Genomic DNA, 54,641 nt, shown 5'->3' with positions numbered 1-54,641 from the left:
GCCCACCCCGAACACCATGCTCACCGTTGTGCCTTCCGATCGCGTTGGAGTTCCGATCCTTTCGAGCAGTATGGCCGGTGGCACCGGCAACTTCGGTCGGCGACATCTTCGCCGGCCTAGCGGGAGTACCCGAGGTCGCGATTGCGCTGTGGGCTCATGCCCGGGTCAAGGCGACCGTGGGTCGGTGTGATGGGCTGCTGTGCCTGGGGGCGCCGCCGGACCGCAGCCGACGGAGGATGTGCGCGGCCTGCCTGTACAGCGGCCCTCACCGCCCTGGCGTCTGCCTCTCGCGCCTGACTCAGGGTCCGCCGCGCGGCCGCCCATGCCTGGTTACGCAGATCCATCAGCGCAGTGACATCGACGTCGACGCGGCCCCGGTTTCGAGCTGGCGATCGATGCGCTCGAGGCGATTGATGACCTGGTTGGCCTGTTGCACGTCCGGTGCAGGTGTGCCGGACAGGGTGTCGATGACCGCGCGGTACTGCGAGGCAAGGCCGCCCGCGGAGCTCGGACCGAGGGCGCTGCGGCCCTTCGTCGCGGTGAGCAGACGGCGCACGGCCTGCTTCTCCTCGCGCTCGCACAGGTTGATGACGTAGGTGTAGAGCCGCGGCAGCGCCCACATCGGCAAGGAGTCCGGTTCGAACACTTCACCGCGCCTGCCAATGTCGTCCAAGGTGGTGGCCACCCGGGCGTAATCGGCGAGGCACCGGGCCGCGCGCACCTGATCGCAGGCCGCCAGCAACCGGCTTTCGAGGTAGGCGTGGCGCTGCATCGACCGGCGCGCCTCATCGTCGACCGCGGCCTCGCCAGCTGCCCGCAGGTAGCCGTACAGCATCAGCGCGCGAAACTCGTCGCCCTGGCCTTGATCGAGGGCTCGGGCGATCGGCTCGAGAGCCTCGAGCGCCGACCGGATCCGCTGGTACTGCTCCAGCGCGCCGGGCTCACGCACCGCGCGCATCCGGTCCCACAACCCCCGCAACTTGTACTCGAATGCGCTCATCCCCAGCCCCTTTCGGCTCACGCCGATGCTATCGGGACACCGGCCGCCCTCGTGGAAAGAGCGGCAGAGCAGTCACGTAATCTCGCGGTCCGGCTGGTCCCCTCCTCCGTGGCTTCTGGAGGTTCGGCATTCTGAGCCAGTCGCGGGCGCAGGATTGCCGATGCCGGTCGCCACAGGATCATCAGCACGCGCTCTGCGGCTGTTCGCCGCTCGGGAACTGTCGAGAACACTGCGGTCAGGGACAGGATGCACAGCAGCGAGATCGCCGCCAGCGCAGTGATTCCGCCGTAAGTAGGAATTGCCTCGAACAATGATCCACCTCGGATCCGGGTCCGGATGGCGAGGAGTCGTCAGGAGTTCCGAAGGCGCGACACAACCCCATCCAGACGTCTTTCAACGTCGGGCGAGACGTTCGACGAACGTCTCGGATGGAGATGTGTCCTATAGACAACCTTCCCGTCGACCGAGGAGCTGACCGAATCCTACCGATCGGATCCGACATCGTTGTCCTGCAAAGACTTCGTGTCGCACATGACCGAGGAGAAATTTCCCAGCGATCGACCACGGCCCCGCCGCGCAGATCTCGCCGAGCGGCCATCACTTTCCGGTGCCACTACCTCGCGTGTACGCGTGGGCCGCCGTCAGCAACAGCCCTTTGAGATGGTCGAGGGGGTATCGATCAGCGCGGGTCATGAACGGCACGGGCGGGCTGGGCGGGCTCAACGTCAGGACCGGACGGTACTCGAAGTCCGTCCCGTCGACCGTCTTCACCTTGTGGTGAGGAAACGGCGGATAGTTCGGTTCGTCCTCGATCCACTTGGCGTGCTGGCGAATTCCGGTGTCGAACAGCGCCTGGTCGAGATCATGCACGAGCACCCGCGCGTAGCGCCCGTCGGTGAGCAGCATTTCCCCGTTTCCTCTGGTGGCCCACTCGTTTCCGGGCGGGCGAAGCCACCAGCCATGCGCCACGATCTCGACAGCGTGAAGACACCATTGCCGCGAGGTGAGGAATCCGGTCTTCTCCTTCACCGCTTTCGCGCCGATCACCCGGCAGACCGGCTCCGGGGTGCAGCTTTGCCGCTTGAGCAGCGCCAGGAACTCCGCGACCAGCCGCACGCGCTGCTGATGCTCGTCGGCCTTGGCCGCCGCCGCATCGCGCTCGGCGGCATGAAGCTTTTCGAGGTTGTCTTCCAAGTCGCCCATCGCCTGATTTTCCCACCGACCTCCGACATTTTCCGTCGGATCGGTTGGACCGCAACGGTATTCGCGCACCGGGGAGGCGCGTCGGCACCGGCAGCGCTGCATTGTTGCGGCTATCGGTCACCATCAGCACCGAACCGGACCCAGTGATGAGGGCAATACGCCCGGCGATCGAGGGCGCGAGCGTCCACACCCACCCCGCGCCCTGCCTCGCAGTCGCGGCGTTCAGCTGCGCGTAGGTCTTCTCACAAGCAACGGTGCAGGTGCTCCGGCAACTCCAGCATCGGGAAGTGGTCCACCCATCGCTTCCACGTCGCCAGATCCAGCAGCTCCCGGGCGACGCCGTACTGGACCGACGTGTCCTCCAGTTCTGCGGTAACGACCACCCGCGACTGCGCCTGCTCACACGAAAAGACGTGCTCCACCTCCGAGACCGTCAACGCCAGGGCACGGCCTTTGGGGCCGTCGAATTCGATCCGCTCACCCGCTCGAGGTACGACCGGTCCATGCACGACGACCTGCAACGCCAAATCGTCACAATCGTCCTCGGGCAGCGAGGGCACCGGAATAAAGAGCAGGTACCGCATCACTGCCGGTGCGGTACTGGCGGATTCAGCAGCAGAGTCCAGCATCGGTGTGCTCCTCGGAGTCGATGACGATGTATCCGAACACAGGGGACCTGTGGCTCTCAGTCGACCATGCGCATCAGGTCGCCGGTGGCGCGGTGCAACGGAATGTCGGTGGCCGCTTGTTCGAGGGCGTCCATCGCCCGCGTGAGCAGGTGCCCGGATTCGGCACTGGCGCCGTCTTCCCGGTCGACGTTCACCGCGGTCGCGGCGGCGTGCAGCATCGCCTGCAACGCCGCGGCCACGAGCCGGACCGTGCGCATGAGGCTGTCCCCGGATCCGATGTCCCCGGCACGAGGAATCGGACCGGGGAAGTCCAGGGTTTGCAGAGCACCGGCCAACCGCAGGGCCTGCCAATGCAGGTAGGCAAGCTCGTCGACCTGGCTGCGGCAGTCGAGGCCGACGAAGGCCATCAGCGCCGCCTCGTTCATCTCGCGCGGGGCGGCCCCGGACTCGCGGTAGGCGGTTTCGGCGGTGATGAGCCGGGCTTGCACCTTCCCCATCAGCGCCGCCCACATCTGCACCGTCTGCATCTCTCGATCGGCGGCCTTGTCGAGCTGGACGATCATGCCGAACTTGCCCAGCAGGTCGACGATCTCCTCGAGGGCATCTCACCGGCATAGGGATGCTTGCCCTGGTCGATCATGCTGTGTACCACCGCATTCCGTCCGCTCACTCACCAAGTCACGCCGAAGCGTAGTGCCGAATACGAGCACGGGCAGCCGATGCCCCGAAGTCTGTTCGGTCGTGGCCTAATCACGTCCGAGAAGCGGCGCGGACCTTTCCGCACCGGCTGAGCCGATGCGGAAAGGTCCGCGCTGGGGTCGAGGTCCTCGGGCCACTCACCCCACACACCGGTACGCAGGCGGCGAGTGTGGCCCTCCCCGACAGCCCGCAGAGCGGCCGTCCACACCGCCGGTTCGACCCCGTCGGCAAACCTCAGCCCCGGAAGCACGGCAAGCGCGGTACGCAGGCTCGGATGCAGCGACTGGTGCATCACGGTCCCATCGACGGCGGTCACTGTCAGGACACCGACCGGTGCCGCCGACCGTGCCAGCCGCGCCAAGACCTCCAGCTCTCCCCGGCCGCAGCACCGAAATGGTCGACGACCTCGCCGCAATGCTCGGCCAGCCGCAACCGGATACACCGACGAGCGATATCGCGTTCATCGGCGCCCAACAGCTCGGTCAGCTCGGCCATGGCCGGCGGCCGCGCCGCCGACCACCCTGCGATCAGGACCTCATCGGCGGCCCCGTCCCACAGCGGCAGCCCATGCCGATGATGCGCCTCCCGGACGAATGCCTCCCACTCGAAATCCGGCGCGGTCGCCATCTTGCGCAACGCCCGCAGCGCCGACTTGTCCGCATACGCCTCATCCAGCAGCCACCGCGCCCGCGCCCGGACACCGGTAGGTGTGCGATCACAGAAATCGGCGACATCATCATCGTCGAGACCACGCGCGAGCGCATCGAACAGCAACGCGTAGTCCTCGGCGGTCCACGGTTGGCCTTGCCGGGCCGGGCGGTCGGTGGCGGTCATTAGAACCCCCTCACATCGATCGTGGCATCAGGCCAGGCCCTGCCGGTGAACAGCACCCTGTATCCCTATGGCGGCCAAAGGAATACGAATGCGATGCCGCCGCCACCATCATCAGCCAGCACACCGACAAAGGGTGTGACGCAATACAGACCGTGGGGCAGCGGGGTGTCAATTGGGACCAACTACCAGCGGGTTAAGGCTCGCGATCTTGCCGTCGCTCCGCCCGGACGCCGTAACGGGGGACGCGCATGGATTCCCCGAAGTAGCGTACGAGCATGGCTCTGATATTCGCCGTGGTGTCCCTGTTCGTCGGTGTTTTCGTTCTCTCCCTTGCCGTCTGTCGGCTCCCGGTGGTCGCGCGACGTATCGCCCGCGCCGAAGAGCGTGACCGGGCCCAATTGCAGGAGTGGGAGCACCGGATGGGGCGCCGTAAGACCGCCGCGGACGAATGGCGTGACATCCTCGGATACTGACCATCCATGCCCCCGTCGCCAGTGCCTGACGACGAAGACGGGAAAAATCGTCGTGGGGTCGGCCACAATGCGGGGATGTCGAGACTGTGGCTGGAAACCATGGGCGGCCGGTTCGTGCGTGCCGGCCTCATCGCCGAACTGGCGACAACGAAACTGCCCAAGAGCGATCCGCGGTCGCCGGACCGGTTCACCGTGACCGCCTACATGACCTACCCATCCGGCAGCGACGGCCGAGTCAGTCCAGACCGCAACCACTTCGGAGAATTCGACACCCAAGACCTCGCGAAGCAGAAGCTGGGGCAGCTGCTGCGCCTGTTGGTCACTCACGCTGACGCGAGGGCCGTGATCGCACTGCGCGGCACCGAGATCACCGTCGAGCCCATCGAACCTGACGGACCGACCAGCTGATTCCGCCATGCCTCGCTTGTGCGCGGGCGCTCATGCCTGCGGTCGTGGCAGGGACGGCCGCGGCGCGTCGCTATCGAGGTAACGGGCCACCTTGGTCACATACTCTGCCGCCTCGCTACATGATTCGCTGACGGTCGGGCGCATCTTCGTGTTCCCGATCAGATTGGCCAGCACGTAACTGATGTGGCCGAGAGCGCGCCCGATCTCCACCGCGTGCGCCGGCATCGGAATATCGGGCTCCCCGTCGTCGAATCGAGTTCGATCACGACGCCACACCACCTTGACCGGCGAACCGGGCCCGGCATCCTCGGCCGCGGCTACGCCGTGGTTCTCGACGAATTGCCTGACCGCGTGAATGACCGCCGTGTTCAAGCTGATGTGATCGCGTTCGGCTACTGCGCTCAGTTCCGCGTGGAGTTCCCCTGGTAACCGCAGGGTGAAAGTTTTGTCAGCCATGGTTGCACGATAACACCAATTTGGTGTCATACTGCTGATGTGCTGCACAACCGCAAGCGACGACCCGGCACTGGGCACCACCGCATCCGGCCGCACGCGGCGGACCTGCGAACCATGCGGCACGTCACGGTAGGTTTGTCAGCGAAACATCCAGCGGCACTACTTGTTTGGGTCGCACCATCAGCAGAAGGAGGCATCACCGATGCTCGAAGAGCAGAATCGGTCCGTACTCGATCAGATGCGCGGATTCTCGTGGTCCAGCGAGGAATCGGTGGCCTACGAGGCGGCCATCGAAGCCGTGAACAAGGCCGTGGGCGCCTACTCCGCACTACTCGCCGCGCTCGAAACCGCGGAATCCCCCGACCCCGCGGCCATCGCCGACGCGCTCAGCGCCCAGCAGCGCCTGGCGCGCGTGCGTGAACAACTCGACCCCACCGACCACGACCAGATCGCCGCCACCCGCGGCAGATGACCGATCTGGTGCAGCAGGTGCGCGCGGGAATCACCCAGTGACCAGTCCCGACGAGGCCGAACGGTATCGGCTGTCCGACGCCGAGAACGAGCGCATTTTCCGGCAACGGATCGTGCCGCAGCTGCTCGCCGGCCGCACCTCCCACCAGCGCCCGACCGTGGTGTTCCTGACCGGACAGCCCGGCGCGGGCAAAAGCCGCGTCGGCGCGATGCTGGCCGAGATACTCAACACCCGCGGCGGATTCGTCGACATCGACAGCGATCTCTACAAGCCCTACCACCCCCAATACGACGAGCTGCTCGCCCGCGACGACACCCTCATGGCCGCCTACACCCGCGCCGACGGGCGCGCATGGATGGCCAAAGCCCACCAGTACGCCCGAGACAACAAGATCAACGCCATCATTCAGGAGACCTCGCAGAACGCCGACGCGGTCGCGCACACGATGGGTGAATACCGCGCCGCCGGATTCCGGGTGGAAGCCATGGTGCTCGGCGTCTCACAGGCCCTGAGCAACCAAGGCATCCTCAACCGCTACTACGAGCAGGTCGCAGACGGCGGCCGCGGCCGCCTCACGGTGCAAGCCAACGCCGACGAGTCCTACCGCGGCATCCTCGCCCTCGCCGACCGCATCGATGCCGACGCGCTCACCGATCAGGTCGCGGTGTTCCGGCGCGGCGAAGACGTACCCCGCTACCGCAATACCCTCGATAACCGGGGACGATGGGAATCGCCTCCCGCGACCCGCACGGCGATCGAGACCGAACGCCAGCGCCCCTGGACGAGTACGGAGATCACCGACTTCCTCACCGTCCAGAACAAGCTGCGCACCGCCGTCGACAGCGGCAACGACAGTGTGCTGCGCGCCGACGTGCGCCCAGAATTCTCCGCACGGCTCACCATGGTCGACAGCCAAGCCATTGCACTGCTGGCAGCATCCGCCGCCGCCACCCCGCACGAGGCGAACGCGCCCAGCTCAGGCCCCGGCAAGTCAGACCCGGTCGTGGAGGGCATTCCCGGCGATCTGGAACGAGACTCGCACAGCCAGCCCGAGGGCGTCACGGCCGAAACCGCTGCTGAACGCGCAGCCCGGATCGCAGGCTATGCCTTCGGCGGATCGGCGCAATCATCGAACTACCTTTCGCAGACCCTCGACCCTTCACAACCGGCACCCGATACCCCCGGGCCAGGGCACTCGCCGACCCGAGATCGCTGAGGAAAAGATCTGGAATGCCCGCGCACGGGTCGTAGTAGCGATGCGGAACAATCCCGGGGGGGGTGGCAGACGATTCCGGGTTCGGTGATATCCCGCTCGCCGATACGGTATTGGCCGGGCAAAACCTCGATCTGTTGACCGACGCCGAGAAAGGCACCATTCAGGCGTACGCGAACAACGGGTTCGAGCTGATCAACAAGGCGATGCGCGGCCACACCCCGATGACGCCCGCCGTGGCGGCGCGGATCGCGCTCATCCGATCCGGGCTGGCCAAGTATCCGATCCCTACAGCTGTGCGCGTCAGCCGGGAAGTGGACGCCGCGCTCTACGGCATCACCGACGAGGCATCGGCATACGCGTTGCTCGACGAGGAATTCATCGAGCCCGCCTTCTGGTCCACCAGCGGATTGCTGGATCCACCCCGCGACCTGCGCCACATCGACCCGATCGTCCTCGAACTGATATTGCCCGCCGGAACCCCCGCGCTGCGGCTCGGAGAGCTCGCGGAAGTCCCCGCCGAACGTGAGGTGCTGCTCATTGACAGCCGCCACTACCTGATCGTCAACATCGCCAAGAACCCCGCGGGGAGTAGGATATGGCGCATTCAGGCACTAGTGATGGAGGGCGACTCGTGAGCGCATTGACGCAAGACACGCTGAGCCCCGTGCGGGTGAAACGGACCCCCGAACAGGCAGCCGAGCGCCGCCGCCAAGCCGAGGAACTTCTGGGCCGCAAGCTCCCCCGCGCCCCACCCCGGCGGCTGCCGGCCCCGCGACAAATAGCCCACCGGCCGCGCAGATTGGCACGCAGCGTCATAGACAAACGTCCACTGCGAGGAATCAACCGATCCTGTTCCTCCGCATCCGGCGGATATCGGCACGCCCGTCGGACGTGATGCCCACCCGCGCGCAGCGACTTCGGCACCGCGACCGGTCAGCGGGGCAACTCGGTGAGGAAATCCGAGATCGCCGTCCACGCCAGCGTGTGCGTGCGCTCGAGATTGAGAGCGTGGCCGCTGCCGGGCACCAACACCGCCCGCACACTCGCCCGCGGGCCGAACAATCCGCGTTCGGCCTCGGCGACCCCATCCGCTGAACGGCATTCGATCTCGCCCGGACCGCAGGTGAGCAGGTCCGCGGAGCCGAGCACGATCAGGACCGGGACATTGACCCCCGCCGACTGCGTGGCCAGCGCATCGCGCGCAGTCGGGGCCTCGAGCACCGAACCGACATCGCGGAGCTCCGCGGCCGCGGAGATCACCCCGGATCGGTGTTGGCCTCATTGAAACCCGAATCGGCGCGGCCAGGCCGCGTCGTGACATAGCCGGGATCGAGCCCCATGTCAGCGAATCGCGGGTCCTGCGCAGCCGGTGCCGTCGTGACCGGTGACGCCGTGAGCGTCACATACGAGATCCAGTTCTGGCGCAAACTGGTCGCCACCACCGCATCCACACCCTCGGAGACCGAGGCGACACCGTAGGCCACGCGCGACCCGTAGCTGTGCCCCACCAGCACGACCGAGCGCGCCCCGGCATCAGCGTGCCCTCGCGCAGCGCGTCGACGACCTGCCCGATAGCGCGCACATGCGCGGCATAGGTCACCATCGAGCTGGGCGGATGCCATGAGCTGCCGGTGCCGAGCCGATCGACGGCCAACGTCGCCTCGCCCCGCCGGTTCATCTCTCGAACGTAGGAGTACTCGCCGCTACCGTAGGCCAGGTTCCAATATCCGCGATTGTTGAGCCAGCCCGGAATCAGCACCTGGACCCGGGTAGCGCTGGGCGGCACGCAGAGCGTGCCGGCGATATCGCCTGTGGCACCGTCGATTTCCACCGGAATCCTCACCTCCCGGCACCCGGAGGCTTCCGCCTGCGCCACCGGCACGGCCACGATCCCCGCGGCCGCCCCGACGGCCAGCACCGCGAGCAGCCCCGTCCGGGCACCCCACCTCAATTCGAATCTCCTCCCGGCACACCATCTTCGGCGGCCTCGAGTCTAGGACAGCGCCGCTAAGGCCACCGGTTCGCGCCGATCATCGTCCGCGCCAGCGACAACGGCGTTCACGCCGGCGCGGCCGCGGTCGTGAGCCCGGCCACCAGCGCCAACAGTCCAGCGACCTGCAACAACAAAGACAGATGCCAACTCCGGTGCGCCCCTAGATGTTCGGCCGCCCGGCCCAAACCGACACTGGCAGTCATCGCGCCGGCGGCCCCGGCCAGCACGAACAACATCACCGTCGCCCAGGCGCGCACCGCGCCGGATCCGCCGCTGCGGCGGCGATCCGGCCGAGCTGACCGTGCAGGCCCACCCCCGCCCCGAACTGCGCGACCGCCAGGACCACTTTCATCGCGGACACGCGCAGGTAGTCACCGCGCGAACTCTCCTCCACCGGTTCGGTCACCGCGCGGGCGTGGTGGCATCCCCACGCGCCGGATCCGGTGAAGCGGGCCACCGTTGCAGCGCTGCCCGGAACCGCTCCAGCAGCTCACGCGGCAGCGGTTCCGCCTGCCGGGCATGGTGTCCCAGGTGTGGAATACGTTGCGGTAGTGAATCATTCACGATGGACCCCTCCCCACGGCGGGTGCCCGACGGCACCCGCCGCATCCGTGCCGATGGCGTTCATGCTGCCGTCCACGCGTGCACCAGTTGCTCCGGTACCGGTGCGCAGAACAGCTTCTCCGCGTCCTCGCCGTCGTAGTGCTTGCCGTTTTTCCCGCGGTGCAGCGGATGAACGGGCCGTTCTTGGCCATCAGCTTGCCCATCATGCGATCGGCGATGTCCCACCACGCCAACATGCCCTCCGGCGTGACCGACAGCTCCAGCCACCGCCGATACAGCGGTTCGAGACGCTCGAGCGCCTCGGCATGCTTCGCCCACTCCGCGCACCAGCGCAGATCAGCGTTGATGCCCTCCACATCGCGCCAATACACATACGCCAGATAGTTTTCGACCCAGTCGCCGACATGATCGAACGCAGGTGGCGCCGGAGGCTGCGCCGCGTCAGCGGCCAACCGCGCAAGTTGAGCTTGCGCGGTCTGCTCGGCCCGGTCCTCGATCGCCTGCTTGAGTTCCGGATCCGCGTCGAGGGCCGCCGCGAGCTTCTCGGCCGCGGTCTTGGCCAGCAATGCCTTGAGCTGACGGGCAACCTCCGCGTCGATCTGCTGCTCATCCATCAGAATCGGCCCTTCCTGCTGTCACCGGCCCCGGTCGTGTGAACGGTTCGGCGCACCCATCGGCGGCACCGCCGAACCCGGCGTCGTGCCCGCCGACGGCTGCACCGGCGAGGTCGGATCGCTGCCGAACGCGCGATTAGCGACCTTCCACGCCCGCGTGGCAGCCGAATCCACCCCGGTCGACGGACCACGCTGGCCGCCACGGTCGGACACGATGTCATCCACCGTGTCGTCGCCGAGTTGCGCGTCGAAGTCGGCAGGGTCGACACCATGCCCGCCGGCCGCACGCTTGAGTGCCCATATCGTCAACGCGACCGGATCATGTGCCCTCTCGTAACGCAGACCCGCGACCGTGTCGGCGAGGACCCCCGGATCGACACCGCGCACCAGAAGCCGGCGAAACGCGATCTCCGCGCCTCCCCACGCGGGCTTACCGAACAGCCAATCGGGGACACGGTCACGCACGAGGCTTTCCAGCGTCGGAGGACCCGCCGGAGCGGCCGAACGATCCCCGCGCGCTGCCCTGCTCTGTCCCGACCGGCCTCGCGACGCCGCCCCGGCCGGCGTACCGCGATCCGCGCCGGGGGACGCCGATTGCTGCGGACCCTGGTCTTCGTCACGGGCCGCGGTGTAGGCCCGCCACATTCCGATCAGGTCATCGGGATCCCGCGTCGCGGTCCCCTCGGGCACCAGGCCCAACACCTCCGAGGCTTCGGCCCACCGGCGCGCCTCGTGGGTTTCGTAATCGCGCACCAATTCCGCGCGGGCACTGGCGCGATCGGCCTCGGGCACCGCATCCAAATGCGCTTGATAGGCCATGAACGCCATCGGATCGCGGGTCTGTAGCCACACCTGCGCACGATCGAGAACCGCCCGCTCGGCATCGGATTCGGCACCGAGGCCCGGCTGACCGGCGGTGTGCGAACGCCACGCGGCCAGCAGCCGATCCGGGGTATCGGTATGCACCGACTCGGGCAATGTGCCCGCCTCGCGCGCCTGCTCTGCCCACGTCTCGGCCATCATCTCGTGGTAATCGGCGACCATGTCCGCATCGCGGGCGGCCGTCTCCCCGGCGGACGGTTCGGGTCGGCATGCCACGCCTGCCAATCCCGCCACAGATCCGGATCCTGTTGCAGCACACGGGTAGCGGCTTGAGTCTGCGCGGCCCACCGCTCATCCAGCGACGGCGCAGCCGAGTCGGGATCCCACGCCGGCGCGGGCTTGCCCGCCGCCGTCCACACCCGCCGCGCGATCTCTTCGAGGCTCTCCTCCGGATACCGCGCCGAGGTGCGCGCGAACCCGTGCTTCCACAAATCATCGCCGACCTCGGCGGCCCACTGCGTCGCCTGCTCGAGTTCGTAGCGGCGCACCAGCGCCACATCCGCACGGCGCGGGTCGATCGAACGCATCCGCTGCCATTCCGCGTACCCATCCGGATCGAAATCTTTCAGGAACTCATGCGCACGATCGAGTTGCGCGGCGAACGCCAGCCCGGACAGCTGCGCGAAATCCGGATGCGTCACCCTCGCTCTCCCGCGCCCGCCACGCCAGCCACAACTCGGTCATCTGCGACGACGGGGAATCGGCGGCACCCTCGCCGCCGTCGTCATTGCTGGTACCGCTGTCGAGCACCAGCGCGGCGAACAACGCCAGATCCCCGGCCTGCGCGTTCGCCGCCCACCGCGTCGCCTCCGCCGCACGCCAATCGGCCAGCATCGCCGCGCTCAGCTGCTCCGACCCGGTCAACCCCTGCGTACGCTCATACACCGCCCGCGCGGCGATCTCATCGACCCGGTCGAGCTCGGCGACCACTTCGGCCCGCCGTCCCGGCCCCACCACCGCCTCGAACCCCTCGAGCGTGGCAGGCAACAGCCGTGCCTGTTCGGCGGCCACGTGCGCGGCCACCTCCGGCGCGCTGGCGACCGCGCGCGCACGATCGGTATCGGTCACCCGCAGATCCAGGCCCGGGCGCATCGTCGGCTCCACGCGGCGCGCGAATTCGCGTCCCGCCGCCCGCAATTGGGCCGGATCCAGCCCGAAGGCACGCATATGGGCTTCGATGGCTTCGGCGACTTCCTTGGCCTCGGGCAGCTGATCACGCCAGGCCACCGCATCCTGATAGACCGCGGCGATGGTGTCGGGGGTGATCGACCCCAGCGCCCGCATCGTCGGGCGCGCCGACCGCAACCGATCACCAGCAAGCTTGCGTTCGGCATTGACACGTCGTTCGATATCGCGCGCCGAGGAACGGGCACCGGTCAAATCGCGCCGCAACATCAGCTCGCGACGCCGGTATATCAGCTCACCGACCTTGGCCGCGGCCAGCACCGCCGTGCGCAGCGCGGCCGCCAGTTCCTTGCCCGGATCTTCCAACGCAGGCGTAGTCATCGCACATCTCCCTGTCTGGAGTAGCTGGCCGAACTAGTTCTCATCAGTGCCGCCGCCACCCACCGGTGCCGGTTGCGGAGCGGTTTTGCGCGCATACGGCGAACCCGGCGGCAACGGCGTATGCGGCAGATCCTCGGTTTCGTCGCCGTTGTAGAAATGGCCCTTGACCGCATCGCAGAAGACGAACGGGCCGTCGGGGGCCATCAGCTTGGCCATGATCGGATCGGCGGTGCCGGTCAGCCACTTGGCGATTCCGGGCTGGCCCTCGAGGCGGTGGTATTCGAACGACCGCCACATCGCCTCGAGACGCACCGTCGCCGCCGGATGCTCCGCCCAGCTCGGGCACCACTTGACCGTCGTCGAATGCAGATCGCACCCATACACCGGCGCCACCAGGTCGACGAAGAACGCCTCGAGCGAGTCGAAGGCCAGCTTCTCCGCCGGGCCCGCCTTGCCCTCCCGCAGTGCCTTGAACTTGGCGGCGGCGATGCGCCCGGCCTCCTTGTCGAGCGCCCGCGCGAGGTTCCCGCCGTCGGCGGTGCTGATCAACTCCGTGAACTTGCGGTCGGCGATCGTGTTGACCACATCGCGCAAGCTCGGGGAGAACCGCCGCGCCATCAGTTCGGCGATCTGCTTGCGCACCCGCTCCACGTCGTTATCGAATCCATTAACTCCATTGACGCTCATGGCAATACGTCCTTGCGCTTGACGGAACCGGACACAGACACCGGTGCGGGCGCGGGCAGCGCCGCGCGGGAGCGGTGCGGCAGCATGCGCGCCCACCACCGCCGCGCCGGTGCTTCCAGGGCCGGCGCGGCGGGCTTGTCGAACGGACTCTTGGGCGCATACACCGCCAACGACCGCTCAATGTCGGTGGCGTAGGGGCGATCCCAGTACGGGACCGGGCGCACCAGCGCGGGTTTGCCGTCCCACAACATCACCACCCGCCCACGCGGCAACTGCGACAGATGCGCGAGCGGGAAAATGTCGTGCTCGCGGGAATCGCGGCTCACCGAGGTCTGCCCGCCCGCCACGGACATGAAGTCCGACGGCCGTTGCTGGTTCGTCGAGGTCGCGATCTCCCAGCGCGGGCCGATCAGCTTGCTGAGCTTGCCCAAGAACACGTCGTCGCGGACACCGCCCCCGTAGTACTGGACACTCGCCGCCGACCACAGCTGTTCCATTCCTTCGGCCCCGAACACCCGGACCCCTTGCGACCAGTTCTGCAAGATCGCCAGCATGAGGATGCCGCGACTGCCGTAATGGCTGTACTTGTCCGGCAACTCCGGCCACCTGATCACATTGGCCAGCTCATCGAGCGGCACGACCATCGGCACCGGCATCCGGCCACCGCACGCCTCGCCGTACCGCTCGGCGACATCACAGACCGCCCACACCAGCGCCGTCGCCAACGCACCGGCGCTGTCCACACCCTCCATCGACAGCACATACAGCGTCGACGGCGTCTCGACGAAAGCCCGCGGATCGAACTCCGGACGCTGGGTCGTCGCGCTCACCCACCTGGACACACTCGGGCGCGAGAGGATATTGGTCATCTTCTTCGCCGTCCCGAACAAACCATCCTTCTGCCGCGGCGAATAGCCGATGAACTTCGACAAAGCCGTTGCCGCCGTGCCGAATTCACTGGCTTGCAGAGCCTTGAGCGGCTGTGGGGTCGGTTCGGTGATCCAGTCATAGACGCGCGTGATCGGCTGCTCGGACACCGCGGCCGCCAGGAACAACCGTGCCAAAGGTCGCGGCCTTCCGGGTCGAAGAACGCATCCGGCCGTGACCCCGGCGGCATCGTGGCGGCCAGGAAGATATCCGCCAACTTCTCCGACCGATCCGGCCATCTCTCGCGATCACCGAGGGTGATCGCCGATATCGGATCCCACCAGAACTGTGGCTCTTCGCCGGTGATGCGCTGCGGATCGAACACGAAAACCTTTCCTCCGGCCCGCTGCTCCCGCACCCCGCGCGTGGCATCGACGACATCGCGTTTGTTCGAGGTCACCATGACCGGCCCCGGCGCTTCCACGATCGCCGGAATCACCCGGCTGGTCGTCTTCCCGCGCCGCGGACCCCAGATGTCGACGGTCAACGCCTCGCACCCGCTGTAGAGCATGTTCGCCGGCGCCAGCTCGGTCTTGACCTGCTCATAGCCCGGCGTACCGCGCGGAGTCACCAACACCCCCAACGGATTACCGGGCCACGCCACCCTGCTCAGCTCCGCCGACTGCGCCAAACCCGCCTCCCGCGACAACGGGGCCACATCAGCGGAATCGGCCAGCCACTGCGCGACGAAGTCGAACCGCGCCGAACTGTCGCCACGCGCACGAATCCGCCGCCACCAGCGCCGCACCACCCACACCAGCAACGCCATCTGCGCGGCGACGAACACCAGCGCCCACACCGTCGCTGCCGTCGTCCACGACACCCGCCCGACCGCCCACCGCAGCAGCACGCTGAGCGGGTTGCCCGCCTGCGCGCCGCCGAGCCACAACGACACCCACACCGTCGCGGTCGCATCGACCCACGCTGCCAGCAACCCGGCCATCGCGTAGAACCCGACATTCGATTCGCCCGGATAGATCGGGCGTTCGGTGCTCGCCGGAACCTTCTGATACCTCATGCCGCCCGCACCCCGAAAAACGTGTATCTGTGTCATGCCAGCCCCGTTCCCGCTCGATCGGCGTGAACTCCGTGCGAAAGGGCACCCCTGGTGCGCGCTGAGTACCGATGCGCAGCAAGAACTTTCCGCGCCCAGGCGAGGCAGCCTGTCTGCCGGTGGCCGGGTCGTACATGCCCGGCGTCGACCAGGACGACACCATGTCCCGGTCGTTGGCCGTGAACGGAATGATCGCGTCCAGCGCCGCCATCTCATCGCGCGGCAGCGCGCCCACGATCACCGCCCCTGCGCGTTCGATGAACCCTTTCGCCTTCTTGATATCGCTTTCCAGCTCCAGCGATTCCAGGTCCTTGACCGTGTGCGTGATCATCATCAGCGCCGTACCCAGACCGCGGGTCAATCGAGTGGTCGCGTTGATCCGCTCCACCATGCCCGGCCCCGCGTTGAGCACCCGCCACAACTCGTCGATGACCGTGAGGAACGTTCGTTGTGGCGCGAGGCCGGCGTCAGCGAGCATGTGGGCGGCCTCCACCGCCCCGAAGCCGTCCTCCCAGCAGGCGAACATCACTGCTGCTAGGAGCTTTTCGTCACTGGCCGACAGGGTCGAGATGTCCACGCACACCGCGACCGGCGCATCGGTGGCCAGGTCGACGGGATTGCTGGTGTGTCCGGCGAACACACTGCCCAGGTCGCCGTCCAGCAGCGCATCCAGGGTCGCCAACAGCCCGCGCACGGTATCGGCGTAGTCGTTCTTGTCGCGGGCCCGGGCGCGGCGCACCAACTGCTCATGTCCGGACTCGATCAACCGTGACAAGTCCTCGATCAATGGCGGATTGTCCGGCCCGTAGGCGCGATCCTCATCGAGCATCCGCAGCGCTTGGCCCAGAATGTTGCGTTCCAGCTGCGCCAACGCCTCGCCGCGTTCGATCTCGCACAGGCCCTGCACCAGTCGGCGCCGCCGCGCCAGCACTTCGGTGCGGACCTGTGCGGCCAGGTCCGGTCGCCCAGCAGCCAGCAGGCGCGGCATGATCGACCCGAGCGCGCCCACGGCGAGAGGATTCAAATGGCCGTGGCCGTGGCCCAGCCGAATCACCACGCCGCCCAGATCCTCTACCAGCTTGGTGTATTCGCCTTTGGTGTCGGCGAAGATGTAGGGGATGCGCCCGGCCGTGATGTCGCCCAGTACGATCTTGCGTGCCAGCGACGACTTGCCGAACGACGGCAGCCCGAGCACGAACAGGCTCGGGGTGACCTGCAATCGGCTGGTGTAGGTCGCCGACGTCGGGTCGTAGCACATCGTGCCGCCGGTAATCATGTTGTCGCCCAAGGGCGTACCGATCAGCGGATGGGTATCGCCGACCAGGAACGGGAACATCCCGCACGCCTGCACGGTGGTCGCCCGGAACCGCGGAGGCGGGTCGATGACGCCCATCGCGCCGCCGCCCACTCCCTCCAGGCCGCGATGGGACAGCTTGTATGCCTTACGCCACTTGGGATCTCGCCGCGAGGGATCGCGCTCAGCCAACTCGGCCTTGTACTGAGCGCGTTTGGCCTGCTCACGCTCGCGCGCCTCAGCGCGGCGGCGGCGACGGCCGACCGCCAGCGCATCCGGCGACGCGGGACGTGCTTTTGGCGTGGACGCCTGCCACGAGCGGCGCACACGGTCTTCGAAGTAGCGGCGCGGCCGATAACTCAATCCCATGACCTCACTCGCCCTTCAACGTCGCACCGACGGTCGCGTGATCGGGCAACAGCACTCCGACCCCCAGAGCGGCCAAGAACGCCGCTGCCTGCTGATTCCAAGTAGGCCGTACCTTCAACTGCGCTGCGGTGCTCATCTCCTTGGCGATATCGCCGATCTCCTCGAGTTCGCTCAGTGAACCGGCGGTCACCGTGATCAACATCCCGTAATCGGTCACCCCGGAACCCATCGCCTGCTCACCGCGGGCCTGGTTGGTCGCGGCCACTTTCAGCTCCGCGCCCGCGCTGGCCAGCGCCCGCGTGGTGGTCACCTCCGCCCGCGCCGACAGCAGATCAGCGTGCACACTTTCGGCTGCCTCCGCTGGGGGCAGCGGCCGGTGAATCACCGCGATGCGCTTGCGCGGCACATCACTTCGCCCCACCAGCAGCGGTTCCAACACCCGCTCGCTGAAGAACCCCTCCGGCGGTTTGCCCATCACCCATGTTCGGGAGAACGCGCCTTCGTGCACGTAGGTCTGCCGGTCGAGCAGCTCATCGGCATCCAGCGGCCCGGCGTCGACCCAGTCGACGACCTCGCCGTCCGGCGGTGCGCCACGGTGGCGTATCAACTCCTCCACGGCGGTCTCCACCGGGATGCGCGGGTCGTAGCAGCGGCGCACCGTCGCGGCGATCTCGTGATCGGACATCGGTTCAGCGATCACTCCGGAACCGGACAACAGCGTGCACAGCTCCGGCAGCCGGTTCGCCAGATCGGCCACCATCACCATCGGATCCTTGCGCTTGGCCTCGGTACGCGCGTTCCAGGTGATCGCCATCCGCACGTGCACCTGATATCCGGTCCGGTCGGCCGCCCGCCCCGCCCCCGCCTGGGCCAACCACTCCCGTGCCGCCGCCGGAGCGTCCGGGTGCTCGATGCGCGCCATCTCCACCCGCAGCCGTGCCCCGGTCTCGGGGACGGTTTCCACGACCGTCACCACACCGGCCACATCCCCGGGCTCGCCGACCCGCTTGAGGAAGTTGCCCCACTGGGCAACCATCATGTTCACCGCGTCCTGCTCCATACCCGCGACCCCGCGCGGTGAGCAGCGCAGCACAGCGGTGTATTGCCTGGTCTGGTGCATACGGATCATCCCGAAGCGGCGACCGTATTTGTCTGTGCCCCACCACATTTCGGTACCGGCCCCGACGCCCGGCAGGCGTGTCCGCCCACCCGGCGCGTGCGAGAGCGGGCCTGCGCGCAAGATATTGCGGCCCGACTTCTTCTGGCGTCGCCATGCCCATTCCAGCAACGCCAGCTCGTAGCCGGTCTTACCGACGATGCGCACGCTCATCGGCACACCCGCCAGCACCGACACCGTCGCCCATACCAGGCCGAGCACCTTGAACCCGAGCATGGTCATCACCAGTCCAGTGATCACCGAAATCGCCAGGGCGATGAAGACTTTGCGCGGCAGGCCGAAGGCATACACCCTCCGCACCTCATGACCGGCGCCATAGGTGCGCTGCGCATCCGGGCGCGTCTGCTGTTCGACCATCAGCTACTCCTCTCCCGAGCCCTGGTTGCCGCCGCACGCGGTGTCACGGTGCGCGTCCGCCACCTCGCGATCGGTCAACGGCGCAGCCGAGACCAGGTGAGTGCCCAACAGCCCCCGCAGCTCGAGCGTCCGGCTCGCCACCTCCGCCACCATCGCCGCGGCATCACCGCGCTCACCCTCGCGGTACGGGTTCCAGGTGATCTCCAGCCGCACCCCCAACGCCGAATCGGCGACCGCCTGTATCGAGGCCACGTCCTCCCGACTGGACAACGCAGTGAGAGCCTGCACCCACCCGGTCGCCCCACCGCGGGGATAACACCGCAGCATCGTGCGGCACTGCCCGGTAGAAGGCCATCGCAGAACCCCGATCTGGACTCCGTATTCGTCTGCACCCCAACAGATTTCAGGACCCTGCTTGACTGCTGGCAGTTGCACGCGCCGGTGCGGATCCGGCCGCAGCGGTGCGAAGCGGTACCGATGGCGGCCGACACGGTAACGGTGCCTCGCCCGGGTCAGCATGCTCATCTGCTGCTCAACCATCAGATACTCCCTCTAGTTCTAGTTGCCATCGGACCGGCCACCCGACGGCGGAACCCCACCGGTCGGCCCTGCGGGCGGAGGAGGCTCCGGCGACCCGACGCTGTTACGCGCACCATCGGCGACCTTCTTCACGCCTTCAACAGCCGCCATCGCCGCCATACCTGCCGGGCCGCCGGCTGCCGCCGCACCACTTGCACCGGCTGCCGCACCACCGCCGGACGCAGCGGCGCCGGACGCACCCGCCGAAGACGGCGCACCCCCAGCAGCACCGCCGCCACCGCCGCCACTCGTCGACGACTGCGAGCCCGAAGGCGTAGACACCGCGCCCGTGGGCCGGTCCCCGTCCGAGCGCCCGCCGGACGACGCCGGACGCTCCCCGCCGCCACCAGAGCCGCTGATAGCCGACTGCGCCAACGGCACCGCGCCGGTAGCCAACACCGCGCCGCCGAGCGCGGCCGCGCCGCTGGCGCCAGCCATCTGCCCGGCCATCGGCACCAGAAGTCGCACCAGCGACGGCAATGTCAGCGCGGACAAGGTCAGCAGGATCATCCCGGCGAGGGTTCCTTGCGCGTCGTCCGAGGCGAATGCCAACGCGAAAGCGGTCCCATACACGATCGCCGTGGCCGGCGGGAACAGCACGAACACCGTCACCCAGGCGATCAGCTTGCGATATGCCTGCCGCCCGGCCTCAGTTCCCGAGGCCGCGGCCGCCAACGGCAGCACACCCAGCACGAGGTTGGAGACCGCGATCTGCACCAGGATGAACATCATCTGCGCAATCACGCCGACCAGCCCGAGAAGTGCGAGCACGAACAGCAAGCCCGCACCCAGGTATCCGCCGAGCGTGGAAATCTTCATGATCCGATCCAGCGCGGTATTAGGATCCACTTCCCCGGCAAGTCCTGCGAGTATCCAGGTCGCCGTGCTGCGCATCGCTCCGTCGCCGAGCACCGCCAACCCGGCCACTGTGCTCGACACCAGCACCGACCGTTTGGCCAGCGTCACCGCTTCCATGACATGTTGACCCCGCTGCCCGGCCTGCGCCCACGCGATCCGAACCAGCGCCAATCCCACGCTCACAACGAAGACCCCGATTTGGAAGTACCGCAGATACGAATGCACTGTGTCCACGAGGTTGGACGCGCCCGAGGTTGGACAGCTGATCTGGCCGTCTGTACCGGTCGTGCACGTTCCCGAGCTGTCGGCACTGATCGCGCCCGTGATCGGTGTGCGGTACCACCACGAAAACATCAGAGCGATACCGTTTTTCCAGCCCTGCGCCAATTCGTCGGCGGCCTTGCCGACTGCGCCGCTGAGCGCCTCGCCCGCTGCCTCGCCGGGATTCAGGATCGCGGTCTTGATGTCGCAATCCCACTCTATGAGCTTGCCGAAGATCGGAATGTCCGTGCCGGCCTGGTTGCGGCATTGCGCGTACAGATCATTGGCCTCGGTGCTCTTGGTGACCGGCGCGCCTGCCGTCGTGGTTGCCGTAGGCGGCGCCGTCGTGGCCGGAGCCGATGTCGCGGTTATGGGCGTGGTGGTCGTTGGAGCCGCGGGGGCCGTGGTGGTCGGCTGCGCCAACGCAGACACCGGTGCGGCAACGAAAAGCGTTGCCGCCACAGCGAACACGACCAACAGCCGTCTCACCACGGCGTCCATCCCACCAAGGAGGGCACCGTCTTCTTGATCGTGTTGGCCGCCGCGTCCGGAGCCCGCAGCTTCCAATCTCCGTCGGTCCACACCACATCGAACTGCGCCAGATACCAGCTGTTCGGGGCCTTGTCGGGCAAGGCGTACTGCACGACGGCATGCGTGCCGTCCCAGCTGGTGATCCGGAACGCCGAAGGCCGCAACGAGCGTGCCGGTTGCGTAGACCAGTCCCAATTGTCTTCCGTCCGCATCGCCGCGAAGTCCTGTGCGGAACCGACCGTCTGCGCGGACATCACGGTGTCGTAGTTGCTGCGGGAAATGCCTGCGCGCCAAGGGATCTGCCATGCGGCCAAGGCCGCCCCCTGCGGGGTGCGGGTATAGCCGCGGGCCAGGACTCCGTCCACGCTCGCCGGGCCGTCGCTGGTGGAGAACGGCAACACGAACGGGCCGATTGCCTGCCACATCACCCCGGCCGGGACGTCGACGACCGGGCAGTTCGGCGCAGCCGTGCAGCTGTACTCGCCGTGCGGAACCGGGTTCTGCGGAAGAGGTTGGCCCGCAGGGTTGTTCGGGTGCGCCACCGCCCGGCCCAGCGCATCCGACGACGGCGGACCGAATCCGCTCGGAACCGTGGCCGAACCGGTGGAAGTCGCCGCCGCGCTGCTGCTCGGCTGAGCACCAGGTGGCGGCGAGTCCTCACCCCCAACAGCCGCGAACCCGCCACCCCCACCGCAGCAACGAGTACAAGAGCGAGAAACCCGGCCGCCAGAATCAGCGTCGTGCGGTTGTGCATCCATCCGGCAGAGGTGCCTTCGGATTGCGAATCCTCTTTGGTGGTGGTGTCTTTCACGGCCGCGCCCCTCTCATAATCAGCGGTGGAATTCTGTGTAGCCGTCGAGACCCGACAGCGCGACTGGATCCGTGGGAACCCGGCCCTGCTCGTCCGCCTTCTGCTCAGAGGGCAGCTCGAGCTTCCAGTCCCCGCGCTGCCACAACATCCGCGACGGCTGCGCCGAGAGCTCCCCGGTCGGCATCCGCGTAGCCAGCCACACCGTCACCGCCTCCGAGCTCCATCCCTCGATCCGGAACCCCTGGAACTGTGCGGTCGACCCCGGATCTGCTTCGGTGGTGATCGAGGCGAACACCCGCGCGGTCGCGAACGCGTCCCGTCCGGGCCCGGCCACAACCAAGGTGTTGGCGACATGGCTCCACGCATCATCGGGAGCCAGCGACAGCCGCGCCTGCGCCTGCATCGCCGCTGCTACCGCACCCTGCGGAGTCTGCGCGTATTTCACCGGCACCGGGCCGCCAGTATCGGCCGGACCGGCTTGAGTGAACGGCACATACACACCCCGGTACGACTGCCACTTTGCCGCGGCGGGCGCTGCGCTGGTGTCGATCTGCGCCGTGGCAGTGTCCCCACCGCGGTCCTCGTCGCTGCCGCACCCGGATGCCGCTGCGGTGAGCAGGAATCCGGCCAGCAGTGCGCCGGTCAATCGTCTGCGAATGGTCATCGGTCCTCCGGAAATCACAGGAGCAAGAACCCGGCCCAAGCCGAGGCGCTCGAGGCGAGCAGGCTGCATACGCAGGCCACCAGGAATTGCGTGCTGGCGCGGTCCAGGCCACCGCCGGAGTTGTAGACGCGCGCGAACATCACGCCCGACCAGATCGCGGACGCGATCAGAGCGGCGAACACCAGCCACATGAACATGCCGAGCAGCGTCGTGACAGGGCCGGTCACCTCCGCCGGGGGCATCTGGATGTTCTGGGCGAGCATCGGCACGCCTCCTACTTGAAGAAGGTGATGTAGGTGGCGGCCGTGCCGACGATGATCGCGCCGGCACCGCAGGCCAGTGGCGCCATCTTCTGCCCGGGTGAGGCCGTGCCGTCGGTGAAGGCCTGCGCGAACTTGACCCCCGACATCATGGTCATGGCGATCAGGGCCGCGAAGGCGATCCACGACACCACGCCCAGCAGCTTCTGAATCTTGTCCGAGCCCGGCGGGGTTGTCGTCGTGACCTGGATGACGTCACCGTTCTGATCCTGCGCCAGCAGATCGAGAGCCAATTGTGTGAGCATTGCCATGTACCTCCGTGAGAGTTGTTGAATGTGTTCTGTGCCAAGGGGATTGGTTCACCCGGCGGCCGCGTCATGTGCGGTGCCAAGTCTTTTCTTGCTCAGCGTCTTCGCTGCCGTGCGTGCGGTGGCGAACATCTGCTCGGCCAGGCCCTGCACCGGCGGCGGAGGGACGCGGGTGGCGTCGCGCTCGCCGAGGCGGACCTGAGCATGCTCGGGATTCCAGGCCGGGAGCTCATGCCGTTCGAGGTTGCGCCACGGCTCGACCCAACCCAGCCGCCACGGCACCGCCCCCAAGTCCCGGGCCAGAGATTCGACTGTCTCGCGGCGCGTGGACACCGTCTTCGACAACGGCCGGTCGATATCGGCCACCGTCACGCACCCCAGCAGATGCACACCCGCCGGCGTCGCGCCCGCCAGGTGCGCCAGCAGTGTGCGATGCAGCGCTGCCAGCCCGTGCATGTGGCTACGCGCGGCCAGCACCACCAGCGGCGAATCCAAACCGCGACCGAGGCCGATCATGGTAGGCCAGCGTTGCCCGGCGTCTCCGGCGTAGGAGATCGAGGCGGCCAGATAGCTCACCCCGCGCCGCCGTGCGCGCCGACCAGCCACACCAGCGGCGGGCGGCCGGTCTGCCCGGGGACGGGTTGGCTCCACATCGGCACCGGCTCCCGGGCCGTCGAATCGGTCAGCTTCGCCATCTGTCTCACCAGCTCCGGTAGTCATCCACCCGCCACCCGGCGGGAGTGTCGATCAGATCCACCACGACCGTGAACGGTGCCCGTGACTCGCTGTGCCCGTCCGGCCAGCTCACGGTCTGGCTCACCCCGACCTTGCGCGAGGCAAGCCCCGGTTCTTCGCTCGGCGGCCGTTCCGCGCTGACGAAGGCCTTCGCATCCACTTGCGCCCCGCTACCGGCCCAGCCAGCCCACTCCAACGACGCCGCAGGCGCGGTCAGCGAGCCGATTCGCGCGAGCATGGCCAGACTCAGCCAGCCCCGGATCCGGGTGAGCGAATCGCCGGGCGATTCGGTCGCCGGACGCAGCGTGTACAGCTCTTTCATCGCCGCGGCCGCCACCGCCTCCGCGCTGTCGCCCGCCTTCGGGCCCGGCGCGGTGATCGGTGTCGGCGCGGTCGACGGGTGGGGCGTCGTCGAGGACGGCGGGCTGTCGGTGCTGCGGTCGTTCGCGCAGCCCACCGCCAGCAATCCGGCTGCCACGATCACGGTTGCCGAGTGTAAAACCCTTGTCGCAGTGGTCATCTCACATCACCCTCCGGGCCTTGGCGTCTGCTGGGACGTCGGCCTCGGTCACGCTCTCCCCGCTCTGGGGCGCATGGATCATGCGTCCGCCACCGATCGCGATACCGACATGCCCCGGCTGCCCGTCGGCGCTCCAGTTGCTGAACACCAGATCACCTGCCTGCACCTGGTCCATCGGAATCTCCACACCGGTGGCCCACTGCTGTTCGGAGGTGCGCGGCAAGGTCACCGTGCCGCCGGATGCCGCGAATACCGCCGCCGAAGTCAAACCGCTGCAATCGAATCCGCCATTGGTGGGTCCGGAGGTGTTGCCTCCGCCCCACACATACGGCGTCCCGAGCCACTGCCGGGCCGCCGCCACCGTCTGCGACCCCAGCTCGCCATTCGGCGACGGGATGAATCGACCGGTCGAGCCCGCGGACCGGAATCCCGGCTCCGCCTCGGTGATGATGCGGACGTAGTTCGTGGTTTCCTCGTACGGCGGCACACCGCCGTACTCCAATACCCTGCCCTCACCAGCGTTGTAGGCCGCGAGGATGAGCGAGGTGGTGTCGCCCGATACCTTGCCTTCGGATTTCCACTGCTCGATCTGCGACGCGATGGCGCACATGTACCGGCCCTGAGCCATGATGGCGTCGCCGTCGTCCCAGATGCTCGCCGCGCCGTTACCGTCCGCGTCGATCAGATACGGCTGCCCGTCGGGCGCGAGGGACGCCGCCGTACCAGGCAAGAATTGGGTCAAGCCCTGCGCGCCCGCCGGGGAAGTCAGCCCGCGCTGGAATCCCGATTCCTGCTGCGCTTGCGCTGCCAGCAGCGAGGCCGAGACCTGCGTACACAGCGAACCGGCTTTCTGGAACCACGGTGCGAGTTCCTCGGGCACTTTGCTGGTGTCCAGGCTGCCGCCTGGTGTGCCGAACCCCGGGGGCAGGACGGCGTTGTCCCGCCACCTCCGGAGCCCGGTCCCGTGCCGCTGCCGTCCGTGGTCGCAGCTCCGGCCAGCCAGGGCATCGGGTCTGTTGGCTCCCGCCGGTCAACCGGCCGCCGGGAACCACTTCGAAATGCAGGTGCGCGCCGGTCGATTGGCCGTCGTTGCCGACATCGGCGATGTGCTGTCCGGCCGAAACTGTTTGCCCCACCTGCACTTTGACGCCGGAGGCATACATGTGGCCGTATACCGTCGACAGTGCCTTTCCGCTCTCGTCGGTGGTGTCGATGACGATCCAATGCCCGAATCCCGACGCGGCACCGGCAGCGACCACGACACCGTCGGTGGCGGCGAAGATCGGGGTGCCTTCGGGTGCGGCCAGGTCGACGCCCATGTGATCACCGCCCTCCCGTGGCCCGAAGCCGCTGGACACGGTGTAGGTACCTTCGGCCAGCGGCATCACTCGCTGCCCGCTGGCACCCGTCGCGGCCGCCGGGGCGGCCGATGTCGTGGACGGCGCGACCGCGCCGACCAGCACTGTGTCCGTCCCGTCGACCGTGCACGTGGTCGTTGATTCCTCCTCCGACCAGACCGCGATGAACGCCGTCATGGCCAGCATCAGCACCACGCCACCGGCCGCCACCGGTGCCGCAGCGCCCGAGCTCATCGCGTCCCGTCCTCACCGTCGCCCACCTCCCCGTTCATTGCCCGGACACAACCGAGGGCGCTGGCAGCGACGGCCGCACGGTCGTCGTGGCCGGAGCACTTGTCACGGCAGGAGCGCTTGTCGTGGTTGCGGCCGGTGCGGGCACCTGCGGGACAGCCGTCGTCGTTTTGGGCACCGTCGAGGTGGTAGTCGGCTTGGTTGTCGACGCTTTGGCCTTAGCGTCCAATGCCTTGGCCAGCGCGCCGAACCAGCTCACGGTGAAACCCGCCGGAGTCTGGCCGTCCACGCCGACCTGCCACGAGTCGTAGGAAGTGTGCTGCGCACCGGACTGCCAGTAGCGCAAGTCCAGGGCCATCTGGACCAAGCCGACATTGTCCGACAGCAGCGAGATGACCTGATTGAAGATGTACTGAATTCCGGAAAGCACCGTGGTAGGCGGCACCACCTGCAAAGCTGCCTTGCCCAGCTGCACGCCCAGATCCACCAGCACGGCCGCGGGATTGGTCAGACCGGTGCTGATCAGGCTGGTGATAGTGCTGGAACTGAGAACCTTCTGACCGAAGGTGACCGCCGCGTTGAAGCCCATCACGCCCACTTTGATGATGGAGCGGATGATGTCGGCCGTCGTGGACGCGGTGGTGTTCACCGGGCTGGTATTGACCGCGAGACGGCCGAGGATGCTGGTGTTGTCGGTGTCGATGTTGAGCTTGCCGCCGCTGAAACTGATGTCATTGTTGATCGTTTCCAGCCCGGTCTTGACGATTGAGCTACCGAGCGCGGTCGCGATATCAGCCACCGTGCGCAGCGGATCCTGACCCGAAAAGTGAGTCTGCCCAGCGATATTGGCGATGATCTTCGCCAGCTGCGAATCGGCCGGCGTCGAGCAGCCGATATCACCGGTCGCACACCACGACGCCACCCGCCCGGTCAACGCCCCGTAGCCGGTCGCCTTACTCACCGCCGCCGTGGAGATGCCCTGTCCGGCGGTCGCGTTCGTCGACGCGACCAGCAGCTCGGCCAGCACCGTTTGCGACACCCCCGGCGCGGTGGCCGGAGACATCCGCGTACCGGCACCCGGAAACGTCGTCGCCTCGTTCGTACGGATCGGCGAAGAGAACAGGCTCACCCCCGCTACCCGCGTCGCCGGGATCGGCGCATTGGCCTCCCCTGCGCCGATGATGCGCGCGATCTCGTCGGCGATCTGCGCACCCTGCGAATATCCGATGATCGCGATCAGCGATTTCGGGCACCGATTGGCGTAGGAGGAGATCGCCTTGATTCCGGTCGCGATGCCGCTGGTCACGCTCTCGGCGTAGGTTTTGGTTTGACCGAAGTCGGCGGCGTAGGCCACCAACTGCCGCGACACCGCCGTGGTGCCCTCGCTGTTGACCTGCCGCAGCAGGGGCCCGGTGACCGACCCGCCCAGGAAACCGGAATCTGCTGTCGGATTGGCGTTGTCGCCGGAGTCGCCGGTGCCCTGGAATCCGACCACATGCACAGGCGTGCAGGGGATTTCGCCCGCCGCGTCGGCCGCCGCCGGGGTGGTGGTTTCGGTCTGCGCGGCCGCCGGTGAGGCGCCGCTTACCACCACGACCACCGCCACCGCGGCCGTGGCCAGCGCCCGCGTCCCGCGCGGCCGATCGTCGTTTTCCTCATCGCAGCTCTCCCAACAGATCCAGGTATGCCTTGCGGGTCCCGCCGGTGAGCCGATGCCACGACACCGGCCCGCCTTCGGCGAGATGCAGATCGAACGGAATCTCGGTCACCGCGCGCACCCACTTGCCCAGGTGCGCGCGGACATGCTCGGTAGCCGCGGCCACCGGCGTCGAATGCTGTTGGGTCACAACCAACACCGCATCCGACAGATGGAAATGCCCGTAGTTGTCATCGAGCCACTTCAGAGCGGCCCGCAACCGGTTCACCGCATCCGCGCGCGCGGCGACCGTGATCACCAGGGCCACTGTCGGATCCGCCAGCAGCGGCGCCAAAGCCCGATTGCTCACCGGTGCGCCGCCGTCGTAGAACGGCAGCCAGCCCGCCCCGACCAGATCACGATGCACGGACACGAATGAATGCCGATTGGGCAGCGGGTCGCCGGTGCGCGGCAGTACCGCCGCCCCCGACGAGGCGCGGCCCGCGCATCCGGCGGCCGCCGTGCCCCGCTCCCGGTACGCGGGCGGGAATTCCAGCCAGGCTTGCAGCGAGCTCGCCGCCGCGGCCGCGTCCGCGCCGCGCACCGCGAGGTCTCCCCGCAGGCGGTCGCGTCCACCGCGATCGGCCATACCTTTTCTCGTGGTCGCCGCCGCGCACCGCTGAGGCCAGTCCCAGCGCAGTCGTCGAGGCTCCCGATCCACCGGCCGAGCCCAGCACCAGCACCGGCGGCAATGCCACCCGCAGCAGCCGACCCTTCCCCCATGCAAGGGCGGGGCCTCTGTCGGTGAGCCTGGCGAGGCCGGTTCGTTCAACGCCGAGAAATCCGGATCGGCATCGCTGCCGCTCGACAGCGCTTCGACGTCGATGCGCAGGTCCATGAATCAGCCCCCGCCCTGATGGAGGTGATCAGTACCCGCCCGTCCCGCACGGCCGTGGTCACGACCTGATCCCACGGCACTTCGGTGCCGTCGGGATGACGCTCGACCACGGTCACCGTGAACCGGTCCGGACCCAGTGCCGTCACCGTCACACAGTGCGCGGTCCCCGCGGGCGTGGAGGCGATGGCGGCCGCCGTCGCATCCGCCGACGCCACCTCCGCATCCGGAGCCAGATGCGCGCGGACCGCGTTCGCGTCCCGCATCACATACCAGGCGTATTGCTGGGCCACGATCACCCCGATAGCCGTCGACTCGTCACCCGGGCCCGAGGACACCACGCGTGTCGGCGTGTCGATTTCCTTGCACCACACCGGCTTTGCCGTCGTGGTCGCCGCGGTCTGAGTCGCTGGAATCAGCGACGTCGTCGTGGCCGACGCCGCCGCATCGCTGTCGGAACCGCCCAGCGCGATCACCGCACCGATAACCACCGCCGAGACCGCAACCAGCGCTCCCGCCCCGATACCCGCGCGAACCAGTGCCGCCCGGCGGCGCGCTTGTGCTTGCGCGCGCTCGCGCATCGTGGCCACCACCGGGGCCATCGGGTCCTCGGGCAGCTCGCCCGTATCCAGCCCCGACCCACCGGCGGGCGGGGCGTCATCGTTGTCCGCAGCGGGGGTGTCCTCGGCAGCATCGATCCAACCCAGCCATTCGGCATCGTCGTCGGCTGTCGTCGCCGCACCGGCCGTCACCGGCGACAGCGTCGGCCACTTCCACAGCTCGCTGTCATCGTCGGGCGGGACCTGCCCGTGCTGATCGCTCACCGAGAACACCCCTTTTCCTGCGAACTACTGCCCCGGAGCCACAACCGCCTGAATTGCTCCGATCACGTCGTTGATCGGAGCCGCGGCCGCGCCGAAGGTCGCCGGATCCACCATCGGCATCTCTTCGATTGCCGTGGTCAGCGAGGTCACTGCCTGCGCGGCCACCGGATGCACCGCCGAAACCTGTTCGGCCACAACGTCGAATTGCTGCCCTGCGGCCACGACATCGACCACCGGAGCCGGGGCCGGTGCCGCGACAGCGGGAGCGGCAGGGCCGCGACCTCCACCAGCGGCTCCACCGTGGGAGCTTGCGCCAGTTCGGTTCCTCCGCCGAGCGCATTACCGGCCGCGCCGCCGAGCACGCCCGCGCCCGCGCCGCCGACCACCGTCGCCGGCACACCGAGCACGGCGGCGCCGATCGCGGCACCGGCCAGTGCGCCGATAGCGGTCCCGGCCACCCCGGTCGTGACGAAGAAGACCTGACCGGCCACCGGCACCGGCAACAGGGCCGCTCCCATCGCCGCGCCCGCAATGCCGCCGATCGTCCCCCTATCAGCGCACCGCCCACACCGCCCACGACGGCCGCCGGAATCCCCGCACCGGCCGCGCCTGCCACCGTGCCGGTCACCGCTCCGGCGACCGTCGACGCCGCGCGCCGATCGGACTCCGCCGCAGAGAAACCCTGCGAGTCGTAGAACGCCGCGATCTGCCATTCGGCCATGTCGAGATAGCCTTGGGCCTTTCTCAGCGCCACCGGATCCGCGCCCGTCAGATCGATCACGCCGTCGCCGACCCGCAACTTGCCCTGCTCCCAGGTCTGCAACACCGCCGGTTCGACCGCGGGCGCTTCCTCACCGCCCATCACCGTGTCGGTCTCGGTGTCGGCCTGCGGTGCCGACGGCTGCACCCAGGTCTGCTGCTGCGGTTTCGCGCGATTGGGGGCCGGAATGATCGTCTCCGCGTCCGGCACCCACTGCGCCGGACTCGCCGGTGCGGCCGGTGCGGGGTTGGGGGCGGTCAATCCGGGGTTCGAGCCGTTGGGAGCGGCCAGACCCGGCTGTCCCGGGGCCGCGTTCGCCGCTCCGGCACCGACAGCCAGCACTGTCGGCAAGGCCGCCAGCACGGTCAATGTTCGTTTCGTGCTCATCTCACTTCCCTTCTTCGAAAAGGGCCGAGGCCCACGGTATCAAAAGTAACCTACAAATCTAACCAAACAAGATCGCTGTTACACAGCCCTCCGATCCCCATCGCCTACGCTGAGCCGAGCCATGAACACCCGAGACCAACCGTGACCCGCCGCAAACTCCGCGGATTCACCCCCGCGCGCTTGGCCGCCGCCATCGAGACCTCCGGCATGCGGCGCGACGAGATCGCCCGCCTCGCCGACGTCACCACCCAGACCCTCACCAACTGGCTGACCGGCACCAGCACCCCGGCCGTCGACAAACTCGCCGCCGTCGTCGGGGTGCTCGGACTGAGCATGCGCGACGTACTCGACATCGACCCCACCCGCGCGAGCCTCGCCGACCTGCGCGTACTCGCCGGGCTCACCCAAGGCCAACTCGCCACCGCCACCGGCTTGGGCGAGGAAACCGTCGGCCAGCTCGAACGCGGCAACGCCCGACTGCTCGACCGCCACGCCGGCCCGCTCGCCACCGCACTCGCCGTCTCGGTCCTGCGAGTGCGCGCCGCCCACGACATCGCCCGCAACCGGCCCCCGGCACCGCGCCCTGACAAATCCGGCGCGCACGCGGCAAGACCACGACCGGCGACAGCCGATACGCGCTCGATGTGCAAGAACCTCATGGGTACCTCCGCGGGATGCGCACGTGCGGAAAGCACGTGAAAGAAAGCTCATTCGCGAAATGCGAATGAACCGCATCCGGCGGCCGTCAAAGACAGGTACCGGGAAGTGGCGCCAGCATAGCAGTTAGCTATGCAATAACGGGAGGGGTTTTGCGACCTGCGTCACTTCACCGGATGGCGAGGATATGCCGGATCGTCCAGCCCCGGATGGCCGAGGTCGGAAGCCGCCACCGGATCCGGCTCGTCGGAATACCCGAGAACGTGAATCTGCGCGATCAGCAACAGCGGGCCGTCGGTACCGGTGCGCATGAGCGCGCCCGAACAATTGGTCACCACCCAGCCGCCACCCCGGCGGCGCAAACGCACCCTCCACCGAGCCGGACTCGATCTCGCCCTTGAACATCGGCTCGACCGCTTCGAAGATCCGTTTCACGTCCTCGGGATGCGGAGTGTCGCGCTGATCGACCATGCCTTTCCACTGCACATCGGGCATCGGATCGGTCACCCACCGCAACAGCCGCATCTTGGCGACATCGAGAATGGCCATGTGCATCGAGGTCATCCGCGGAATCGCCGCCAGCGCAGCCGCTTCCAGACTCGCGGTCCGCACACCGTCCGGCGGAGCCGTTTCGAACAGCAGCCCACGCCACAGATGCGACTCGGCTTCCGCGGCACCCGCCGTCATCACCATCTGCGCCGGCACCCGCGCCCTGCTCACGTTCATCGTGACCGCGCCCTCCACCGCGTGCCCGGCTCACCGGACAGCAGAGCGCGGAACAGCGACAGCACGTCATCGGGTTCGATGAACCGCAGGATCTCCGGCGCGGTCAGCGTCGTGCGCGGTGTCCCGGCCGCCAGCGCCGGAGGAATGACCGCGCGTCGGAGCTGATTGTCCCAGCTGAAGCCGAACGCCGACAGCGGCGCGGCGTCCGGCGGCGTATCGGTGGGACTGAGCCACAGGTGCACCCCGTACAGCTCGGAGTCCGGCCCGATCACCGGTATCAACCGCGCCGTCAGCGTCTGCCGGTTCCGCAGAGTGCGTGACGCGGTCACCGGCGTCGGCTGCGCCCGCATACCCTCGATCAGGTTGCGTAGCCAGTTCGCGGCCTCGGCTCCCGGGGCCTTGCCCCCTCCACCTGATCGGCCACCAGCCGCTCGAACGACGTCCGCGGCCGCGGCTCTCGTTCGCGCGCAACGACACTGAGCCCTGTCGGCTCCAGCGTCTCCACAAGTGCCCATCCCACTCGTGCCATGTCCGAACCCCCGATCGGTGCACCTCATCACGTATTAGGTCCGTGATCTTAGGTGTGCCCCACGACAATTCGCGAATCCGATCCCCAATCGGTCGTTAGCTCTTAATTCGCAGCTCAGCCAGGGCGTAGGTCAGCCACGACGGCCGCACACGATAGTCCTCACGCGCTGTGATCGGTGCCAGACGCCGATACTTGCGCAGCACCGCCGACGCGGCGTGCACAGCCTGCATTTCCGCCAGCGCCGCACCCAGGCAGTAGTGACGCCCATACCCGAACACCAGATGATGCGCGTCGGCCGCCGGATCCAGATTCGCCGACCGCAACGACAGAAACACGGTGTGCCCGGCCGGAATCCGCACCCCGTTGACCTCGATATCGGTCACCGGGAACCGGCGCAGCGCCCAATTCACCGGCGCCACCGCGCGCACCAGGCCACCGATGAACGCCGCGAACTCAGCCGGACGCCCGAGCAGCGCACGGGCCTGCTCCTGGTGCTCGCGCACCAGCTCATCGAGCACCAACGCCGTCAGCGAGGTGACATTCTCGAACCCCGCCACGATCACGATGAACGCCAGCGACATCAACTCGTCCTCGCTGAGCCGGTCGGCACCGTCGCGCGCCGCGATCCACGCCGACAGCAGATCCTCACCGGGCTCGCGGCGCTTATCGGCGATCACCCCCGCCACCAACCCCAGCATCGACGCCATCGACGCTTGAATCGCCGCGCCCTGATGCGAGGTGTCGACCTTCAGAATCGGCGCGGCCGCCTCCCGGAACGCCCCCACCTGCTGCGGCGGCAGCCCCAGCAGGGTGGCGATGACCCGCGGCGGCAACGGCTCGCACAACCCGCCCATGAAGTCGATCTCCCCCGCCGCGGGCAGCGCGTCGACCAGCTCGGCCACCGCCTCGGCCACCACCCGCTCCTGCGCGCGGTGATGGCGCGGCATGAACGCCTCCGCGGCCAGCCGGCGCACCCGCCTATGCTGCTCGCCATCGATGTTCAACAGGTTCGCATCCAGCGCAGGCGGCAGATTCTGTCCACGAAAACCTGTGCTGCTCACCGCTTTCGACGCCGACATTCCCGGATCGGCCAGCAACCGAGTCACCGCCTCATAGCCGGTCACCACCCACACCGGCGACCCGTCGGGCAGCTCGGCCTGATGTACACCCGCGCCCCGGGTCCTGAGATCCTCATGCAGCGCGTCGACGTCATGAATGCCGGCCGTGAACGGACAACTCCCCAATGTCATACCGCCAGTGTGCCAACCGTCCAGGAGGATTTACGACCGTGCACACCACCCGCCTCGCCACACCCGCCGACCTCACCGACTGCGCCACCGTCCTCGCCGAAGCCTTCGCCGACGACCCCCTCATGAGCGCGATATGGCCAGATCAGACCCGCCGTCACCGCGCGCTGCCCGGCTACTTCAAGGCCTCGCTGCGCCACTTCCACCTCCCCGCCGGAGGCGTCCAACTGGCCACCGACCGCGACGGCCACATCGGCGCCGTCGCAGTCTGGGATCCGCCCGGCCACTGGGACCAGCCCTTCACCCACACCCTGCGCGCCCTGCCCGACCTGCTCCCGGCCCTGCGCACCCGCGCCCTGGCCGCCATCTCGGTACGCAGTGAACTCGACACCCACCACCCCCACCAACCTCAGCATTGGTATCTGGCCAATCTCGGCACCACACAACGCCATCGCGGCCAGGGCTACGCGGCCGCCCTGCTGGCAGACCGCGCCACCACCGCTCCTGACCTCGGTCAATACCTCGTGTGCACGCGCGCCGAAAACGTCTCGTACTACGAACGATTCGGATTCAGCATTACCGGCACATTTCAGCTGCCTGCCGGAGCCCGACCCGAAATGTGGGCCATGTGGCGCGAACCCGCCACGAAAGCCCCTAGCGGCCGCGCGAGAACAACGGTGCGCACAGTACTCGCCGCTGAACAGCGAAAACAGGTCCAAATGAGCGCAACCGGATGCCGCCATATACGCACCAGGGCAATCGCAGCACCGAAACTTCTCCCGATGACACGGTGTGTCGAGTGGGCAAATCGAGTCCGCTCGAGATATTGATATGCACATGGCGAAGATCGGTAGACCGGTAACACAGCCCGAGAGCAAGTTCACGGGCGTGAATCTCTCGGTAGAGATGATCGAGGCCATCGAGCAAGCCAAGAAGCAGCACGGTCTGACCAAGCGCGAACTGTTCGAGCGGGCCTTGCGCCCGGAACTGGTGAAGCTCGGAGTCCTCGAGTCTCAGCCGGACACTGCGAATCAGGCTGGGCAACTTGCCTTGTCGGAGCACGCCGCCTAAGTCCCGGATGGGCAGGCGCGCAAACAACGGCAAGCAACGTGAGCTCGAACCGCACGAACCAGGAGGTTTCGCGAAAGCGAAAGTCGGTCGCCTAGACGGAGACTGACACGACAGACCAGATCGGCCGCTCGAAATGCGGCCCCAGACAACTCAATACGACCCGGGCCTTACCCAAGTAGGGCGAAAGCTCCCGAGCCTGCCAAGCATCGGGAGCCTTCGCGGAAGCCTACGGGAGAGCTGCGACACATCTCCCATTGGTGTTACAGGCCCCCACAGCAACCACTACTGACTTGGACGGTCAATTGCTGAAGGAACCTGGGTCCGAGGATACCGCACGCCTAAATTCCGGCGCTACTGGATCGGCGTGTGTCGCCTCTTCAAGGACCCGTACGACGTACACGCGCGACGTGCCAGCACTGGCACCGCGCATCGAGAACACCGTTCTCGATGATCCGGCCGGCGAACGCGACGCCCGCGCTCTCTGGGCCGCCCTCATTCTCCACGTCGTAAGCCGCCACTGGATGCGGCTCTATGTCCCATCATCCGTGCCTGGAAAACGGGGTAAATACCCTGACGAACAGCGGTTGACGTGGCGCAATCTGCCCAATCGCCCCGCCGCGGTGATGATTTACAACGGCAACGGTCGCACCCGCACGCTCGTCTTCGATTTCGACCCCAAACCGGTCGACGCCTCCCCGAAGCCGCCGCACACGCCCGAGCCGCGGTGAAACGCGATGCCGCACTGTTGATCAGCTGGGTTCGCCAACTCGGCGGTGTCGCCGTCGCCGACACATCCAGCCGCGGCGGCATTCACGTCTACGTACCCCTCGCCGACAACGAATCGTTGCGCTGCGAGTCGCTCAAACCGCTCTACGCGCAGCTGACGAAGCTGCTGCCCACCCTGGACAAAGGGCCGATGGACCACCCGGTCCAGGGATGCATCACCCGCCCGGCGGCCGCTGCCCCGAAGGAGGGTTCCGGACGCTGGTCGACATGACCATCGACGACGCCATAGCCGCGTTCACGACCCGGTCAGCGCCCGGCCTCGCCGCGAAGCTCCGCGGCCTCGCCAACGCCCAACTCGACCTCGAACTCGACAACCCCGCCCACATCGGCCCCCGCGCATCGACCGAGGACCCGGACTCGGCTCGGCCCACCGACTACGTGCCCGGCCCCGGTCCTGACGACCGGTTGCCCAAGGACCAGACGAGCACTCGCGCCGTGCGACCGTGGGTACCGGAGTTCCTCAGCAACGGGACCGTCCCCCGCTGCGTGATCGCCTCGGCAAGCTCTGGACGCCGAGCCATGCCCGACTGTCGGTACTGACCCAGTACGCCACACGCGGCGCCTCGCTCAACGACATCCGTACCACCGAAGGCGATCCGGATTGGGCCGGATTCTGGGTAGGCTACATCGACCGCAAGGACCGCGCCCACCGCTTGCAGAAGGACTGGACACGTGCCTACGCCCAGGCCGAAAAGCGCCTCGCCGCTATCGCGGAAAAATCGTCTCATCCCGACCATAGAACCGAGCAAGTGCACACGGGGGCATAGCCAAATCCGGGATATTCGCTGGAAACTGGCAGCGGCACGAAAATGGATTCTACTGTGCGGACACTTCCACGGACGCCAACAATGGACCGCACTCGTCGTCGTCACCGCACTGGCCACCGCCATCGCCATGGAAGGCGCGACATCGGCAGCAGTAGGGATCCGATTCCTATCGATAGCGTCCGGCCTGTGCGGGCAAGAAGCGGTGCAATCGGTGCTGGAGAAACTGCGCTCGATCGACGGCTCACCGGTGAAGTGGTTGGCCCGCTGGGACGTCCGTGACCACTCCGGAGACCGCTATACCCTGGTCCAACCCCACTTGGACGGCGAAATCGTGCGAGCGGCCGAATGGGAGGCCTTCGCGGCCCGCACCGAAGAAATCGATCCGGTGTGGGCGGAACTGGGGTACTCCGCTTGGTGGGTCTACACCATCTTGACCGCCATCGAACCCAGCCAAGGGGAAACCGTCGCCCCCGAGGAGTTGGCGGCCGCCGCCCGGGTCAGCCTCAGCACCGTTCACCGCGCGACGAAGCGACTGCAAGACGCCGGACTGGTCGATTTCGGGCACGGCTGGCTCGCCCGCACCGGCCGCTCCCCCGCCAGCTCCCCGAACTCACCGAACGCGCCGACGAACGCCGGGCCGAACGAATCGCCCGCGTACAGGCCGAACGCGCTGACTTCTGGGGATTCTGGGACATCGTCGCCGAGAACTGGAGCGCCCGCGAGATCACCGGATACACCAGCGCCGCCGACGTCGAACGCGACACACCCGCCTACCTCGCCGCGGCCATCCCCGATGCCCAACCACCCGATACCCCCGACGAACCCCAAGGACCCGACGACGAAGACGAAGCCGCCTTGGCGCTGCTACAACTCGAACTCGGCGCGACCATCCTCGAGGAAGCGCTGTGCCCCTGACCGGCGGCCGCGCACCGGACCGCTCAGCCGACCACCGGCCGAAGCCGCACGAACGGAATCGGAGAGCGGCCCGGGCCGGCGTCGCGCTGATCGACCTCGAATTCGCCGCAGCCCAGCACGAACTTGCCCAGGGAGGGATAACCCTGCGCGGAAACGTCCACGCGCGGATACCGTTTGGCGATCCAGTTGCACACGTTCGACAGATTCGACCAGCCATCGGCATCGCTCACCGCCGCGGTCGCCGCCCGCAACTGATCGACCAATCCGCCCGCCACGGTCAGCGCCCTCGTTTGGGTTTGGGCAGTGGCGCCGGGGGCGGAGATTCCAGCTCGTGCCGCAACTCACCGAGCCGCAGTTCGAGTAGGTCATCGAACGTGAACGCCGCAATCCCGGCACCGCGCAGGAACTTCACCACGTGCGCCTGGTCGTCGACGATCGCCCGCAACCCATTCCGGCCGGATTCGCGCCGAACAGCCTGGCAATGCTGCTTTTTCACCAACACCGCAGGCGAGCGATCACCCACCTCACGGCATAGCAGCTGCCCGGGCGGAAAGGCGTGCGCGGCAAGCCAATCACCGGTATCGGCGCTGGTGGTGGTCGGAAACATCGTCGAATACACGATGCGGTAACCCAGCTCACTCAGGGTGCAGACCAAATCGCGCTGATCCTCGCGAACCTTCGCATCGGGCATGCGGTCGAAGAACTGCGCCCACGCCTGCTGCGTGTGCCCATCGGCGAATACGTCATCGAACGCAGACATGTCGGCGACGCCGCCGACGACGTTGACGACGATCGTTCCATCGCGTCTGGCCTCCATCACACGCCTCCTGTCCAACCGCTGCCCGTTCCGTGGCCAGCGACCGGCCTCTCACTTAACTACACGGGGGTGCGGTCGCTGTTCTCGTCTTCCTCACTACAGCAGCAGTCCTACTGATTGCGGGCATCTTTCAGTGTCACCGCTCCAACTCAGGGCCGACGGCAGCGGCGCGCGAAAACCGGGATGACGTTTTCCACACGATTTCTGCGCCGTCCTCCGGCTCGGTCGGCGGGGGCCGCGGTCGACGGCGTGCCCACGAAGGGGCCGCGACGCTCCCGCTCCCGGCCCGTTGATGCGTCGTCGTCTGTCGTCCCACCACCGGGGCGGCGGGTCGCCGCGCGCCCTGCGAGAGACTTTCTTATCCTATCCGATAGGATAAGAAAAAAGATATAAAAATAAGATATGAAATGCTAGAATCGAGTATGGCCAGTGAAGCGACCCCGACCGTATCCACCACCACCGCAGAAGAGCTCTGCGAATTCCCCGGCGGATGCGGGCGACACAAAGCCCCTGGTGAGGCGGGCTTACCAAACAAGTACTGCCACCAGGCGGACCCAGACGGCCCGATTCACAACGGGCAGAACGCCTGGAAAGCCCGCCAAGCCGCCAAGAGCGGCGCCGGACGCGGTGGCTCGGTGGCTACCGCCGACGTGAGCAATACGCCGGTGACGATGGCGCGCGCCACCCTCGAGGTTCAGCTCGAGCAAGTGCGAACCCAGATGGGCACCATGGCCGACCTCATGACCCGACTGGCCGACACGCTGCGTGTGTCACGTGACGATGAGGCCGTAACAGCCGAGATCGAACACACCCGTGTCCAGGCACAAGCCGCTGTCGCGGCCGCCGAACTGCGCGCCGACGAAGCCGAGGCCGCCGCCCGCGACGCCCGCCGCGATCGGGACGACGCCGACGCCGCCGCCCACGAAGCGATCGAGAAGAAAGAGCACGTCGTAGCCCTCGCGCAATGGCTCATCGCCGAGGCTGTCTGGCGCACCCAGCAGGCCCAGGCCGACGCGGAGGCGGCCCGCCACGAAGCCGCGGCCGCGAAGACCGCCGCCGACACCGCGATCTCCGAGGCCCAGACTGACGCCGCCAGGAAGATCGAGCAGGCCAAAACCGAAGCGGCACAACAAATCGAGGACGTCCAGCGCGATGCCGCCGACCGGATCCGCACTGCGGAGGCCCAGCGCGACGAGGATATCCGTGCGGCCGAAGCGCAACGCATCACCGCCGAAAAGGGTCGCGCGAGCGCCGAACTCGCCGCCGAACGCAGCGACCAAGCCCGCCGCGACGCCATCGATACCGCCACGGAACTGAAAACCACCGTGGAACAGCTGCGCAATCAAATCGAGCAGGAACGTGCCGAGGCCGCCACACAGGCCCAGACGCTGCGCGCCGAGTACGACGCCCTGCATCGCACCCACCGCACCGAAATCGCCCAGCTCACCACCCAGGCCCGCGCCGAGCGCAGCCAGCTCGAAAACCACTACACCAGCGAAATCGCCCAGATACGAACCGAAGCCGCCGACACCATCTCGACCCTGCGGGAAGCACTCGACCGGCAGCGACGCACACCAGCAGCTCTCCCCCGACCCCGAAGCAGCGGGCGCCGACGACCGCACGCGTGAGCCCGTGCTACCCGCGGCGCGAAAGCCACCTCGAAAAGCACCGCGTATCAACGTAGTTCGAAGGAGCGACATCGTGCCGCAGCTTCCCATACAAGCAGTGCGGGCATCACGATGAGATGTGATGCCCGCACTACGGATTGCGAAACGCGCCGACTTGGCTAACTATGGCTAGTCGGTCGAATCCCCCTGCGCTGTCCCGCTTTCAGCCGGCTCTGCCGCTGCCTTGTCCGCGGCCGCTGTCGTCTTCCCCGCCGCCGCCGATGCACGGCGGGCTCGGGGCTGGGGTGGCAACTCGGGAAGGAACAGATCCAATATCGCGTCCAGGAAGTCACTCCGACTCGGGAAGCCGTAGCCCTGCCAGAACGCGTCATAGGTGGCCAGCTCCTGCCGAGACGGCCGGAACGACTGCTGCACCGAGTTCTTCATTCGGCCGCGCGCACTACGCCGCCCTTCGACCGGCCCCAACAGGCCGTCAGGATCGTCGTCCTCATCCTCCACCAGACGCGACCGATTGCGGACCGCGATGAGCAGCTCCGCGAACGCATCAGCCTTACGCGCATGCACGAACGCACGTCGCACGACGACCGCGTTGTTCGGCTCCTGGCCAGTCGATTGCTTCGCCACAGTCTGGTAGTGGCCGAACCGATCGCGAACCCCGGACTCGATATTCACCAGGCACTGCGTCAGCTTCGCGCCGTCGGCCCCGAGGTTGGGAACCTCCACCCGAACCTCACCGTCGGCATCCAGATCCACCGCGGTCACCGTCTGAGCGCGCGCCGGTGCGACCGGTGCACGGCGAACCACGGTCTCCCCGCCGGCGGGACCGCATGCAGGCCACGTTCGGCCGTGGCGCCAGACTGCGCAGTCTGCGCCGGTGCGGCCGCCGAATCCTCCGGCGGGCGAGGTGCCGACCGAGTCGAAGTGCCGAACGCGCTCGAGGCCGCCGCGCCGAACGCACTGAGCCCAGGATCCGCAGGCAGACCGCCAACCTTCTGATCTGAACCCTGACCCTCATCCTTCTTGCTCATGCTGCGTCACTCTCTTTCTTGCTCGCCGCTACCGCCTGTAGGAACTCCATGCCAAGAGCCCTGTAATCACCCGCCAGAGCCTTGACGGACTTCAACGTGGACGCATCCAGGCCCGTCGACTCGTCAGCCTCCTGCGGCACGATCCCCGGGTACGGCACGCAACCGCGGCCGCCTCCACATGCCGAATGGACTGCTTGAACACCGGTGCCGCGCCATTGAGGTCCGATTCCAGGTTCGCCTTGATGTTCTTGAGGACCTTCGTCGCCGACGTGTTGGTAGCGAACAGCACCACTCCCAGCAGCCTGAGACCGGGATTCAAGGCCAGTGCCTTCGCGAATCGACGAGCCACAACCCGGAGCCCCTTCCGAGACGAAGGATCGGACTTCGACGGAATGACAACCATGTCCCCCGCTACCAGCGCCTGCAACTGCAAGACGTCCGAACCAGGCGCAACATCGAGAATGATCACGTCATAGTCATCACGCACTGCGTCGATGGCCGCCGCGTACATACCCATCCAAGCAGTCTGAGCAGACTCGTCCTCCTGGTACGAAGCGTAACGCTTCTGCACATACAGCTCTTCGACTACCGCTTCGAGTTCAGTGCCACCCGGAACGACGAACAAGTTGGGACGCGCCTCGCCAGTGGGAACCAGAGGTGTCCCATCGAGCACAGCGGACGCCTGAGACTTACCGTTGTCGTCCAGCGGGCCACCGGTCAAACCGAGATCCTCGCAGTTGTTTCCCTGCTCATCTATCTCGATGAGCAGGACGCGATGCCCCGACTGAGAAAGATCGTAAGCAAGGGCGACAGCGGTGGACGACTTCCCACACCACCCTTACCGTTGATGATCACAACCACCTTGCGGGGCAACGCACTGTCGAGAATGAGTTGCAACCTACGGCGGAGTGCAGCCTCTACGGAGATCAGGTCAACGAGCCCTAACTTGGCAGCGATGACAGGCATAGACCGGCCTCTCTAGCTATGAACGTGCTTGGCATTGCGCGCGATCTTACGCGAAGCCACGTCCAATCACCCAGCGCGACACGCGAACTGAATCGACACTATGCGTTAGCGCTCGAACGAACAGCGAATATATACCGTGGTATATCGAACTACCTAGAGCGGAACCTATAGCACAGGCTATAGCGGACGGGATAGCTAGAGACCTAGCGGAGCGTATAGCGATGCGTATAGCACTGCATAGAGGGAAGCTGCGAGCGGAACATGTCGCGGAGCATCGCTCAGAGTGGAGAGTGCAAGGTAGATAGGTCATTATCGCCCGAACTCGCACGAAAGTGAGAGCGTAATACTGTCGTCGACATACTGAACGGAGAAGCAGTCGGAGGAGCCGTAAGCGACGTGACCGGCGTAGTCCGAGTTGCCTTGATATAGCCTGAATTCGCCGTCACAGTGACGTAATTGCCGCAGCTACCAGGCTGTTTCGGGCACGATGAGCGCAGAGCGCGGCGTCCAGAAGGAAACCAGTAGCCGCAGCGTTGAATGTCGCCGCGACCGTGCACCATCGCGGCCGCACGTGCCCCATTCACCGAATCAAACGCATCGCTACGTCGTGCGAGGGCCAGCGCCAGATCCACATATCCGGTCCACCTGGGATCCTGCCGGAGGACTGACGAGCCACCCGCACGGCGCAGCCGGACTGGACAGCGCCCCCGCTCGGAGCCAGCCAGGGGCCTGCCGGAGCGTATCCGGAACCGCTTATACCTGACGCAGCGGCGCGCATGAGAGCCCGCGTACTCACGGGCTGTCAAGCTCGCCGCGCACGCCGACCAACCGTCCCATGTCGAACACCAGGACCCCGCGCCTCGGCAGCCGTGAGAGGAACAACTCTGCCGCCCCACCGGCCGCCGGATCCGCGCGCGTCGACGCTCGCCGTGACCGCATATCCTGCGGGCCCGCCTGGGCATCCCGGCGAACCTCCGAAGCGGCTCCGACTCAGGACCAGCATTCGTACCGATCGCGGCACACGCCAGGCCGCCGCTACCCACGCCGCGGCGCGCCGCCGACCCGCGCGGTGCGGCCACCATCAGCACGAACACGAACCGGACATCTGCGCTCGGGGAAGTGCACGCAACCCGAGGCGGTCCGCGGCCCGCGACGCCCGACGTTCGTGGCACCGCAACCATTCACGGCTGGTTACAGCTGCCACCCCACACGCAAGGAAGTGTGTGCGGGCTGCACGGGCTCCCAGCACGAACGGACACCGAACCATCAGCATCTGATCCAGATCCCCCGCATACCCGGACGGCCCAGGGTCCGCCCACTGCGTCACGATGCCCGAAACGTCCCACAGCATCCGGCGCTGATCGGCGGCAGAGTTCTCCGCAATCGCGCCGAACAACGGACATCCATCGCGCCGGTATTACTGCCCATCACGTTGCCGCGCGCACCACTTGGGCGGACTCGCACCACGAGTCCGGCAACTCATTCCATCCCAGTACAACTGGCGCGCAAGCGCGCCAGTTCGTCACGAGATGCCCGCAACCAGAAGCAAAGTCGCCCGCGGTCGATGGCTGTCGCAGCGAGAAGCCAGTGCATCTCACCGGCGCACTCGAACGCACAACGGTGCCGGCGAAACATCCACCGCGGCGGAGGAATCCGCGCGGCGGCCCGCCACAGGAATGCGCAGGTTCTCCCCGATGCGACCAATCTCGACCACCTCAAGCCCGCAGAACAGGCATCCACAGCGCACCGAGTCCCTGCATTATTCGGCGCCGAAACGCACGATTCGACACGGCTTTTCGCGGACGCGTGCACACCGTCACCCACGCAGGAATCGCGCCCGATCGGTGCAAAACCGCCGTTTTTGACGTCACAGTGACGAAATGAACTGATGACACAGTCATTCGAACGGATAATGCGGCACCATAGCGCCAACTAGCCGTGTTAGCGCCCCTTCCAGCGTGGCCCGGAGAACCCCGAGAGCTACCGCGACACCAAGCCCTCCCGCCGCCGCGTAGCTCCCGCAGGCTCACCACCCAGCCCAGTCGCGACAAAGAGGGGGACGGCGCCGGAGATCACTTCAGATTTCGCCTTGTACGGTGCGGAGTCAGTCAGCCGTTCTCAACCGCAGATACTGGCCGCTCACTTCAAGCGGCCATCGGCGGTAGAACCCGGCGACCGCGTCATCGGCGACAAGCCCGAGATGCGGAATCGACCGGTCGGAAGCCCACCTCAGGAGATTGTCGACCACCGCCGAGCCGAGCCCGCACCTCCGATATCCCAGTGCGACCACCACATCGACGATCACCCCGTAGAGGCCGTCTCCGACAATGCGGCCCATACAGACGGCCTGTCCGCCCACGTCTCGGCCGCTCACGCCGAACATGCTCGACGACAGCGCTGCCGCACAGACAGAGTCGGGCGGACATACCCACCCGGCCAATCGCCGCAGGTGTCGATACTCATCCACCGTGACCATCACATCAGTGATGAGCACATCCGCAAGCGCGCCTCCATCATCGAAGCCCTCCAGGTCTATTGCCTCCACTTCAATGGGGAGGTAGTCAGGGCCGCGTCGGCGATGCGTATCGCGCTGGTGGTTTTCAACCTGCTGTAGGAGTCGTCGATCCATTCCTGCATCAGGGTGTTGCTTGCCGCACGGTACTCGAGTGCCTGGAACAAGCACTCCAACCGGTCCGCGTCGCGCGCGGAAACCGCTTCGACGGTGGCTTGAGCTTCGAACTCGGAAACCGTCTCACGCAACAGATTCCGCAGCAGCTCCGGCATTCCGGCGACTTGGGCGACTGTGACCGCGACATGGTCCACAGACGGCAGGAACGGCTTGGCGGTCTTGTTCAGATCGCGGGTGCGCGTCTCTTGAGAGTCGTGCCAGACGGCCATATGCGCGGCCTTGGCCGGATCGCCACCTTCGAGAGCCGCGATCAGCGCCGCGAGCTGGGCAGCCCGGCAGGTATGGTCGGCAACCGATTCAGGGTTGGGGACGTGCGCGTCAATCCAGCCCTTGCGCGATTCGCGTTTGAGGGTGCCCAGTTCGAATGCGAAGGCGGCGATTTCGGCTGCGGCGTCAGGGCCCAGCTGGTGTGCGTCCATTATTTGTCCTCCGCGTCATGGGCGTGCAAGGCGTACTGCGTAGGCCACGTTAGCCAGATCTCGACGGGCCTGCGGCATCAAATCAGGGTCGCCGCTCATCTGCTCCACCACCATGGCCAGCTGATCGAGCACTGCGGGATCGGAGGTGAGCAGATGAGGATGGCTGGCGATCAGCCCGGCGAGGGTGTGGGCGTAGAGATCGGCCTGTTCGGTGCCGGGCCGGAGCCGGGCGAGCAGATGCCGCAACAGCTGCTCCCCGGCCAGTGCCGCGGGTGAGCACGGACCATGGCACTGTCGTCGGTGACCACGGCGGTACCGAGCTCACCGACCCAGTAGGCGTAATAGGTGAGGTTGGTCAGCTCCTGTGCGTGATCGTCGTGGACGCGAACCAGATAGGCGCGCAATGGTTCTCGGTCACCGATGGCGGTCAGGGCAATGGCAGAGGAACGAACCCGTAGCCAGCCGGGTGGGTTGGCGTCGCGTGCGGATCGCAGCGCGCGGGCATGTTCGGCGGACAGCCATTCGGCCGAGTGCGCACGGTCATCGAACCCGAGAAGGTAGATCGCTTGGCGACGCAGCAACGCGTCCTCGGGCCAGCGGCAGCGGTCCGCGACGCGCAACAGGTTGTCGAAGAACTGGCTCCGATCGGCGGCGGAGATGACCGGCCGATCGGCACGAGGGCCGCGGCCGCGCTGCCTGCCGAACTCGGTGAGCTGCGTCGGCGGACGTCCGCTCATCGGCCAGGTCACCAGATTCGCGAGCGTCCGTTGATGGACGCTGACCGCGAGGGTGCGCGTCGGTGCTGACCGTGTCGGGGTCGGTGGCGAGGGTGTCACCGATGATGAGGTCGGCCTCGAGTGCGTCGGTGAGCAGCGCGAGAGCCGGCGGAGGCGCGCCGTGGCGGGTCAGCAGCATCCGCACGCGGGTTAGCTCCCCGGCCCGCAGACTGGCCAGGGGCCGCCGTCCGCTTTCCCAGCCGTAGACGGTGCTGGGATCCACACCCAGAAGTTCGGCGAGGTCGGTTTGGGTGAGGTGCGCAGATTCGCGGAGCAGCTTGAGCAGGAATCCGGAGATGGCACCGAAGCGTGAGCCCTGACTGGGGGCGGAGTTCCGCGGGGCGTGCCCATGGGCTGTCCTCTGGGTGTGCGCACTGGCGCTGTCGCTACTCGTACTCCAGGTCAGTTCAGCATCCAGCCTGGTCAGCATACCTTTGAGGCAGCGCCCGAATGTCGAATCGGCCGAATCGTCTCCCAGTGAGCACCGTGGCGGATTCCGGTGCCGCGGACGAAGTTCCACTCGCGTCGCCCAGCAGAGGAGTGTGCCCTGATGACCGTCGACCCACCCGCAACGCGATGCCCACAGCGGTATCCGTTCGGACAGGACCACACCCTGGATCTGGAGCCGGACTACCGCGACTGCGCGCCGGTCACACAGGTGGAGCTACCCAGCGGAGCGCGGGCGTGGCTGGTGACCACACACGCCCTGGTCCGGCGGGTACTGGCCGACCCACTGTTCTCCCGTGAGCACGCCAACCGCCCGGAGGTGGCGCGGCTGTCGACCGAAGTGCTTCCAGCGGAAGCGATTCTGGCGACCGATCCGCCCAGCCACACACGGTTGCGGACGCTCATCGCGGGCATGTTCGCCCCGCGCCAGGTCGCCGCCATGGCCCCAGCGATCACCACTTTGGCCGACGGCCTGGTCGACGAGCTGCACACCGCAGGAGAACCGGCCGACATCGTGGCCGGTTTCACCGAGCCGTTCGCGGCGGCAGTGGTCTGCGAGATGTTCGGTGTGCCAGCGCATTACCGCGCTCAGGTGTTCGCACTCGGTGACGCCCTCACCGCCCGCGACGCGACCACCGCGACCCTGGCCGCCGCGCGCGGCGAATGCGAGGAACTGGCCCGCGCGATGGCGGCGGAGAATCCCAGCGGCCTGTTCGCGATGCTCGGGGACTCCGCGACCACCGACGCGCAGGTGCTGAACCTGATCATTGCCTGCCTGATCGGCGGCCGCGGGTCGCCGACGGTCTTCCTGTCCAGCGCCGTATTCGCGCTGCTGCGCCAGCGCCGCCACTACCGGCTGCTTGTCGAGCAGCCGGAGCGGATTCCGGCCGCGGTGGAGGAACTGCTGCGATTCGTGCCGGTCGGCGTCGGCGGCGGATTCACCCGCGTTGCGACCGCGGACGTGCAACTCGGATCGGTGCTGGTGCGGGCCGGGGAAGCGGTGATCCCGGCAATGCACGCCGCCGGCCGGGATCCCAGCGTGTTCGACCAGCCCCAAGAACTGCGGCTCGATCGTGGCGAGAAGCTGCCGCACCTGGCCTTCGGCCACGGCACCCACTACTGCGTCGGTGCGGGCTTGGCCCGGCTGGAAGCTCGCATCGCGCTGGAAACCCTCACGTCCCGGCTGCCGGAATTGCGCCTGGCTGACCCTTCCAGCGCAGGGGACTGGCGGCGGGGCCGAGTTGTCCGCTCCCTTGAACGATTGGACGTCACATGGACGCGAGACTGATCATCGACGCGACCCGCTGTGCGGGCACCGGCGTGTGCCTGCCGATCGCCGCCCACCATCTGAGCCTGCTCGACGGCCGCGCCGCAGTGCTCGACGGTACGACGCTGGCGCTTGCGCAAGCCCGGGCCGCGGCCGCGTGCTGCCCCAACGAGGCCATCACGGTATGCGAGCAGGCGGCCGCAGAGTTCTGGGTGGATGCGCCGATCGTGACGTTGGGCCCAGTCGGAACCGACGCACAAGCCGAAGCGGCCCGCCACACCCGACACGTGCGGTTGGTGGACTCGTTCGCCGCGGCGATGCGCGGCGCCGCCGCCGATACGAGGGTGCGGGCGTTGGTCGCGGCCGGATACCTCGCGCTCGACGAACACGACCGCGCCACCGACTCCTGGGTCGATCAGCACTTCACCCACACCGGCGTGCTCCGGATCGAACGCTGCTGGGAAACCCCGACCAAACCCATGTGCTTCGCCACGCGCCGCGCACTCGGTGACGGCACGGTCACCACCGTGGCCACACACCCGGCCACCCGGGTATTCGCAGCCCGCCACGCCCCGAGCGCGCGCCTGATCACAGTGAACGCCAAACCACTGGCCGCCGCGGCCGCCGCCCGCGGTGAGGCCGATGCCTGTATCGCCTCGATCGACGTCGTCACCACTCACCCGCAGTTGCAGATCATCGCCGAATTCGCGCCGACGATGGTGTGGCTGCTGTACACGAGAGCCGACCGCGATGAGTGAGCCGACCACCGTGGCGGTACTCGGCGCCGGGATCATGGCCAACACCGTCGCCGACGCGCTGCACACCCGCGGATTCCGGCTGCGCCGCTACAACCGCACCACCGCAGCGATCGACGGCCCGGCCACCGTCTGCGCGTCGCCGGCGCAAGCAGCCGAGGGCGCGGCCGCAATATGGAGTTTCATCCACGACGATGCCGCCAGCCGCGCGGTGTGGTGCGGGCCCGGCGGCGCGCTCGAAGCCGTCGACGCCACACTAGTGATCGAAAGCTCTACGCTCTCACCGGAATACGCCGAACAATGGATGAGCAAGGCCACCCGATCCGGAGCCCGGCCGGTGCTGGCACCGGTAACCGGCAGCCGCCCCGGCGCAGCGAACGGCACGCTGGTCGCGTTCGCAGCAGGTACCGCCGCCAACCTCGCCGCCGCTGACCCGCTCCTGCGGGTGGTCGCCGGCGAGGTGCACCGATTCGACCGGACGGCCGACGCGGCGGCGGCCAAATTGCTCAACAACGCTCTGGCTGCGGTCATCCTCGTCGGTCTGGCGGAAACCCTCACCGCCGCAAGCACACTCGGACTCGACCAGAAGCAGCTGATCAACATCTGGTCGCGCCACGGATGGGCGGCCGCGGCCACCAGCGCCTACGGAGAGGCCATGCGCACCGGCCGACACCCGCTCACCGACTGCTCGGTGAACGTTCTCGCCAAAGACCTGCGCTACACGCGGACCGCCCTCGGTCCGGCGGTCCCGCCGCTCATCGACGCGGCCGCCGACCGATTCCGGCACACGGCCGCCGCAGGTCTGGGCGGACAGGAAATGTCGGCGATCATCGAATCCGATCGGAGCACACCATGACCGGGCCCGTCCGTGACTGGTTCACCCACACCGCCACGCTCCCGGCCACCGCGTGTACGCAGGTCAACCAGCAGCTCGCCACCTACATCGACACTGTCCGCGACTGCGCGCACACCCACCTGCCCGCACAGACCACCGTGTGCGTGTCCGGATCCCTCGCACGCGGCGAGCCCGCGGCATGCCGCCGCGACGGCACCTACCGTCTCGGCTCGGACGTGGACCTGGTCGCCGTCGTCGACCACATCGACGACAACGCCCAGGGCTGCGTCGCGAAATTCACCGCCAGCCTGCGCGAACGCCACCCGAGCATCGACACCACCGCGTTCATCGTCCACCGCAACGACCTACCGCGAGTGGCGGGCCGCTTCGGCGCCGACCTGCACCACGGCGCCGATCACCAGCTGTTCGGGCCACCCTGGACAGTATCGCCGCCCCGCGGATCGGGAAACGGGAAGGGCTGGAAGGGATTACCCACCAGCTGGCGACGATCTATTGCCCCGACAGCCCCCGGCCGCCACCCCGTGGCGGATCAAAACCGTGCTCGAAGTGCTGCGCGCCGTCGCAGTCCGCAACGAGCCAGGCCCGCAACGCTATGCCGACCTCGCCGCCGCCGACACCGTCCGCGCCCTCACCGAACCGGTCGTCGTCACCAGGCTCGTGCGGGCCCGCGAGCACACCACCGCGCTGCCGCTCACCGCCGGACACGCCTACGATCTGCTCATCGCGGCCATCTGCCAGCTCTTCGGTGTCGCACCCGGACCACAGGAGCTCATCGCGACCCTGCACACCTTCCCGGTAAGCGCGCACCTGCTCGACGGATTCCAGCACGCGGTGATTGCCGCGACGATCATCCTCTACGGACCACCGGGGCTGCGTTGCGCGGCGGCCGCCGCGCTGCACGTCATCCTCACCGCGATCGACCCCGCCACCCTCACCAGCGCCCGCCCCGCACTCGACGCCCTGGCCGCCATCTCACCGGTCGAGTTCCGGCGCGGCATCGACCATCCCAACCACGTACTGCGCCAACACCTTCAAGCCCTGCGGCGCGACTACTACGGCTGGCTCGGCCCGCACAACTTCGGCCGATGCCCGGTCACGAACTATCGCGGCCCCGCCCCGACGACCCCACCGAACGTCAGGAGATCGGCACATGGATGACTGGCCCGACTGGATACAGCAGCTGCCCATGATCGCCACCGGCTACCCCGGCGGCCGCGGCTACCTGATCGCCAGCGAGCACGGGCAAGTCGTGCTCTGGTCCTTTCCGGCCGGGGCGTCGGTGCCGCGCCATCAACACGGCCCGCAACTGGGAATCGTCCTCACCGGCCAGGTCGAGCTGACCATGCACGACACCACCATGCTCGTCCGTGCCGGGGACAGCTTCAGCCTCGCCGATCAGGCCCCGCACGCGGCGACCGTCGCCCCAGGAACCCTGGTGATCGAGATCTTCGCCGACCCAGATCGCCACTCACCCGCAGTCCAGGCGTCGTGAGCGTGCGCATTCTCCACGCGGCCCGCGTGCTCACCCCCGACGCCGCGCCGCTGGCGCCCGGCACGGTGGTGATCGACGGCAGCCGCATCGGCTGGGTCGGCCCGCCCGACCAGATATCCCCGCGCTGGGCCGCCGCAGGGGCTACCCGGATCCAGCTGCCGGAGGCCACGCTCATGCCGGGCCTGATCGACGCCCACGTCCATCTGGCCTTCGCCGACGAGATCACCCCGGCCGCCGCCCTCGAGGCCGCCGACCGGCGCGAGGTCACCGCCACGATCTGCACCGCGCTCCGGCACGCCCTCCGTGCGGGCATCACCACCGTCCGCGACCTCGGCGCACCCCACTACGCCGACCGTGATGCCTTGGCCCAACCCGGTGCCCGGCCTCGCGTGCTGACCGCCACCATCCCGCTCACCGTCGCGGGCGGACACTGCGACGGGCTTGGCGGAACCGTCACCGAGCCCGGCGATATCGACCGCATCGTGGCCACCAACGCCGCCCACGGGGCGGACTGGATCAAAGTCATGGTCACCGGCGGATTCACCACCGGCGGCCGAAGCTCCCCTACGAGCCGCAGTTCAGCGACGCCCAACTCCACAGGATCGTCGCCGCCGCCCGCGACCACGGACTCCCCGTCGCCGCGCACGCGCACGGCACCGCCGGGATCCGGCAAGCCGTCACCGCCGGCGTGGACTCCCTCGAACACTGCACCTGGATGACCTCGGACGGATTTGATCTCGATACCGGCCTGGTCCGCGAGATCGCTGATCGCCGGATCCTGGTGTGCCCCACCATCAATCACACCGCCCGCCAGGCCACCGGGCGGCTGCCATGGCCGGTGCGCTGCGAACACCTCCACCTCATGCGCGCCGCCGGCGTGCGACTGATTCCCGGCAGCGACGCCGGAATCCCACATACACCCCACGACAGCTACCCCGCTCCCTGGCGGTATGGACGGACCTGGACCTCACACCCGTCGAGATCCTCGACCTCGCCACCCGCCAGGCCGCCGAAGCGCTCCGCCTCGGCGAGGTCACCGGTACGCTCACCGCCGGGCACGCCGCCGACCTGATCGCCGTACCCGGCGACCCGACCACCGACCTCGATGCGCTGACCACGCCTATCCTGGTCGCAACCGCTGGACACCTGCACCCCGACGCCGACACAGCCGAGGAGAACACCTAACCCATGAGCGCCAGCGGACCCACCCTCACCTCCGAATACGCATCCGCCACCCCGCTACAGGTTCGCATCGACACCCACGCCCGCCACAGCGAACACCCCGACGACCCCACCACCGCAGTCCTGGACCTGCTCGACCTCACCGGCACCGAGGCCCTCGCCGACATCGGCTGCGGCGACGCCCGTTTCTTCGCCCAGCTCGCCGCCCGCGGGCACCGCGGCCGCCTGGTCGGTGTCGACACCTCCACCGCCATGGTCGACGCCGCACGCAGCGTTCCCGGCGTCGAAGCGGTCCTCGCGGATGCCACCCAGTTGCCATTCACCGACAGCGAATTCGACCGCACCACCGCCCGGCACATGCTCTATCACGTCCCAGCACCCCACGAAGCCCTCCACGAATTGCGGCGCATCACCCGTCCCGGCGGGCAGGTCGTGGTGACGGTCAACCACCCCGGAACCTGCGCCCGCACACGCGAACTGATCGCCCACCATGCCCGCCATTTCGGGCTCGAACCAGCCGAAGAGCTGACCAACAGCGTCACCTCGGCCACCCTGCCGGACATGATGACCACCGTATTCGGTGACGTCCGCATCCACCGCTTCGACAACGCCTTGATATTCGATTCCGCCGCGCCGCTGATCCGCTTCGCCCAGGCGCTGTTCTCCTTCTGCGGGATCGACACCGCCAACCCGCACCGCGACGCCATCCTCAACGCCATCACCGCAGACATCCAGGCATGGTTCACCACCCACCCCGGCGAAGCGTGGCGCGACCCCAAGGGCTACATCGCCGCCATCGCCACCGTCGAATAACCCCGCCCCTTCAGGAGGATCGGAGACCCGTGAAGCTGCTCGTCACCGGCGGTGCCGGATACATCGGCTCCGTCGTCGCCCACCAGCTCGTCGCCGCCGGCCACGACGTCGAGATCATCGACAACCTCTCTACCGGCTTCGCCACCAACCTGCCCACCGCGGCCCGATTCCATCAAATGTCGATCCACCAGGCCGGCGATATCCTCACCCCCACAGCCGGATTCGACGGCGTACTCCACTTCGCCGCGTCCATCGAAGTCGCCGAATCCGTGGCCAACCCCGAAAAATACTGGGCCAACAACATCGACGGCTCCCTGGCGCTGCTGCGCGCCATCCGCGCCGCCAATATCCCCCGCCTGATCTTCTCCTCCACCGGATCCATGTACACCGGCGACGGCAAAACCGCCTTCGACGAGAACGCCGAAGTCCGGCCCAAAAACCCCTACGCCGCAACAAAAGCCACCGTCGATGCCCTCATCGCCGGAGAATGCGGAGCCTCCACCGTGCTCGGCGCAGCCTCGCTGCGCTACTTCAACGCCTCCGGAGCCGTCCTCACTGCCGACGGCACCCACCTCGGAGAACGCCACGACCCCGAATCACACCTGATCCCCATCCTGCTGCAAGCCGCCGGCGGACAACGCCCCGAATTCACCCTCTACGGCACCGACTACGAAACCCGCGACGGCACCTGCATCCGCGACTACATCCACGTTGCCGACCTCGCCGCCGCCCACCTGCTCGCCCTCAACGCCATCGCGCCCGGCCGCCACGAGATCTACAACCTCGGCAACGGCGCCGGATACACCAACCGCGAAGTACTCGACACCGTCCGCGACGTCACCGGCACCGACTTCCCCGTCCATATCGCCGAACGCCGACCCGGCGACCCCGCAATCTGCATCGCCTCCAGCGACAAAGCACACCGCGACCTGGGATGGAAACCCGAACACGCGGACCTGGCCACCATCATCAGCGACGCCTGGCGATTCCACCAGACGCTCTACCAGCTCGCCTGAAGAACACGGCACCCCATGAGCCGCGTCGGCCTAGATCCGTCCGACAACCGCGTAACAGCACACTGCGTCCGGAGTCGGCGCCCCACCGACCTCGATCGGAACCAGCTCCGGACGCCACAGATGCACCGGCACCACACCGGGCTCCACAACCTCCCAGTCGCCTAGTACAGCCGCGATCTCGTCGCGGCCGCGAGGACGAACGCAATCCCGCAGGCCCCCAACACATCCCGCAGCCGCTCGACCGCCGGTGCCCAATCCGCTGTGATATGGCTGATCACCACATACGAGCCCGGCGCGAGCGTTTTCGACAGCTCACCCAGCACGCGGCCAGGATCGGGAAGGTATTCCAGCACCGACCCCAGCACCGCCGCGACCGGCCGACCCAGATCCAGCAGCATCCCGAGATGACCAGCCAAAGCGGCAGTTTCGGTGATATCGGCGTCGATGAACAACGACGTCGGCGACTGCAACAACGCATTTCCGTGCGCGGCAACGACCGGGTCGCAATCGATGTGCACGGCATGAGCCCGCTGCACCCGTGCATACGGGGACGGCGTGCGCGGATACCCACAGCCCAGATCGGCGAACTGCCGCACCCCGAGCGCCGCGACATACTCGACCGCGCGCCCCACGAACGCATCCATCCAGCGCAGATTGAGCCCCAATGCCGGGCACACGGCCAACAACTCGTCTCCGATGGCACGGTCGACTTCGTAGTTGTCCTTACCGCCGAACAGATAGTCATAGATGCGCGCACTCGACGGCACGGACAGCCCGCACTCCCGGCCGCTCATCGGCCGACCTCGCGGTGCCGCCTCGGATCCTCGCTCACCGGGAACACCGGCGGGCCATCGGAGGATTCGGGCACACGACGTTGCCCGTAAACCACCTCGTAGACCAGGTCCGTCCACTCGACAGCGTGCAGGCCCAACGCATGCCAGGCCGCATGCACCACCTCTTCATCACGCTCGCTCCGCAGCACAGCGGCCGCTTCGAGGTGAGCACGCGCCATCCGATCCACCACCGTGCCAAGCGATTCCGAACACCGGGCGACGAACGGGGCATTCCGCAAAACCCACAGATCAATGGACCCGATCAGAGCCAGCCGCGTACCCGCGAGGCCCGGCATGCCGGGCTCCATCGCTTTCGCAGCCTGCAACTCCGCCAGCGCCCGGGCACACCGCGTCACCGGATGCGCATCCGGAGAATCGCCGATATGCCCGCAGACCGCGGCGAACAGCTCATGCCAGTCCGGCAGAACCGGCCACAAGACCGATCCCTCAGCCGACCCGACCATGTGCAAGTCATTGAGCGAGGCCACCAGATTCGCGGTGGGATCCCCGAGCGCCATGACGACCAC

Annotated in this window: 69 protein-coding genes and 6 pseudogenes (1 of these 75 running past the window's edge); 25 read left to right on the top strand and 50 right to left on the bottom strand. The window is 67.4% G+C overall.

Translation table 11 applies throughout. The features are described 5' to 3' along the window. From ACYQ5L_RS40265 to ACYQ5L_RS40240, 6 genes are all read right to left on the bottom strand, one after another. Positions 1-24, bottom strand: partial view of a hypothetical protein gene (locus ACYQ5L_RS40265; RefSeq protein WP_459963981.1) — the beginning only. The gene continues 252 nt to the left of window position 1, outside the view; the window shows 24 of its 276 coding nt (coding positions 1-24); the start codon lies at positions 22-24; its stop codon lies beyond the left edge, outside the window. Between the two features lie 319 nt (positions 25-343). Further along, positions 344-1,000, bottom strand: coding sequence for a hypothetical protein (locus tag ACYQ5L_RS40260; protein WP_459963980.1), 657 nt, complete (start codon positions 998-1,000; stop codon positions 344-346). Between the two features lie 597 nt (positions 1,001-1,597). Next, positions 1,598-2,203: a hypothetical protein gene (locus ACYQ5L_RS40255; RefSeq protein ID WP_459963979.1), complete on the bottom strand. Its 606-nt coding sequence runs from the start codon at positions 2,201-2,203 to the stop codon at positions 1,598-1,600. A 242-nt stretch (positions 2,204-2,445) separates the two neighbouring features. After that, positions 2,446-2,832: a hypothetical protein gene (locus ACYQ5L_RS40250; protein ID WP_459963978.1), complete on the bottom strand. Its 387-nt coding sequence runs from the start codon at positions 2,830-2,832 to the stop codon at positions 2,446-2,448. Between the two features lie 56 nt (positions 2,833-2,888). Next, on the bottom strand, positions 2,889-3,395 hold the full coding sequence (locus ACYQ5L_RS40245; protein ID WP_459963977.1) for a hypothetical protein: 507 nt from the start codon (positions 3,393-3,395) through the stop codon (positions 2,889-2,891). A 454-nt stretch (positions 3,396-3,849) separates the two neighbouring features. After that, positions 3,850-4,365 carry a hypothetical protein gene (locus ACYQ5L_RS40240; RefSeq protein ID WP_459963976.1) on the bottom strand — a complete coding sequence of 172 codons (516 nt, stop codon included), beginning with the start codon at positions 4,363-4,365 and terminating at the stop codon, positions 3,850-3,852. Positions 4,366-4,640: 275 nt separating this feature from the next. On the opposite strand from ACYQ5L_RS40240, the gene ACYQ5L_RS40235 reads away from it, so the two are divergent. After that, positions 4,641-4,838: a hypothetical protein gene (locus ACYQ5L_RS40235; protein ID WP_459963975.1), complete on the top strand. Its 198-nt coding sequence runs from the start codon at positions 4,641-4,643 to the stop codon at positions 4,836-4,838. A 75-nt stretch (positions 4,839-4,913) separates the two neighbouring features. Then, positions 4,914-5,246, top strand: coding sequence for a hypothetical protein (locus tag ACYQ5L_RS40230; protein WP_459963974.1), 333 nt, complete (start codon positions 4,914-4,916; stop codon positions 5,244-5,246). Positions 5,247-5,276: 30 nt separating this feature from the next. Here the strand turns inward: ACYQ5L_RS40230 and ACYQ5L_RS40225 are convergent, their stop codons facing one another. Then, on the bottom strand, positions 5,277-5,702 hold the full coding sequence (locus tag ACYQ5L_RS40225; protein ID WP_459963973.1) for a toxin-antitoxin system HicB family antitoxin: 426 nt from the start codon (positions 5,700-5,702) through the stop codon (positions 5,277-5,279). Positions 5,703-5,904: 202 nt separating this feature from the next. Here ACYQ5L_RS40225 and ACYQ5L_RS40220 point away from each other — a divergent pair, with 202 nt between their 5' ends. From ACYQ5L_RS40220 to ACYQ5L_RS40210, 3 genes are all read left to right on the top strand, one after another. Beyond that, a complete protein-coding gene (locus ACYQ5L_RS40220; RefSeq protein ID WP_459963971.1) occupies positions 5,905-6,174 on the top strand; it encodes a hypothetical protein in 270 nt (89 codons plus the stop codon). Between the two features lie 37 nt (positions 6,175-6,211). Further along, positions 6,212-7,390, top strand: a complete 1,179-nt coding sequence (locus ACYQ5L_RS40215) for a zeta toxin family protein (RefSeq protein ID WP_459963970.1) — start codon at positions 6,212-6,214, stop codon at positions 7,388-7,390. A 62-nt stretch (positions 7,391-7,452) separates the two neighbouring features. Then, positions 7,453-8,025: an ADP-ribosyltransferase gene (locus ACYQ5L_RS40210; RefSeq protein ID WP_459963969.1), complete on the top strand. Its 573-nt coding sequence runs from the start codon at positions 7,453-7,455 to the stop codon at positions 8,023-8,025. A 298-nt stretch (positions 8,026-8,323) separates the two neighbouring features. Here the strand turns inward: ACYQ5L_RS40210 and ACYQ5L_RS40205 are convergent, their stop codons facing one another. The 11 genes and pseudogenes from ACYQ5L_RS40205 to ACYQ5L_RS40155 all read right to left on the bottom strand — a co-directional run. Then, positions 8,324-8,650, bottom strand: coding sequence for an alpha/beta fold hydrolase (locus tag ACYQ5L_RS40205; RefSeq protein WP_459963968.1), 327 nt, complete (start codon positions 8,648-8,650; stop codon positions 8,324-8,326). Further along, complete coding sequence (locus ACYQ5L_RS40200) at positions 8,647-8,904, bottom strand: hypothetical protein (protein ID WP_459963967.1); 258 nt, start codon at positions 8,902-8,904, stop codon at positions 8,647-8,649. The genes ACYQ5L_RS40205 and ACYQ5L_RS40200 overlap by 4 nt, the downstream gene beginning before the upstream one ends. 544 nt (positions 8,905-9,448) lie before the next feature. Next, positions 9,449-9,619 (bottom strand): hypothetical protein, encoded by a 171-nt coding sequence (locus tag ACYQ5L_RS40195; protein ID WP_459963966.1) that lies wholly within the window; start codon positions 9,617-9,619, stop codon positions 9,449-9,451. Next, positions 9,619-9,840, bottom strand: coding sequence for a hypothetical protein (locus ACYQ5L_RS40190; RefSeq protein ID WP_459963965.1), 222 nt, complete (start codon positions 9,838-9,840; stop codon positions 9,619-9,621). Before ACYQ5L_RS40190 ends, ACYQ5L_RS40195 begins: the two co-directional genes overlap by 1 nt. A gap of 103 nt (positions 9,841-9,943) precedes the next feature. Next, positions 9,944-10,561, bottom strand: coding sequence for a DUF4913 domain-containing protein (locus tag ACYQ5L_RS40185; RefSeq protein ID WP_459963964.1), 618 nt, complete (start codon positions 10,559-10,561; stop codon positions 9,944-9,946). 21 nt (positions 10,562-10,582) lie between these two features. After that, positions 10,583-11,605, bottom strand: a complete 1,023-nt coding sequence (locus tag ACYQ5L_RS40180) for a hypothetical protein (protein ID WP_459963962.1) — start codon at positions 11,603-11,605, stop codon at positions 10,583-10,585. Next, positions 11,581-12,084, bottom strand: a complete 504-nt coding sequence (locus tag ACYQ5L_RS40175; protein ID WP_459963961.1) for a hypothetical protein — start codon at positions 12,082-12,084, stop codon at positions 11,581-11,583. The genes ACYQ5L_RS40180 and ACYQ5L_RS40175 overlap by 25 nt, the downstream gene beginning before the upstream one ends. After that, positions 12,017-12,949, bottom strand: a complete 933-nt coding sequence (locus ACYQ5L_RS40170; RefSeq protein WP_459963960.1) for a hypothetical protein — start codon at positions 12,947-12,949, stop codon at positions 12,017-12,019. The genes ACYQ5L_RS40175 and ACYQ5L_RS40170 overlap by 68 nt, the downstream gene beginning before the upstream one ends. Before the next feature lie 33 nt (positions 12,950-12,982). Further along, positions 12,983-13,636, bottom strand: coding sequence for a DUF4913 domain-containing protein (locus tag ACYQ5L_RS40165; RefSeq protein WP_459963958.1), 654 nt, complete (start codon positions 13,634-13,636; stop codon positions 12,983-12,985). After that, the gene (locus ACYQ5L_RS40160) at positions 13,633-14,673 is read right to left on the bottom strand and encodes a type IV secretory system conjugative DNA transfer family protein (protein WP_459963957.1); all 1,041 of its coding nucleotides are present in this window, start codon (positions 14,671-14,673) and stop codon (positions 13,633-13,635) included. Before ACYQ5L_RS40160 ends, ACYQ5L_RS40165 begins: the two co-directional genes overlap by 4 nt. Before the next feature lie 74 nt (positions 14,674-14,747). After that, positions 14,748-14,987: pseudogene (locus ACYQ5L_RS40155) on the bottom strand (conjugal transfer protein); the annotation flags it as partial. On the opposite strand from ACYQ5L_RS40155, the gene ACYQ5L_RS40150 reads away from it, so the two are divergent. After that, positions 14,929-15,069: a hypothetical protein gene (locus ACYQ5L_RS40150; protein WP_459964051.1), complete on the top strand. Its 141-nt coding sequence runs from the start codon at positions 14,929-14,931 to the stop codon at positions 15,067-15,069. The pseudogene ACYQ5L_RS40155 and the gene ACYQ5L_RS40150 overlap by 59 nt on opposite strands. A gap of 153 nt (positions 15,070-15,222) precedes the next feature. Here ACYQ5L_RS40150 and ACYQ5L_RS40145 read toward each other — a convergent pair whose 3' ends face one another. From ACYQ5L_RS40145 to ACYQ5L_RS40065, 17 genes and pseudogenes are all read right to left on the bottom strand, one after another. Further along, complete coding sequence (locus ACYQ5L_RS40145) at positions 15,223-17,280, bottom strand: hypothetical protein (RefSeq protein ID WP_459963956.1); 2,058 nt, start codon at positions 17,278-17,280, stop codon at positions 15,223-15,225. Positions 17,281-17,284: 4 nt separating this feature from the next. Next, positions 17,285-18,814, bottom strand: a complete 1,530-nt coding sequence (locus ACYQ5L_RS40140) for an SCO6880 family protein (RefSeq protein WP_459963955.1) — start codon at positions 18,812-18,814, stop codon at positions 17,285-17,287. 3 nt (positions 18,815-18,817) lie between these two features. Beyond that, positions 18,818-19,066, bottom strand: coding sequence for a hypothetical protein (locus ACYQ5L_RS40135; RefSeq protein WP_459963954.1), 249 nt, complete (start codon positions 19,064-19,066; stop codon positions 18,818-18,820). 306 nt (positions 19,067-19,372) lie between these two features. Next, positions 19,373-21,013 (bottom strand): hypothetical protein, encoded by a 1,641-nt coding sequence (locus ACYQ5L_RS40130; protein ID WP_459963953.1) that lies wholly within the window; start codon positions 21,011-21,013, stop codon positions 19,373-19,375. Then, positions 20,998-21,585: a DUF8175 domain-containg protein gene (locus ACYQ5L_RS40125; protein WP_459963952.1), complete on the bottom strand. Its 588-nt coding sequence runs from the start codon at positions 21,583-21,585 to the stop codon at positions 20,998-21,000. Before ACYQ5L_RS40125 ends, ACYQ5L_RS40130 begins: the two co-directional genes overlap by 16 nt. A 288-nt stretch (positions 21,586-21,873) precedes the next feature. Next, on the bottom strand, positions 21,874-22,518 hold the full coding sequence (locus ACYQ5L_RS40120; RefSeq protein ID WP_459963951.1) for a DUF8175 domain-containg protein: 645 nt from the start codon (positions 22,516-22,518) through the stop codon (positions 21,874-21,876). A 14-nt stretch (positions 22,519-22,532) separates the two neighbouring features. Continuing rightward, positions 22,533-22,781 carry a hypothetical protein gene (locus ACYQ5L_RS40115; RefSeq protein ID WP_459963950.1) on the bottom strand — a complete coding sequence of 83 codons (249 nt, stop codon included), beginning with the start codon at positions 22,779-22,781 and terminating at the stop codon, positions 22,533-22,535. A gap of 11 nt (positions 22,782-22,792) precedes the next feature. After that, on the bottom strand, positions 22,793-23,089 hold the full coding sequence (locus ACYQ5L_RS40110) for a hypothetical protein (RefSeq protein ID WP_459963949.1): 297 nt from the start codon (positions 23,087-23,089) through the stop codon (positions 22,793-22,795). Between the two features lie 48 nt (positions 23,090-23,137). Next, entirely contained in the window at positions 23,138-23,662 is a 525-nt protein-coding gene (locus tag ACYQ5L_RS40105; RefSeq protein WP_459963948.1) for a hypothetical protein, read from the bottom strand. Then, positions 23,659-23,781 (bottom strand): hypothetical protein, encoded by a 123-nt coding sequence (locus tag ACYQ5L_RS40100; protein WP_459963947.1) that lies wholly within the window; start codon positions 23,779-23,781, stop codon positions 23,659-23,661. The genes ACYQ5L_RS40105 and ACYQ5L_RS40100 overlap by 4 nt, the downstream gene beginning before the upstream one ends. Before the next feature lie 5 nt (positions 23,782-23,786). Then, a complete protein-coding gene (locus tag ACYQ5L_RS40095; protein WP_459963945.1) occupies positions 23,787-24,305 on the bottom strand; it encodes a hypothetical protein in 519 nt (172 codons plus the stop codon). Positions 24,306-24,342: 37 nt separating this feature from the next. Continuing rightward, positions 24,343-25,221: a C40 family peptidase gene (locus tag ACYQ5L_RS40090; RefSeq protein WP_459963943.1), complete on the bottom strand. Its 879-nt coding sequence runs from the start codon at positions 25,219-25,221 to the stop codon at positions 24,343-24,345. Between the two features lie 217 nt (positions 25,222-25,438). Then, positions 25,439-25,660, bottom strand: a pseudogene (locus ACYQ5L_RS40085) (M23 family metallopeptidase); the annotation flags it as partial. Between the two features lie 307 nt (positions 25,661-25,967). Further along, the gene (locus ACYQ5L_RS40080) at positions 25,968-27,536 is read right to left on the bottom strand and encodes a cutinase family protein (protein ID WP_459963942.1); all 1,569 of its coding nucleotides are present in this window, start codon (positions 27,534-27,536) and stop codon (positions 25,968-25,970) included. A gap of 49 nt (positions 27,537-27,585) precedes the next feature. Continuing rightward, a complete protein-coding gene (locus ACYQ5L_RS40075; protein WP_459963940.1) occupies positions 27,586-28,215 on the bottom strand; it encodes a MinD/ParA family ATP-binding protein in 630 nt (209 codons plus the stop codon). Positions 28,216-28,394: 179 nt separating this feature from the next. After that, positions 28,395-29,213, bottom strand: coding sequence for a DUF8176 domain-containing protein (locus tag ACYQ5L_RS40070; protein WP_459963939.1), 819 nt, complete (start codon positions 29,211-29,213; stop codon positions 28,395-28,397). Between the two features lie 96 nt (positions 29,214-29,309). Then, positions 29,310-29,480 carry a hypothetical protein gene (locus tag ACYQ5L_RS40065; RefSeq protein ID WP_459963938.1) on the bottom strand — a complete coding sequence of 57 codons (171 nt, stop codon included), beginning with the start codon at positions 29,478-29,480 and terminating at the stop codon, positions 29,310-29,312. A 113-nt stretch (positions 29,481-29,593) separates the two neighbouring features. On the opposite strand from ACYQ5L_RS40065, the gene ACYQ5L_RS40060 reads away from it, so the two are divergent. Beyond that, a complete protein-coding gene (locus ACYQ5L_RS40060; protein ID WP_459963937.1) occupies positions 29,594-29,980 on the top strand; it encodes a hypothetical protein in 387 nt (128 codons plus the stop codon). Positions 29,981-30,573: 593 nt separating this feature from the next. After that, positions 30,574-31,131, top strand: coding sequence for a helix-turn-helix domain-containing protein (locus tag ACYQ5L_RS40055; protein WP_459963936.1), 558 nt, complete (start codon positions 30,574-30,576; stop codon positions 31,129-31,131). A gap of 84 nt (positions 31,132-31,215) precedes the next feature. Here ACYQ5L_RS40055 and ACYQ5L_RS40050 read toward each other — a convergent pair whose 3' ends face one another. The 3 genes from ACYQ5L_RS40050 to ACYQ5L_RS40040 form a co-directional block, all read right to left on the bottom strand. Continuing rightward, entirely contained in the window at positions 31,216-31,815 is a 600-nt protein-coding gene (locus tag ACYQ5L_RS40050; RefSeq protein ID WP_459963934.1) for a hypothetical protein, read from the bottom strand. Then, positions 31,812-32,330 carry a GAF domain-containing protein gene (locus tag ACYQ5L_RS40045; RefSeq protein WP_459963933.1) on the bottom strand — a complete coding sequence of 173 codons (519 nt, stop codon included), beginning with the start codon at positions 32,328-32,330 and terminating at the stop codon, positions 31,812-31,814. The genes ACYQ5L_RS40050 and ACYQ5L_RS40045 overlap by 4 nt, the downstream gene beginning before the upstream one ends. A gap of 109 nt (positions 32,331-32,439) precedes the next feature. After that, the gene (locus ACYQ5L_RS40040) at positions 32,440-33,594 is read right to left on the bottom strand and encodes a cytochrome P450 family protein (protein ID WP_459963931.1); all 1,155 of its coding nucleotides are present in this window, start codon (positions 33,592-33,594) and stop codon (positions 32,440-32,442) included. A 38-nt stretch (positions 33,595-33,632) separates the two neighbouring features. On the opposite strand from ACYQ5L_RS40040, the gene ACYQ5L_RS40035 reads away from it, so the two are divergent. From ACYQ5L_RS40035 to ACYQ5L_RS40010, 6 genes are all read left to right on the top strand, one after another. Next, the gene (locus ACYQ5L_RS40035) at positions 33,633-34,421 is read left to right on the top strand and encodes a GNAT family N-acetyltransferase (protein ID WP_459963930.1); all 789 of its coding nucleotides are present in this window, start codon (positions 33,633-33,635) and stop codon (positions 34,419-34,421) included. Positions 34,422-34,479: 58 nt separating this feature from the next. Further along, positions 34,480-34,662 (top strand): hypothetical protein, encoded by a 183-nt coding sequence (locus ACYQ5L_RS40030; RefSeq protein WP_459963929.1) that lies wholly within the window; start codon positions 34,480-34,482, stop codon positions 34,660-34,662. A 407-nt stretch (positions 34,663-35,069) separates the two neighbouring features. Beyond that, positions 35,070-35,390: a hypothetical protein gene (locus ACYQ5L_RS40025; protein WP_459963928.1), complete on the top strand. Its 321-nt coding sequence runs from the start codon at positions 35,070-35,072 to the stop codon at positions 35,388-35,390. Next, positions 35,387-35,659, top strand: coding sequence for a hypothetical protein (locus ACYQ5L_RS40020; protein ID WP_459963927.1), 273 nt, complete (start codon positions 35,387-35,389; stop codon positions 35,657-35,659). The genes ACYQ5L_RS40025 and ACYQ5L_RS40020 overlap by 4 nt, the downstream gene beginning before the upstream one ends. Continuing rightward, positions 35,656-35,988: a hypothetical protein gene (locus tag ACYQ5L_RS40015; RefSeq protein ID WP_459963926.1), complete on the top strand. Its 333-nt coding sequence runs from the start codon at positions 35,656-35,658 to the stop codon at positions 35,986-35,988. The genes ACYQ5L_RS40020 and ACYQ5L_RS40015 overlap by 4 nt, the downstream gene beginning before the upstream one ends. A 641-nt stretch (positions 35,989-36,629) precedes the next feature. Further along, positions 36,630-37,130, top strand: a complete 501-nt coding sequence (locus ACYQ5L_RS40010; RefSeq protein WP_459963925.1) for a hypothetical protein — start codon at positions 36,630-36,632, stop codon at positions 37,128-37,130. 23 nt (positions 37,131-37,153) lie between these two features. Here the strand turns inward: ACYQ5L_RS40010 and ACYQ5L_RS40005 are convergent, their stop codons facing one another. Both ACYQ5L_RS40005 and ACYQ5L_RS40000 read right to left on the bottom strand, forming a co-directional pair. Continuing rightward, positions 37,154-37,405, bottom strand: a complete 252-nt coding sequence (locus tag ACYQ5L_RS40005; protein ID WP_459963924.1) for an OST-HTH/LOTUS domain-containing protein — start codon at positions 37,403-37,405, stop codon at positions 37,154-37,156. Positions 37,406-37,407: 2 nt separating this feature from the next. After that, positions 37,408-37,947, bottom strand: a complete 540-nt coding sequence (locus tag ACYQ5L_RS40000) for an LNS2 domain-containing protein (protein ID WP_459963923.1) — start codon at positions 37,945-37,947, stop codon at positions 37,408-37,410. A gap of 422 nt (positions 37,948-38,369) precedes the next feature. On the opposite strand from ACYQ5L_RS40000, the gene ACYQ5L_RS39995 reads away from it, so the two are divergent. Next, on the top strand, positions 38,370-39,575 hold the full coding sequence (locus tag ACYQ5L_RS39995; RefSeq protein WP_459963922.1) for a hypothetical protein: 1,206 nt from the start codon (positions 38,370-38,372) through the stop codon (positions 39,573-39,575). A gap of 168 nt (positions 39,576-39,743) precedes the next feature. Here the strand turns inward: ACYQ5L_RS39995 and ACYQ5L_RS39990 are convergent, their stop codons facing one another. From ACYQ5L_RS39990 to ACYQ5L_RS39960, 7 genes and pseudogenes are all read right to left on the bottom strand, one after another. Further along, the gene (locus tag ACYQ5L_RS39990) at positions 39,744-40,328 is read right to left on the bottom strand and encodes a hypothetical protein (protein WP_459963920.1); all 585 of its coding nucleotides are present in this window, start codon (positions 40,326-40,328) and stop codon (positions 39,744-39,746) included. A 366-nt stretch (positions 40,329-40,694) separates the two neighbouring features. Beyond that, positions 40,695-41,423 (bottom strand): annotated as a pseudogene (locus ACYQ5L_RS39985) (ParA family protein); the annotation flags it as partial. 2,250 nt (positions 41,424-43,673) lie between these two features. Then, positions 43,674-44,063: a GNAT family N-acetyltransferase gene (locus ACYQ5L_RS39980; protein ID WP_459963919.1), complete on the bottom strand. Its 390-nt coding sequence runs from the start codon at positions 44,061-44,063 to the stop codon at positions 43,674-43,676. Positions 44,064-44,101: 38 nt separating this feature from the next. Further along, positions 44,102-44,677 carry an HD domain-containing protein gene (locus ACYQ5L_RS39975; protein ID WP_459963918.1) on the bottom strand — a complete coding sequence of 192 codons (576 nt, stop codon included), beginning with the start codon at positions 44,675-44,677 and terminating at the stop codon, positions 44,102-44,104. Positions 44,678-44,692: 15 nt separating this feature from the next. Then, positions 44,693-44,923, bottom strand: a complete 231-nt coding sequence (locus ACYQ5L_RS39970; protein WP_459963917.1) for a hypothetical protein — start codon at positions 44,921-44,923, stop codon at positions 44,693-44,695. Then, positions 44,848-45,414: a hypothetical protein gene (locus ACYQ5L_RS39965; RefSeq protein WP_459964050.1), complete on the bottom strand. Its 567-nt coding sequence runs from the start codon at positions 45,412-45,414 to the stop codon at positions 44,848-44,850. The genes ACYQ5L_RS39970 and ACYQ5L_RS39965 overlap by 76 nt, the downstream gene beginning before the upstream one ends. 145 nt (positions 45,415-45,559) lie before the next feature. Continuing rightward, positions 45,560-45,883, bottom strand: a pseudogene (locus ACYQ5L_RS39960) (helix-turn-helix transcriptional regulator); the annotation flags it as partial. A 120-nt stretch (positions 45,884-46,003) separates the two neighbouring features. On the opposite strand from ACYQ5L_RS39960, the gene ACYQ5L_RS39955 reads away from it, so the two are divergent. The 10 genes and pseudogenes from ACYQ5L_RS39955 (at position 46,004) to galE (ending at position 53,281) form a co-directional block, all read left to right on the top strand. Next, a complete protein-coding gene (locus ACYQ5L_RS39955; protein ID WP_459963916.1) occupies positions 46,004-47,188 on the top strand; it encodes a cytochrome P450 in 1,185 nt (394 codons plus the stop codon). Next, positions 47,173-47,925 carry a ferredoxin gene (locus ACYQ5L_RS39950; RefSeq protein ID WP_459963915.1) on the top strand — a complete coding sequence of 251 codons (753 nt, stop codon included), beginning with the start codon at positions 47,173-47,175 and terminating at the stop codon, positions 47,923-47,925. Before ACYQ5L_RS39955 ends, ACYQ5L_RS39950 begins: the two co-directional genes overlap by 16 nt. Further along, on the top strand, positions 47,918-48,778 hold the full coding sequence (locus tag ACYQ5L_RS39945; RefSeq protein WP_459963913.1) for an NAD(P)-binding domain-containing protein: 861 nt from the start codon (positions 47,918-47,920) through the stop codon (positions 48,776-48,778). The genes ACYQ5L_RS39950 and ACYQ5L_RS39945 overlap by 8 nt, the downstream gene beginning before the upstream one ends. Positions 48,779-49,315: 537 nt before the next feature. Further along, positions 49,316-49,936: a hypothetical protein gene (locus ACYQ5L_RS39940; protein ID WP_459963912.1), complete on the top strand. Its 621-nt coding sequence runs from the start codon at positions 49,316-49,318 to the stop codon at positions 49,934-49,936. Then, complete coding sequence (locus ACYQ5L_RS39935) at positions 49,929-50,270, top strand: cupin domain-containing protein (RefSeq protein ID WP_459963911.1); 342 nt, start codon at positions 49,929-49,931, stop codon at positions 50,268-50,270. The genes ACYQ5L_RS39940 and ACYQ5L_RS39935 overlap by 8 nt, the downstream gene beginning before the upstream one ends. Before the next feature lie 173 nt (positions 50,271-50,443). After that, a pseudogene (locus ACYQ5L_RS39930) lies at positions 50,444-50,809 on the top strand (amidohydrolase family protein); the annotation flags it as partial. After that, positions 50,701-51,159: pseudogene (locus ACYQ5L_RS39925) on the top strand (amidohydrolase family protein); the annotation flags it as partial. The pseudogenes ACYQ5L_RS39930 and ACYQ5L_RS39925, both read left to right, overlap by 109 nt. After that, positions 51,102-51,455 (top strand): amidohydrolase family protein, encoded by a 354-nt coding sequence (locus tag ACYQ5L_RS39920; protein ID WP_459963910.1) that lies wholly within the window; start codon positions 51,102-51,104, stop codon positions 51,453-51,455. The pseudogene ACYQ5L_RS39925 and the gene ACYQ5L_RS39920, both read left to right, overlap by 58 nt. A gap of 3 nt (positions 51,456-51,458) precedes the next feature. Then, complete coding sequence (locus ACYQ5L_RS39915; protein WP_459963909.1) at positions 51,459-52,265, top strand: class I SAM-dependent methyltransferase; 807 nt, start codon at positions 51,459-51,461, stop codon at positions 52,263-52,265. A gap of 29 nt (positions 52,266-52,294) precedes the next feature. Then, positions 52,295-53,281, top strand: coding sequence for a UDP-glucose 4-epimerase GalE (galE, locus tag ACYQ5L_RS39910; RefSeq protein WP_459963908.1), 987 nt, complete (start codon positions 52,295-52,297; stop codon positions 53,279-53,281). A 30-nt stretch (positions 53,282-53,311) separates the two neighbouring features. Here galE and ACYQ5L_RS39905 read toward each other — a convergent pair whose 3' ends face one another. Genes ACYQ5L_RS39905 through ACYQ5L_RS39895 form a run of 3 tightly spaced genes read right to left on the bottom strand, consistent with a single transcriptional unit; the run spans position 53,312 to position 54,632 of the window. After that, positions 53,312-53,428, bottom strand: a complete 117-nt coding sequence (locus tag ACYQ5L_RS39905) for a hypothetical protein (RefSeq protein WP_459963907.1) — start codon at positions 53,426-53,428, stop codon at positions 53,312-53,314. 14 nt (positions 53,429-53,442) lie between these two features. Further along, on the bottom strand, positions 53,443-54,075 hold the full coding sequence (locus ACYQ5L_RS39900; protein WP_459963906.1) for an SAM-dependent methyltransferase: 633 nt from the start codon (positions 54,073-54,075) through the stop codon (positions 53,443-53,445). Beyond that, positions 54,072-54,632, bottom strand: coding sequence for a hypothetical protein (locus tag ACYQ5L_RS39895; protein ID WP_459963905.1), 561 nt, complete (start codon positions 54,630-54,632; stop codon positions 54,072-54,074). Before ACYQ5L_RS39895 ends, ACYQ5L_RS39900 begins: the two co-directional genes overlap by 4 nt. Positions 54,633-54,641: the final 9 nt, after the last annotated feature.

The sequence above is a fragment of the Nocardia sp. IFM 10818 genome (assembly GCF_054655275.1).
Note: the sequence above shows the minus strand (reverse complement) of the source record. Positions and strands in the feature narration are given on the sequence as shown.

Bases quoted from the DNA above. Each gene is read 5' to 3' on its own strand.
- ACYQ5L_RS39895 (WP_459963905.1), bottom strand. From the start codon at position 54,632: ATGGCGCTCGGGGATCCCACCGCGAATCTGGTGGCCTCGCTCAATGAC.
- ACYQ5L_RS39950 (WP_459963915.1), top strand. From the start codon at position 47,173: ATGGACGCGAGACTGATCATCGACGCGACCCGCTGTGCGGGCACCGGC.
- ACYQ5L_RS40245 (WP_459963977.1), bottom strand. From the start codon at position 3,395: ATGATCGTCCAGCTCGACAAGGCCGCCGATCGAGAGATGCAGACGGTG.
- ACYQ5L_RS40260 (WP_459963980.1), bottom strand. From the start codon at position 1,000: ATGAGCGCATTCGAGTACAAGTTGCGGGGGTTGTGGGACCGGATGCGC.
- ACYQ5L_RS40015 (WP_459963926.1), top strand. From the start codon at position 35,656: ATGACCATCGACGACGCCATAGCCGCGTTCACGACCCGGTCAGCGCCC.
- ACYQ5L_RS40185 (WP_459963964.1), bottom strand. From the start codon at position 10,561: ATGGATGAGCAGCAGATCGACGCGGAGGTTGCCCGTCAGCTCAAGGCA.
- ACYQ5L_RS40075 (WP_459963940.1), bottom strand. From the start codon at position 28,215: ATGGCCGATCGCGGTGGACGCGACCGCCTGCGGGGAGACCTCGCGGTG.
- ACYQ5L_RS39965 (WP_459964050.1), bottom strand. From the start codon at position 45,414: ATGAGCGGACGTCCGCCGACGCAGCTCACCGAGTTCGGCAGGCAGCGC.
- ACYQ5L_RS40145 (WP_459963956.1), bottom strand. From the start codon at position 17,280: ATGGGATTGAGTTATCGGCCGCGCCGCTACTTCGAAGACCGTGTGCGC.
- ACYQ5L_RS40250 (WP_459963978.1), bottom strand. From the start codon at position 2,832: ATGCTGGACTCTGCTGCTGAATCCGCCAGTACCGCACCGGCAGTGATG.
- ACYQ5L_RS40235 (WP_459963975.1), top strand. From the start codon at position 4,641: ATGGCTCTGATATTCGCCGTGGTGTCCCTGTTCGTCGGTGTTTTCGTT.
- ACYQ5L_RS40115 (WP_459963950.1), bottom strand. From the start codon at position 22,781: ATGCTCGCCCAGAACATCCAGATGCCCCCGGCGGAGGTGACCGGCCCT.
- ACYQ5L_RS39955 (WP_459963916.1), top strand. From the start codon at position 46,004: ATGACCGTCGACCCACCCGCAACGCGATGCCCACAGCGGTATCCGTTC.
- ACYQ5L_RS40130 (WP_459963953.1), bottom strand. From the start codon at position 21,013: ATGGACGCCGTGGTGAGACGGCTGTTGGTCGTGTTCGCTGTGGCGGCA.
- ACYQ5L_RS40100 (WP_459963947.1), bottom strand. From the start codon at position 23,781: ATGGCGAAGCTGACCGATTCGACGGCCCGGGAGCCGGTGCCGATGTGG.
- ACYQ5L_RS40140 (WP_459963955.1), bottom strand. From the start codon at position 18,814: ATGGTCGAACAGCAGACGCGCCCGGATGCGCAGCGCACCTATGGCGCC.
- ACYQ5L_RS40000 (WP_459963923.1), bottom strand. From the start codon at position 37,947: ATGGAGGCCAGACGCGATGGAACGATCGTCGTCAACGTCGTCGGCGGC.
- ACYQ5L_RS40045 (WP_459963933.1), bottom strand. From the start codon at position 32,330: ATGGGCACTTGTGGAGACGCTGGAGCCGACAGGGCTCAGTGTCGTTGC.
- ACYQ5L_RS39945 (WP_459963913.1), top strand. From the start codon at position 47,918: ATGAGTGAGCCGACCACCGTGGCGGTACTCGGCGCCGGGATCATGGCC.
- ACYQ5L_RS40040 (WP_459963931.1), bottom strand. From the start codon at position 33,594: ATGACATTGGGGAGTTGTCCGTTCACGGCCGGCATTCATGACGTCGAC.
- ACYQ5L_RS40050 (WP_459963934.1), bottom strand. From the start codon at position 31,815: ATGAACGTGAGCAGGGCGCGGGTGCCGGCGCAGATGGTGATGACGGCG.
- ACYQ5L_RS40225 (WP_459963973.1), bottom strand. From the start codon at position 5,702: ATGGCTGACAAAACTTTCACCCTGCGGTTACCAGGGGAACTCCACGCG.
- ACYQ5L_RS40120 (WP_459963951.1), bottom strand. From the start codon at position 22,518: ATGACCATTCGCAGACGATTGACCGGCGCACTGCTGGCCGGATTCCTG.
- ACYQ5L_RS40240 (WP_459963976.1), bottom strand. From the start codon at position 4,365: ATGACCGCCACCGACCGCCCGGCCCGGCAAGGCCAACCGTGGACCGCC.
- ACYQ5L_RS39975 (WP_459963918.1), bottom strand. From the start codon at position 44,677: ATGGACGCACACCAGCTGGGCCCTGACGCCGCAGCCGAAATCGCCGCC.
- ACYQ5L_RS40180 (WP_459963962.1), bottom strand. From the start codon at position 11,605: ATGGTCGCCGATTACCACGAGATGATGGCCGAGACGTGGGCAGAGCAG.
- ACYQ5L_RS39935 (WP_459963911.1), top strand. From the start codon at position 49,929: ATGGATGACTGGCCCGACTGGATACAGCAGCTGCCCATGATCGCCACC.
- ACYQ5L_RS40170 (WP_459963960.1), bottom strand. From the start codon at position 12,949: ATGACTACGCCTGCGTTGGAAGATCCGGGCAAGGAACTGGCGGCCGCG.
- ACYQ5L_RS39900 (WP_459963906.1), bottom strand. From the start codon at position 54,075: ATGAGCGGCCGGGAGTGCGGGCTGTCCGTGCCGTCGAGTGCGCGCATC.
- ACYQ5L_RS39920 (WP_459963910.1), top strand. From the start codon at position 51,102: ATGGCCGGTGCGCTGCGAACACCTCCACCTCATGCGCGCCGCCGGCGT.
- ACYQ5L_RS40165 (WP_459963958.1), bottom strand. From the start codon at position 13,636: ATGAGCGTCAATGGAGTTAATGGATTCGATAACGACGTGGAGCGGGTG.
- ACYQ5L_RS39915 (WP_459963909.1), top strand. From the start codon at position 51,459: ATGAGCGCCAGCGGACCCACCCTCACCTCCGAATACGCATCCGCCACC.
- ACYQ5L_RS40110 (WP_459963949.1), bottom strand. From the start codon at position 23,089: ATGGCAATGCTCACACAATTGGCTCTCGATCTGCTGGCGCAGGATCAG.
- ACYQ5L_RS40220 (WP_459963971.1), top strand. From the start codon at position 5,905: ATGCTCGAAGAGCAGAATCGGTCCGTACTCGATCAGATGCGCGGATTC.
- ACYQ5L_RS40230 (WP_459963974.1), top strand. From the start codon at position 4,914: ATGTCGAGACTGTGGCTGGAAACCATGGGCGGCCGGTTCGTGCGTGCC.
- ACYQ5L_RS39995 (WP_459963922.1), top strand. From the start codon at position 38,370: ATGGCCAGTGAAGCGACCCCGACCGTATCCACCACCACCGCAGAAGAG.
- ACYQ5L_RS40255 (WP_459963979.1), bottom strand. From the start codon at position 2,203: ATGGGCGACTTGGAAGACAACCTCGAAAAGCTTCATGCCGCCGAGCGC.
- ACYQ5L_RS40195 (WP_459963966.1), bottom strand. From the start codon at position 9,619: ATGTTGTTCGTGCTGGCCGGGGCCGCCGGCGCGATGACTGCCAGTGTC.